The 56718-nt window shown below is 58.6% G+C and carries 55 protein-coding genes, 1 other RNA gene, 3 pseudogenes and 2 other annotated features (1 of these 61 only partly in view); of the genes and pseudogenes, 9 read left to right on the forward strand and 50 right to left on the reverse strand.

From position 1 onward, the window contains the following. From hrcA to gpr, 5 genes are all read right to left on the reverse strand, one after another. Positions 1-102: the beginning of a heat-inducible transcriptional repressor HrcA gene (hrcA, locus tag BN1189_RS13680; protein WP_040228865.1), read on the reverse strand. 921 nt of this gene lie to the left of the window's left edge; only the first 102 of its 1023 coding nucleotides appear in the window; it begins with the start codon at positions 100-102; the stop codon falls past the left edge of the window. Between the two features lie 94 nt (positions 103-196). Continuing rightward, positions 197-1333: a radical SAM family heme chaperone HemW gene (hemW, locus tag BN1189_RS13685; protein ID WP_040228867.1), complete on the reverse strand. Its 1137-nt coding sequence runs from the start codon at positions 1331-1333 to the stop codon at positions 197-199. Positions 1334-1398: 65 nt separating this feature from the next. Further along, the gene (gene lepA, locus BN1189_RS13690; protein WP_040228868.1) at positions 1399-3222 is read right to left on the reverse strand and encodes a translation elongation factor 4; all 1824 of its coding nucleotides are present in this window, start codon (positions 3220-3222) and stop codon (positions 1399-1401) included. Positions 3223-4146: 924 nt separating this feature from the next. After that, a complete protein-coding gene (gene spoIIP / locus BN1189_RS13695) occupies positions 4147-4995 on the reverse strand; it encodes a stage II sporulation protein P (RefSeq protein ID WP_040228869.1) in 849 nt (282 codons plus the stop codon). A gap of 20 nt (positions 4996-5015) precedes the next feature. Beyond that, positions 5016-6074, reverse strand: a complete 1059-nt coding sequence (gpr, locus tag BN1189_RS13700; RefSeq protein WP_040228870.1) for a GPR endopeptidase — start codon at positions 6072-6074, stop codon at positions 5016-5018. Positions 6075-6235: 161 nt separating this feature from the next. Here gpr and rpsT point away from each other — a divergent pair, with 161 nt between their 5' ends. After that, positions 6236-6487, forward strand: coding sequence for a 30S ribosomal protein S20 (rpsT, locus tag BN1189_RS13705; RefSeq protein ID WP_040228871.1), 252 nt, complete (start codon positions 6236-6238; stop codon positions 6485-6487). Between the two features lie 108 nt (positions 6488-6595). Here the strand turns inward: rpsT and holA are convergent, their stop codons facing one another. Then, positions 6596-7609 carry a DNA polymerase III subunit delta gene (gene holA, locus BN1189_RS13710; protein WP_040228872.1) on the reverse strand — a complete coding sequence of 338 codons (1014 nt, stop codon included), beginning with the start codon at positions 7607-7609 and terminating at the stop codon, positions 6596-6598. 171 nt (positions 7610-7780) lie between these two features. On the opposite strand from holA, the gene BN1189_RS13715 reads away from it, so the two are divergent. Then, entirely contained in the window at positions 7781-7915 is a 135-nt protein-coding gene (locus tag BN1189_RS13715) for a YqzM family protein (protein ID WP_040228873.1), read from the forward strand. A gap of 40 nt (positions 7916-7955) precedes the next feature. Here BN1189_RS13715 and BN1189_RS13720 read toward each other — a convergent pair whose 3' ends face one another. Further along, on the reverse strand, positions 7956-10082 hold the full coding sequence (locus tag BN1189_RS13720) for a DNA internalization-related competence protein ComEC/Rec2 (RefSeq protein ID WP_052455872.1): 2127 nt from the start codon (positions 10080-10082) through the stop codon (positions 7956-7958). Between BN1189_RS13720 and BN1189_RS16210 the strand changes: the two genes are divergently transcribed. Continuing rightward, positions 10081-10242: a hypothetical protein gene (locus BN1189_RS16210; RefSeq protein ID WP_179860961.1), complete on the forward strand. Its 162-nt coding sequence runs from the start codon at positions 10081-10083 to the stop codon at positions 10240-10242. The two genes, BN1189_RS13720 and BN1189_RS16210, sit on opposite strands and share 2 nt — an antisense overlap. Before the next feature lie 22 nt (positions 10243-10264). On the opposite strand, the gene BN1189_RS13725 is transcribed toward BN1189_RS16210, so the two are convergent. From BN1189_RS13725 to BN1189_RS13780, 12 genes are all read right to left on the reverse strand, one after another. After that, positions 10265-10825 carry a ComE operon protein 2 gene (locus tag BN1189_RS13725; RefSeq protein WP_040228875.1) on the reverse strand — a complete coding sequence of 187 codons (561 nt, stop codon included), beginning with the start codon at positions 10823-10825 and terminating at the stop codon, positions 10265-10267. A gap of 66 nt (positions 10826-10891) precedes the next feature. Continuing rightward, entirely contained in the window at positions 10892-11008 is a 117-nt protein-coding gene (locus BN1189_RS16595) for a ComEA family DNA-binding protein (protein ID WP_257125460.1), read from the reverse strand. Continuing rightward, on the reverse strand, positions 10957-11580 hold the full coding sequence (locus BN1189_RS13735) for a ComE operon protein 2 (RefSeq protein WP_040228876.1): 624 nt from the start codon (positions 11578-11580) through the stop codon (positions 10957-10959). The genes BN1189_RS16595 and BN1189_RS13735 overlap by 52 nt, the downstream gene beginning before the upstream one ends. 66 nt (positions 11581-11646) lie before the next feature. Next, positions 11647-12264 carry a helix-hairpin-helix domain-containing protein gene (locus BN1189_RS13740; protein WP_040228877.1) on the reverse strand — a complete coding sequence of 206 codons (618 nt, stop codon included), beginning with the start codon at positions 12262-12264 and terminating at the stop codon, positions 11647-11649. A 97-nt stretch (positions 12265-12361) separates the two neighbouring features. Further along, positions 12362-13105 (reverse strand): class I SAM-dependent DNA methyltransferase, encoded by a 744-nt coding sequence (locus BN1189_RS13745; protein WP_040228878.1) that lies wholly within the window; start codon positions 13103-13105, stop codon positions 12362-12364. Continuing rightward, on the reverse strand, positions 13102-13452 hold the full coding sequence (gene rsfS / locus BN1189_RS13750) for a ribosome silencing factor (protein WP_040228879.1): 351 nt from the start codon (positions 13450-13452) through the stop codon (positions 13102-13104). The genes BN1189_RS13745 and rsfS overlap by 4 nt, the downstream gene beginning before the upstream one ends. Before the next feature lie 17 nt (positions 13453-13469). After that, entirely contained in the window at positions 13470-14024 is a 555-nt protein-coding gene (gene yqeK, locus BN1189_RS13755) for a bis(5'-nucleosyl)-tetraphosphatase (symmetrical) YqeK (RefSeq protein ID WP_040228880.1), read from the reverse strand. Further along, positions 13999-14592 (reverse strand): nicotinate-nucleotide adenylyltransferase, encoded by a 594-nt coding sequence (locus BN1189_RS13760; RefSeq protein ID WP_040228881.1) that lies wholly within the window; start codon positions 14590-14592, stop codon positions 13999-14001. Before BN1189_RS13760 ends, yqeK begins: the two co-directional genes overlap by 26 nt. Then, a complete protein-coding gene (yhbY, locus tag BN1189_RS13765) occupies positions 14585-14881 on the reverse strand; it encodes a ribosome assembly RNA-binding protein YhbY (RefSeq protein WP_040228882.1) in 297 nt (98 codons plus the stop codon). The genes BN1189_RS13760 and yhbY overlap by 8 nt, the downstream gene beginning before the upstream one ends. Beyond that, entirely contained in the window at positions 14844-15707 is an 864-nt protein-coding gene (gene aroE / locus BN1189_RS13770) for a shikimate dehydrogenase (RefSeq protein ID WP_040228883.1), read from the reverse strand. The genes yhbY and aroE overlap by 38 nt, the downstream gene beginning before the upstream one ends. A gap of 14 nt (positions 15708-15721) precedes the next feature. Further along, on the reverse strand, positions 15722-16825 hold the full coding sequence (yqeH, locus tag BN1189_RS13775) for a ribosome biogenesis GTPase YqeH (protein ID WP_040228884.1): 1104 nt from the start codon (positions 16823-16825) through the stop codon (positions 15722-15724). A gap of 11 nt (positions 16826-16836) precedes the next feature. Further along, positions 16837-17343 (reverse strand): YqeG family HAD IIIA-type phosphatase, encoded by a 507-nt coding sequence (locus tag BN1189_RS13780; RefSeq protein ID WP_040228922.1) that lies wholly within the window; start codon positions 17341-17343, stop codon positions 16837-16839. Between the two features lie 163 nt (positions 17344-17506). Between BN1189_RS13780 and sigK the strand changes: the two genes are divergently transcribed. Continuing rightward, positions 17507-18238 (forward strand): RNA polymerase sporulation sigma factor SigK, encoded by a 732-nt coding sequence (sigK, locus tag BN1189_RS13785; RefSeq protein WP_040228885.1) that lies wholly within the window; start codon positions 17507-17509, stop codon positions 18236-18238. Positions 18239-18369: 131 nt separating this feature from the next. On the opposite strand, the gene mtnN is transcribed toward sigK, so the two are convergent. The 15 genes from mtnN to cymR form a co-directional block, all read right to left on the reverse strand. Continuing rightward, positions 18370-19083, reverse strand: coding sequence for a 5'-methylthioadenosine/S-adenosylhomocysteine nucleosidase (gene mtnN / locus BN1189_RS13790; protein WP_040228886.1), 714 nt, complete (start codon positions 19081-19083; stop codon positions 18370-18372). Between the two features lie 33 nt (positions 19084-19116). After that, entirely contained in the window at positions 19117-19812 is a 696-nt protein-coding gene (locus tag BN1189_RS13795; protein ID WP_040228887.1) for a YrrS family protein, read from the reverse strand. Positions 19813-20506: 694 nt separating this feature from the next. Then, positions 20507-20980: a transcription elongation factor GreA gene (greA, locus tag BN1189_RS13800; protein WP_040228923.1), complete on the reverse strand. Its 474-nt coding sequence runs from the start codon at positions 20978-20980 to the stop codon at positions 20507-20509. 107 nt (positions 20981-21087) lie between these two features. Next, a complete protein-coding gene (udk, locus tag BN1189_RS13805; protein WP_040228888.1) occupies positions 21088-21726 on the reverse strand; it encodes a uridine kinase in 639 nt (212 codons plus the stop codon). Further along, positions 21719-22384 carry an O-methyltransferase gene (locus BN1189_RS13810; protein ID WP_040228889.1) on the reverse strand — a complete coding sequence of 222 codons (666 nt, stop codon included), beginning with the start codon at positions 22382-22384 and terminating at the stop codon, positions 21719-21721. The genes udk and BN1189_RS13810 overlap by 8 nt, the downstream gene beginning before the upstream one ends. A gap of 87 nt (positions 22385-22471) precedes the next feature. Continuing rightward, positions 22472-23599, reverse strand: a complete 1128-nt coding sequence (gene mltG / locus BN1189_RS13815; protein ID WP_098049701.1) for an endolytic transglycosylase MltG — start codon at positions 23597-23599, stop codon at positions 22472-22474. 98 nt (positions 23600-23697) lie between these two features. Further along, positions 23698-24006, reverse strand: coding sequence for a DUF1292 domain-containing protein (locus BN1189_RS13820; RefSeq protein WP_040228891.1), 309 nt, complete (start codon positions 24004-24006; stop codon positions 23698-23700). Positions 24007-24012: 6 nt separating this feature from the next. Beyond that, complete coding sequence (gene ruvX, locus BN1189_RS13825) at positions 24013-24438, reverse strand: Holliday junction resolvase RuvX (RefSeq protein ID WP_040228892.1); 426 nt, start codon at positions 24436-24438, stop codon at positions 24013-24015. Then, positions 24435-24707 (reverse strand): IreB family regulatory phosphoprotein, encoded by a 273-nt coding sequence (locus BN1189_RS13830; RefSeq protein ID WP_040228893.1) that lies wholly within the window; start codon positions 24705-24707, stop codon positions 24435-24437. The genes ruvX and BN1189_RS13830 overlap by 4 nt, the downstream gene beginning before the upstream one ends. Before the next feature lie 80 nt (positions 24708-24787). Beyond that, positions 24788-27421 (reverse strand): alanine--tRNA ligase, encoded by a 2634-nt coding sequence (gene alaS / locus BN1189_RS13835; protein ID WP_040228894.1) that lies wholly within the window; start codon positions 27419-27421, stop codon positions 24788-24790. A 60-nt stretch (positions 27422-27481) separates the two neighbouring features. Continuing rightward, positions 27482-27688 (reverse strand) — a binding site (T-box leader). Positions 27689-27724: 36 nt separating this feature from the next. Beyond that, positions 27725-30229 carry an SF1B family DNA helicase RecD2 gene (recD2, locus tag BN1189_RS13840; RefSeq protein ID WP_040228895.1) on the reverse strand — a complete coding sequence of 835 codons (2505 nt, stop codon included), beginning with the start codon at positions 30227-30229 and terminating at the stop codon, positions 27725-27727. 19 nt (positions 30230-30248) lie between these two features. Continuing rightward, a complete protein-coding gene (locus BN1189_RS13845; RefSeq protein ID WP_040228896.1) occupies positions 30249-30917 on the reverse strand; it encodes a tetratricopeptide repeat protein in 669 nt (222 codons plus the stop codon). A gap of 11 nt (positions 30918-30928) precedes the next feature. Continuing rightward, the gene (gene mnmA, locus BN1189_RS13850) at positions 30929-32050 is read right to left on the reverse strand and encodes a tRNA 2-thiouridine(34) synthase MnmA (RefSeq protein ID WP_040228897.1); all 1122 of its coding nucleotides are present in this window, start codon (positions 32048-32050) and stop codon (positions 30929-30931) included. Beyond that, a complete protein-coding gene (locus BN1189_RS13855; RefSeq protein ID WP_040228898.1) occupies positions 32037-33209 on the reverse strand; it encodes a cysteine desulfurase family protein in 1173 nt (390 codons plus the stop codon). Before BN1189_RS13855 ends, mnmA begins: the two co-directional genes overlap by 14 nt. 13 nt (positions 33210-33222) lie before the next feature. After that, the gene (gene cymR, locus BN1189_RS13860) at positions 33223-33642 is read right to left on the reverse strand and encodes a cysteine metabolism transcriptional regulator CymR (RefSeq protein WP_040228899.1); all 420 of its coding nucleotides are present in this window, start codon (positions 33640-33642) and stop codon (positions 33223-33225) included. A gap of 125 nt (positions 33643-33767) precedes the next feature. Between cymR and BN1189_RS13865 the strand changes: the two genes are divergently transcribed. Continuing rightward, positions 33768-35054, forward strand: a complete 1287-nt coding sequence (locus tag BN1189_RS13865) for a replication-associated recombination protein A (RefSeq protein WP_040228924.1) — start codon at positions 33768-33770, stop codon at positions 35052-35054. A 303-nt stretch (positions 35055-35357) separates the two neighbouring features. Here the strand turns inward: BN1189_RS13865 and BN1189_RS13870 are convergent, their stop codons facing one another. The 4 genes from BN1189_RS13870 to hisS form a co-directional block, all read right to left on the reverse strand. Beyond that, complete coding sequence (locus BN1189_RS13870) at positions 35358-36119, reverse strand: tRNA threonylcarbamoyladenosine dehydratase (protein WP_040228900.1); 762 nt, start codon at positions 36117-36119, stop codon at positions 35358-35360. An 84-nt stretch (positions 36120-36203) separates the two neighbouring features. Continuing rightward, a non-coding RNA gene (gene ssrS, locus BN1189_RS13875) (6S RNA) lies at positions 36204-36384 on the reverse strand. A 35-nt stretch (positions 36385-36419) separates the two neighbouring features. After that, complete coding sequence (gene aspS / locus BN1189_RS13880; protein WP_040228901.1) at positions 36420-38213, reverse strand: aspartate--tRNA ligase; 1794 nt, start codon at positions 38211-38213, stop codon at positions 36420-36422. Positions 38214-38234: 21 nt separating this feature from the next. After that, entirely contained in the window at positions 38235-39503 is a 1269-nt protein-coding gene (gene hisS, locus BN1189_RS13885) for a histidine--tRNA ligase (protein ID WP_040228902.1), read from the reverse strand. A gap of 53 nt (positions 39504-39556) precedes the next feature. Then, positions 39557-39795 (reverse strand) — a binding site (T-box leader). A 116-nt stretch (positions 39796-39911) separates the two neighbouring features. Between hisS and BN1189_RS13890 the strand changes: the two genes are divergently transcribed. Further along, on the forward strand, positions 39912-41483 hold the full coding sequence (locus BN1189_RS13890) for an N-acetylmuramoyl-L-alanine amidase (RefSeq protein ID WP_040228903.1): 1572 nt from the start codon (positions 39912-39914) through the stop codon (positions 41481-41483). Between the two features lie 323 nt (positions 41484-41806). On the opposite strand, the gene dtd (BN1189_RS13895) is transcribed toward BN1189_RS13890, so the two are convergent. The 11 genes and pseudogenes from dtd (BN1189_RS13895) to BN1189_RS13940 all read right to left on the reverse strand — a co-directional run bounded on the left by dtd (BN1189_RS13895) (position 41807) and on the right by BN1189_RS13940 (position 52908). Beyond that, positions 41807-42256 (reverse strand): D-aminoacyl-tRNA deacylase, encoded by a 450-nt coding sequence (gene dtd, locus BN1189_RS13895; RefSeq protein WP_040228904.1) that lies wholly within the window; start codon positions 42254-42256, stop codon positions 41807-41809. Between the two features lie 15 nt (positions 42257-42271). Continuing rightward, positions 42272-42439, reverse strand: a pseudogene (locus tag BN1189_RS13900) (ACT domain-containing protein); the annotation flags it as partial. Between the two features lie 405 nt (positions 42440-42844). After that, positions 42845-43294 (reverse strand): D-aminoacyl-tRNA deacylase, encoded by a 450-nt coding sequence (dtd, locus tag BN1189_RS13905; protein ID WP_040228904.1) that lies wholly within the window; start codon positions 43292-43294, stop codon positions 42845-42847. A gap of 15 nt (positions 43295-43309) precedes the next feature. Then, the gene (locus BN1189_RS13910; protein WP_040228905.1) at positions 43310-45505 is read right to left on the reverse strand and encodes a RelA/SpoT family protein; all 2196 of its coding nucleotides are present in this window, start codon (positions 45503-45505) and stop codon (positions 43310-43312) included. Between the two features lie 128 nt (positions 45506-45633). Further along, a complete protein-coding gene (locus BN1189_RS13915) occupies positions 45634-46146 on the reverse strand; it encodes an adenine phosphoribosyltransferase (protein WP_040228906.1) in 513 nt (170 codons plus the stop codon). Further along, complete coding sequence (locus BN1189_RS13920; protein ID WP_052455873.1) at positions 46137-47234, reverse strand: single-stranded-DNA-specific exonuclease C-terminal domain-containing protein; 1098 nt, start codon at positions 47232-47234, stop codon at positions 46137-46139. The genes BN1189_RS13915 and BN1189_RS13920 overlap by 10 nt, the downstream gene beginning before the upstream one ends. Continuing rightward, positions 47235-47390, reverse strand: a pseudogene (locus tag BN1189_RS16905) (hypothetical protein); the annotation flags it as partial. It abuts the gene before it with no gap. After that, positions 47369-49711 (reverse strand): annotated as a pseudogene (recJ, locus tag BN1189_RS13925) (single-stranded-DNA-specific exonuclease RecJ); the annotation flags it as partial. The pseudogenes BN1189_RS16905 and recJ, both read right to left, overlap by 22 nt. A 17-nt stretch (positions 49712-49728) precedes the next feature. Further along, positions 49729-50094 (reverse strand): LapA family protein, encoded by a 366-nt coding sequence (locus tag BN1189_RS13930; protein WP_052455874.1) that lies wholly within the window; start codon positions 50092-50094, stop codon positions 49729-49731. Between the two features lie 79 nt (positions 50095-50173). Then, complete coding sequence (gene secDF, locus BN1189_RS13935; RefSeq protein ID WP_040228907.1) at positions 50174-52441, reverse strand: protein translocase subunit SecDF; 2268 nt, start codon at positions 52439-52441, stop codon at positions 50174-50176. Positions 52442-52563: 122 nt separating this feature from the next. Further along, positions 52564-52908 carry a post-transcriptional regulator gene (locus tag BN1189_RS13940; RefSeq protein ID WP_052455875.1) on the reverse strand — a complete coding sequence of 115 codons (345 nt, stop codon included), beginning with the start codon at positions 52906-52908 and terminating at the stop codon, positions 52564-52566. Positions 52909-52999: 91 nt separating this feature from the next. Between BN1189_RS13940 and BN1189_RS13945 the strand changes: the two genes are divergently transcribed. Continuing rightward, positions 53000-54511 carry a putative polysaccharide biosynthesis protein gene (locus BN1189_RS13945; protein ID WP_040228908.1) on the forward strand — a complete coding sequence of 504 codons (1512 nt, stop codon included), beginning with the start codon at positions 53000-53002 and terminating at the stop codon, positions 54509-54511. Positions 54512-54544: 33 nt separating this feature from the next. Here the strand turns inward: BN1189_RS13945 and BN1189_RS13950 are convergent, their stop codons facing one another. After that, positions 54545-55183, reverse strand: a complete 639-nt coding sequence (locus BN1189_RS13950; protein WP_040228929.1) for a DUF421 domain-containing protein — start codon at positions 55181-55183, stop codon at positions 54545-54547. Between the two features lie 352 nt (positions 55184-55535). Between BN1189_RS13950 and BN1189_RS13955 the strand changes: the two genes are divergently transcribed. Both BN1189_RS13955 and BN1189_RS13960 read left to right on the forward strand, forming a co-directional pair. After that, positions 55536-55811, forward strand: a complete 276-nt coding sequence (locus BN1189_RS13955) for a helix-turn-helix domain-containing protein (protein ID WP_040224721.1) — start codon at positions 55536-55538, stop codon at positions 55809-55811. Next, positions 55805-56683, forward strand: coding sequence for an IS3 family transposase (locus tag BN1189_RS13960; RefSeq protein WP_052455554.1), 879 nt, complete (start codon positions 55805-55807; stop codon positions 56681-56683). The genes BN1189_RS13955 and BN1189_RS13960 overlap by 7 nt, the downstream gene beginning before the upstream one ends. The last annotated feature ends 35 nt before the right edge of the window (positions 56684-56718 follow it).

Here is a 56718-nt window from a genome sequence, read left to right on the forward strand (position 1 = left end):
GGTTTCCAACTTGGATAATTGGCGCGATCCGACAGGCTGTGCCGACTGGATGAACCCGTCGACGATCGCTTGCAAAATGTGCAACTGACGCTCTGTCATCATGATCATCACCTCTGTTAGCACTCTTGTATGATGAGTGCTAATCTATATATCCAATTTATCAAAACCGGATGCACGCGTCAAATAAACTGCATGTTCAGCCGATGAAACTTGCAAACACTTCATTCCCCAGGAAAATCCCTTTTTTCGTCAGCCGGATCCGCCCGTTCTCTTCGGTCAGGAGGCCCTTTCCGGACAGGTCCCGGATCTGGTCTCCGTACAGTTCATGGACGTCCCGGCCGAAGCGCCGGAGGAATTCCTCGCCGGAGACTCCTTCCGTCATCCGGAGGCCGAGGAACATCTCCTCTTCCATTTCTTCGGCGGGCGTGACTTCATGCGCTTCGAATACCGGACGCCGGCCTTCCGCCACGGCGTTCATGTATTTCTTCAGCGGACCGTGGTTGGAATAGCGGACGCCGTTCACGTAGCCGTGCGCGCCCGCTCCCGCCCCCGCATATGTCCGGTTCTGCCAGTACAGCTTGTTGTGCACCGACTCGTATCCGTCTTTTGCGAAGTTGCTGATTTCGTACTGGTGGAGACCCGCTCCCGCCATCCGCTCCATGAGCATCGCGAACATGTCCGCCTCGGCATCCTCGCCCGGAAGAGGCAGCAGATTCTTGTTCATCAGGTTATAGAACACCGTTTTCGGCTCGACGATGAGCGAGTAGGCGGAGTAATGAGGCAGGCCGAGTGCGAGTGCCCGGTCAAGCGTGTCTTCCCATTGCGCCGCCGTCTGTTCCGGAAGACCGTACATGAGATCGATGCTCAAGTTTTCAAATCCGGCTTTGCGCGCGTCCTCCACGACGCGCTCGGCCTCCCCGGGGCTGTGCGTTCTCCCGAGTTTTTTCAGCAGTCCTTCGTCAAACGACTGGACGCCGATGCTCAGGCGGCCGATGCCGTGTTCCGCCAGCACGGACAACTTTTCGGGCGTGAGTTCGTCGGGATTGGCTTCCGTGGAAAACTCGATGAGCCGTCCTTTTGGAACCGACTGCTCGATCGAGCCCAGCAGCTTCTCGAGCTGGCGGGCACTCAGCGCAGTGGGCGTCCCTCCGCCGATGAAGATCGTGAGCGGGCCTTCCCCGAACAGCTCTTCCTCCTTCATCATCCGCAGCTCTTCCCCGAGCGCATCGAGATAGCCGTCCACCGGCTGGTTTTCGAAAAAGACTTTATTGAAATCGCAGTAATGGCAGATCTGATGGCAGAACGGGATATGGATATAAAGACCATCCGTCATAGTGCTTCTCCTTCTTTCAATAGGAAAAGGAGGCATCTGTCCGCCTCCTTCCCGTTAATCCGTGATTAGTCCTCGTCCATGCTCAGGACCGCCATGAAGGCTTCCTGCGGCACTTCAACGGACCCGACCTGCTTCATGCGCTTTTTCCCGGCCTTCTGCTTTTCGAGGAGCTTCCTTTTACGTGAAATGTCTCCTCCGTAGCATTTCGCCAGGACGTTCTTGCCCATCGACTTGATCGTCGACCGGGCCACGATCTTATTGCCGATGGCGGCCTGGACCGGCACTTCAAACTGCTGGCGGGGGATGAGTTCCTTCAGCTTTTCCACGATCGCCTTGCCCCTGTCGTAGGCAAAGTCCTGGTGGACGATGAAGCTGAGGGCATCGACTTTCTCCGCATTCAGCAGGATATCCATCTTGACGAGCTTGCTCGTCCGGTAGCCGATCAGCTCATAGTCGAACGACGCATAGCCTTTCGTGCTGGATTTCAGCTGGTCAAAGAAGTCATAGACGATTTCGGAAAGCGGGATTTCGTAAATGATGTTGACCCGGGAAGCATCGAGATAGTTCATCGTGACGAAATGGCCGCGTTTCCGCTGGCTCAGTTCCATGACGGCGCCGACATAGTCGTTCGGCACCATGATGGATGCCTTCACGTACGGCTCCTGCACTTCCTCGATCTTCTGCGGATCCGGCATCATCGACGGGTTGTCCACTTTGAGGATCGAATCGTCGGTCATGACGACATCATAGATGACGCTCGGCGCCGTCGTGATGAGGTCGATGTTGAACTCCCGTTCAATCCGTTCCTGGATGATTTCCATATGCAGAAGTCCGAGGAAACCGCAGCGGAAGCCGAAACCGAGCGCCTGGGACGTCTCCGCCTCGTACGTCAGCGCCGAGTCGTTCAGTTCCAGTTTCTCGAGCGCTTCCCGGAGGTCATTGTATTTTGCCGTGTCGATCGGATAGAGCCCGCAGAAGACCATCGGATTCATCTTGCGGTAGCCGGGCAGCGGTTCCGCAGCCGGCCGGTTCGCTTCGGTGATCGTGTCCCCGACATGCGTGTCCGCGACATTCTTGATCGCGGCGGTCAGAAAGCCGACGTCTCCGACGGTCAGTTCCTTTCTCGGCGTGGCATGCGGCGTAAAGACGCCGGCTTCGACGACTTCAAACTCCTTGCCGGTCGCCATCATGCGGATTTTGTCTCCCGGCTTGACGGTCCCTTCCATGATCCGGACGTAAGTGACGACGCCCCTGTACTGGTCATACAAAGAGTCAAAGATGAGCGCTTTCAGCGGGGCTTCCGGATCTCCGGTCGGCGCCGGGACTTTCTCCACGATCTGTTCGAGGATCTCTTCGATTCCGATGCCGGCTTTTGCGGAAGCAAGGACCGCTTCCGAGGCATCGAGGCCGATGACGTCCTCGATCTCCTGCTTCACCCGTTCGGGGTCGGCTGCCGGGAGGTCGATCTTGTTGACGACCGGAAGGATCTCCAGATCGTTGTCCAGCGCGAGGTAGACGTTTGCCAGGGTCTGGGCCTCGATTCCCTGCGCGGCATCGACGACGAGGATGGCGCCTTCACATGCCGCAAGGCTCCGGGAAACCTCATAGGTGAAGTCGACATGCCCCGGGGTGTCGATCAGGTGAAGGATATATTCGATTCCGTCTTTGGCCGTGTAGGTCAGCTGGACGGCATTCAATTTGATGGTGATGCCGCGTTCCCTCTCCAGGTCCATCGAGTCGAGGAGCTGGGCTTTCATTTCACGGGATGTCAGGGTTTCGGTCTTTTCAAGGATCCGGTCGGCAAGCGTGGATTTTCCGTGATCGATATGCGCGATAATCGAAAAATTCCGGATATGCTCCCGCCGGGCGATTCGTTCTTCAGGGTTCATGCAGTCCACTCCTCTACAAACTATTTGAATTATAACAGCGGAGCGGGTAGACATCAATCTGCGGCCTGCATAAGCCGTACTGTGCTGCGGGTCGGTCTGTCCGGAGAACGTGGGAGGTACATTATTTTCGGGGTTCCGTCGCATTGGGGAGGTGCTTCATCTTAAGTTTTTGGGGTTTTCGCGGATGCAACGTGCGGATTGGCGGACGTATTTTTGTTCCGCGGGATTTTCACGGATGCAACGGAGCTTTTCGCGGATGCATTTTGCCTTGTGAGATTTTCGTGGACGCATCGGGCGATTTCATGGACGCATTTTGCCTCGCAAGATTTTCTTGGACGCATCGAACGATTTCATGGACGCATTTCGCCTCGCGAGATTTTCGTGGACGCATCGGGCGATTTCATGGACGCATTTCGCCTCGCGGGATTTTCGTGGACGCATCGGGCGATTTCATGGACGCATTTTGCCTTGCAAGATTTCCGTGGACGCATCGAGCAATTTCATGGACGCATTTTGCCTCGCAAGATTTTCGTGGACGCATCGAGTGATTTCATGGACGCATTTCGCCTCGCAAGATTTCTGTGGACGCATCAGGCGATTTCATGGACGCATTTTGCCTCGCTAGATTTCCGTGGACGCATCGAGCCATTTCATGGACGCATTTTGCCTCGCAAGATTTCTGTGGACGCATCAGGTGATTTCATGGACGCATTTCGCCTCGCAAGATTTCTGTGGACGCATCAGGCGATTTCATGGACGCATTTTGCCTCGCGGAATTTTCGTGGACGCATCAGGTTATTTCATGGACGCATTTTGCCTCGCAAGATTTTCGTGAACGCATCGGGCGATTTCATGGACGCATTTTGCCTCGCAAGATCTCCGCGGATGAAAAAAAGCCGCCCGATGGAGGCAGCCCGGTTTGGTTTATTTCCCTTCCCTCAGTACTTCGGCCGCGGCTTTGGCGATGACGGCGGCGGTCCGGTTGAGTTCGTCTTCGGTGTTTTCGGTGCCGCCCATTTCGATCAGCAGCAGCGACGGGTCGAGGTCTTGGTTGTAGACTCCGTTGACGCCCCTTCCGCCTTTCGTGATCAGCCCCTTTGAGATGCCGGGAATGTGTTCGTTCATCTTCGCCGATACTTTTTCTGCCAGTGCCATGTTTTTCCGGTAGCCCGGATGATCGACGCCGATGACGAAGTAGACTTTTGCGTAGGAACCGTCTTTCCCGGCCAGCGTTGTTTTGTTGCGCCCGAGGGAATCTCTGTGAATATCCAGGATCAGGCTGTACTCTTTTGCTTCCTTTGTTTTCTTCACTTGCGGCCGGATGGCTTCATAGGCTCGGCTGTGCGGGATCCCGGCAGCCTTCATTGCCCCGGCATTGTCATAATTGAGTACATCGAGGTTAAGTCCGTGGAGCTTGAAGTGGGAGGAGAACACCGAGCCGAGGTGCATGACATTCTCCGTTTCATGGAAGACCGCGGCCGTCCCGTGTTTCGCTTTGACGATCGGCGCGAATGCCTCGTCGGAATGCGTAAAGTACATCAGCAGGTCTCCTGCCTCTCCCGCCGGAAGCGAAACCGGTTCCACGCTTTCCGTGTCCAGATCCGCTTCAGCATCCGTCTCATAATCAAACAGGTTCGCCGCATACACAAGCCGGCCCGTGTCGGCGACTTGCCGGCTGCCCGGCTGCTCGGGTCCGGGGAAGTGGATGATGAGGATCGGCAATAGGAAGAGGAACAAGATGAACAGTGTATGGAATTGCCACGATTGCTTCATGAAAATCCCCTCCTCCCGCACTATATGGCGGAAGAAGGGGATTCAGAACCCGGCGGGCCGGGCTGCAGCCAGTTGATCAGGCCGGCCGAGACCAGCGTGGCGTACTGCAGGATCCAGGCGTCCGTTTCTTTCGGGGTGACGAACATTCCCTGCTCGTCGGATGACAGGACTTCTTCGAAAAGCTGCTGTTTATCTTCCTTCGACCACTGGGACCATTCACCAAAAATCGGCTTCAGGACCTCTTTGTCTGCGGGCTCGGACTTGTCGTGGAGCCACGGCGTTACGGCAAGCGCGGAGGAAGGGGCATTGCTTTGCTCGATCTTCTGGGCAATGTAGTTGAACACGGATTCGATCGCGTCCGACACCATGACGGGGCCGTCGACCACAGTCGGAATGCCGATCGCGGTGACGGGGATCCCGAGCACTTCCCTCGAAATTTCCTTGCGCGAGTTGCCCACTCCCGACCCCGGATGGATGCCGGTGTCCGTCAGCTGGATCGTCCGGCACAGGCGGTTGCTGTCACGTGCCGCCAGGGCATCGATCACGATGATCAGGTCCGGCTGGATCCGGTCTCCGAGCGCGGCCACGAATTCGCTCGTTTCAAAGCCGGTCTGTCCCGTAACGCCCGCCGCGTAGGCGATGATCGTCCGCTCATCGGCGGGGACGATCGGCACGGTGTCCTGGAGCCGGTCGATCGCGTACGGGCCAACCGCATCCGGCGTGACGGAACGGTTTCCGAGCCCGACAATGAGCACCTTCGGCGACTCCGGGAGTCCGAGCGGGCGGTGCATCTCCTCGAGTTTCTCGGAGAGAATGGACTCCAGTTCCGCAAAGCCCTCGGCATCATCCGCGGTGAGGCCCGGGGCGGTCAGCGTGATGTATGTCCCGGCTTTCCTGCCGATTTTCTCGCCGCCCTGTTCATTCACCCGGATCTGGGTGACGATGAACCGGCCTTCCCGTTTCTCGTCAAAATCAATGCCGGACGATTCCTTTAACTTGTCTTTATCCTTTTCCGTTCTGTGCCTCACCATTTCTTCCGTTTCATCAAGCAGGTCGGTCCTGCCGAAACTGATCGCCATGCGCTTCACCTCCATGCAAGTTTGCCCCGATGTCAAGGAAATATTCTTGCAGGTTGTTTATTGCAATCGGGGCGCGGTTTTGATAAAATGATTTTTGTTGCACGGAAACGGCATGAACCGGATCGGGCTACTTTACCTGACCTTGAATGGAGGTGAATCCATTGCCAAACATCAAACAAGCGGTCAAACGCGTACGTCAAAACGAAGCTGTGAACGCACAGAACACGATGCAGAAATCTGCCATGCGTACGGCAATGAAGAAAGCTGAAACGGCTCTTCAAAACAACGATGAACATGCAAACGAGCTTCTGAAAGACGCAGTTCAGAAACTCGACAAAGCGGCAAATAAAGGGCTGATCCATAAAAACACGGCTGCCCGCCAAAAATCCCGCCTGACGAAAAAAGCTCAATAATTCCGTCTGGGACCCGCCCCCGATCCGGTCAATCCGGAACGGGGTTTTTGTTTTTCGGATCAAAAAAGAGGAGCACCGGTGATTTTCCGGGTGCTCCTCTTTTGTTGATCAGCCCTTCACCGGATGCAGCAGGACGAGTTCCAGCACACGCTCCCGGTTGCCGCTGACCGTTTTCAGGCGGAGATCCGCCTCCGCCAGCCGGGCCAGGACTTCCAGGAGCCGGGATTCGTCGGTCATCCGGTGATTGTCGAGGATCAGCTTGACCCTGTACGGATGGACTTTCAGCTGCTTGGCGATCTGGTGCTGCTGGTAGCCTTTCCGTTTCAGCGCGCCCACCTGGATCATGAGCCGCACCTGGTTGGCCAGGAGGGCGTTCAGGCGGATCGGCTCCTCCCGGTTGCGGAGCAGGTCGCGGTAGATGGACAGCGCCTCCCCAGTCCTGCCCGCCATGAAGGCATCGAGCAGCTTGAACGCATCGTCCTCAGGTGTCTTGGCGATCAGAAGGTTGACCGTCACGACGTCGATTTCCCCGCCGTCCGCGTACAGGACGAGCTTCTCCATTTCATTTCCGAGCTTCAGAAGGTCGTCCCCTCCCCGGGAAATGAGCGTCCGGACGGCGTCGTCCGTGATGCGCGAGCCGCAGCGGGCCGCTTCCTGCTTGACCCATGTCTCCAGATCATGCGGCTTGAGCGCCTCGGCTTCGAGGCAGACCGCCTGTTTGCGGAACTGCTTGACGATTTTCTTGCGAGCATCGAGCTTTTCATAAGGGGCCAGGAAAACGGTGACGGCACTTTCCGGCGGATGGTCGAGCCAGTTGGACAGGCGCTCCAGGTCATGGACGACTTTTTCCTTTGATTTGTCGGAGGCCTTCAGGAAACCCGCATTTTTGGCGATCAGCAACTTCCGGTCGCTGAAAAATGGGACGGTGTCCGCTTCTTCGATGACGGCTTCCACCGGGGTTTCCTCCAGGTCGAATATGGACAGCTCCGAATCGGCGGCTTCCGGCATCGCTTCTTTGATCCGCCGGACGGTCTCGTCGAAAAAGTACAGTTCCGTCCCGCTGATCAGGTAAACCGGCGCCAAGTCGCCGGCCGTGATTTTCCTCCATTGTTCCGTGATCATCTTCAACACTCCATTCCCGGCGGGTTGCTTCTTCCATTATACATGACCGGGTCGGCAGGGACTTTATGAACAATTTTTGAACGCTGGCCCGGGCGGACCGGTTCCCCCTGAACAATATAGCTTTTTTGTCGCGCATCCCGTATAATGTAGGATGAATTAGGAGGGGTAGCAATGAACGAATTTGAACACGATCCGCAAACGAAGCGCAACGACGTCATCGATGCTGGCATGGGCTTTGTCTTATCCTTTGTTTTCTTTTCTTTGATCTTTGTCATCGCTACAGTCATCGAACTCGTTGCACGCTGATCCAGACGGGAGCTTCCGGTAATCCGGGGCTCCCGTTTTTTTATTCGGCCGCACCGGGCTCTGCCGACGTCCGGACGGACAGCCTGCCGCCCTTTTCGATGATCGTGATCGTCCCGTAATCAGCCGTCGAGATCGACTTCAGGCCGAGATCCCCGAGCCGTTCGACGACGTCCGGATGGGGATGGCCGTACCGGTTGTTCCGTCCGGCCGAGAAAATGGTGAGCGCCGGATCCGCCGCAACGAGAAATCCTTCCCCGCTCGACGTCCTGCTGCCATGATGGCCCGCTTTCAGGACGGAGAGGGGCAGATGGGTATCCCCGTATTTTTCCGCTATCGCAGCCTCACCCGCCACTTCCAGATCCCCCGTGAACAGGAACCTGCTTTCTCCCTTCTCCACATGGAGGACGAGCGAGTCGTTGTTGCCTTCATATTCCTTCTGCTCCGGACTCAGATAAGTGAACCGGGTCCCGGAGCAGATCCAGCCGAAGCCGTCCCTCACTTCACGGACCGGCACCCGTTTTTCCCGGGCGGCACGGACGGCCTCGGCATAGCCGGCATCCGCGTAGGTTCCGGGGCCGATATGGATTTCCTTTACGCGGATTTCCCGGATCACCTCGTCGGCCGCCTCCGAGTGATCGGCGTCCGGATGCGACAGGACAAGCAGATCGACGTCATCGATGCCCCGCCCTTTCAGGTACGGGAGGACGATCTGCGTGCCGACTTCAAATCTTCCCGAACGCCTCTTCCACTCGTCGTCGGGGAAGCGGAGCACGCCGCCCGTATCGACAAGGATGACACCCCGGCGATGCGGCAGTTCGATCACGGCCGCATCCCCCTGCCCGACGTCGAGGAACGTCACGCGCAGCGACGGATCGGCGTGATGCCAGAAATGAAGGAGCAGCACCGGCCCGATCAGCGAAACGGATCCCGCGCGCAGGAAGCCCCGCCCGCGTTCCAGCAATACAAAAAACAGGAAGATCCCCGAGACGAGAACGATCAGCGGCAACAGTGCGGGCCTTCCGGGAATCCAGACCGAGAGCGGGAGATCCCCGGCTTTCCGGATCGCGCCGCCGAGCCACCCGCGGACCGGCACATACAGGGCGAACAGCCACTGGACAACAGCGGGCGAAAGGAAACTGAACCCGAGAAACAGCAGATTGGCCGGCAGGATGAGAATGGTGAACACCGGCACGAAGATCAGATTGGCGGCGAGCGCCGAAATGGATGTTTCATGGAAATGAAAAAGAAGGATCGGGGTGACCGCAGTCTGGCAGACGGCCGATACGAGGAAAGACTGATGAAGCACGCTTTTCGCGCGTGAGAGGATCGCTTGGGAATGAATCAGGGCAAATGCCGCGGCGTAGCTCATCTGGAAGCCGGGCTTGAGCACGGCGTGGGGGTAGATGAGCAGGAACAAGACCATGCCCGCAGTCAGCATCAGGTCGAGCCTCCGCTCTCTGCGGACGCCGGAGCCGACGAGCAGGAGAGAAGACAGGATGACCGCGCGCCAGACGGACGGTGCGCCGCCGGCGAGAATGGCGTAGCACGGCAGGAAGATCAGGAGGACGAGCCGCACGATATGGGTCCGCACCCGGAGCCGGAGCAGCCCTTCCCTCAGCAGCAATGTGAGAATGCCGACGTGGAGTCCGGAGATCGCGAACAGATGCGTGATGCCGAGCCTCCGGTAGGATCGCTCGTCAAGCGGATCCATTGCGGATCGCTCGCCGATCAGGAGCGCTTCCGCCTCAGCGGCGACCGGTCCTGGAAAGGTTTCGCGGATGTGGCCCCCGAGCCGCTCCCTGTGTCGCCTGAGCGCGGCGGACGGACCCGGGGCCGGTCCGGCGTATCCGGACAGACGGAGTTCAAGCGTCCCGGCGGCGCCTTCGGAACGCAGCCACCGGGACATGTCGAATGCATATTCGTGGGCGGGCCGGCCGGGCTCCGTCCTGGCCGCCACGACCCGGAACCGGTTGCCCGCGGCGCCGGCCGAGAGAAGGGCCGACTTCTCTTCTTCTGAACGGAAGACGAGGACGGCATACCAGCGGAAACCGCCCGGATCGCGGACGAACCCGCGCATCCGGTCCCCGTCGACCCGGATCTGGTCGGTCCACTCGATCGTGCCGGGACTGTAGTCGGGGGCCGGCGGTTCCGGCAGCCTCTTGTCCATGGCTACAAAAAGGGCCGCCGTCAAGATCAAAAAAGCGAGCCACACCGCAGGCGGCTCGCGCTTGGCCGCCATGATGGCGGCCACCGGAACGAGCAGCGCCAAACAAGCCGGCGACCCGGTCACGGCCGCCGACACGGCGACGGCCGGCCAGGCAATATAAACGACCGGATTCAGCAGGAACCTCAGCCAAATAGCGCCCTCACCTTCCCTTCATAGCCGGCAAGCTCATCCGGCTCCGCTCCTGATTCCGCCAGGCGTTCGAGCAATTCTTCAAAGAGGCCCATCTTTTGCTCTGAGCGGAAATCGATCTTTCCTTCCTCAAACGGGATCTTGACCACTTCCACGCCCGCCTGGGCAAGCAGTTCGATTGCATATTCATGATTTTTATAGTCTTTCGCGTAGACGAGCTTCGAGATGCCTGCCTGGATGATCGATTTCGTGCACTGCAGGCAAGGGAAATGAGTGACATACACTTCCGCGCCCGCCACCGGAATCCCGTACTTGGCGCATTGGAGCAGCGCGTTCATCTCCGCATGGATTGTCCGGATGCAATGATTGTCCACGACATAGCATCCTTTATCAATGCAGTGGTCGCCTCCGGAAATCGACCCGTTATAGCCGCCTGCGACGATCCGGTTGTCCCGGACGATCGTCGCGCCGACCGAAAGCCTCGTGCATGTGCTGCGAAGTGCCAGCAACTGGCTCTGTGCCATAAAAAATTGATCCCACGTAATCCGCTCCATGGTGTACGCCTCCCGTTGATGGTTGTTCATTCAAGTCTAGCGGTTGCCGGTTTTGCGGGCAACCTGTCATTTTACCGTGATCAGTTCTTCCAGCCGGGCAAAGGTCTTTTCCCCGATCCCCGTGATCTCCATCAGGTCCTCCGGCTTGCCGAACGGCCCGTTCTGCTCCCGGTGGGCAAGGATCGCCTCCGCCTTGNGCCAAATAGCGCCCTCACCTTCCCTTCATAGCCGGCAAGCTCATCCGGCTCCGCTCCTGATTCCGCCAGGCGTTCGAGCAATTCTTCAAAGAGGCCCATCTTTTGCTCTGAGCGGAAATCGATCTTTCCTTCCTCAAACGGGATCTTGACCACTTCCACGCCCGCCTGGGCAAGCAGTTCGATTGCATATTCATGATTTTTATAGTCTTTCGCGTAGACGAGCTTCGAGATGCCTGCCTGGATGATCGATTTCGTGCACTGCAGGCAAGGGAAATGAGTGACATACACTTCCGCGCCCGCCACCGGAATCCCGTACTTGGCGCATTGGAGCAGCGCGTTCATCTCCGCATGGATTGTCCGGATGCAATGATTGTCCACGACATAGCATCCTTTATCAATGCAGTGGTCGCCTCCGGAAATCGACCCGTTATAGCCGCCTGCGACGATCCGGTTGTCCCGGACGATCGTCGCGCCGACCGAAAGCCTCGTGCATGTGCTGCGAAGTGCCAGCAACTGGCTCTGTGCCATAAAAAATTGATCCCACGTAATCCGCTCCATGGTGTACGCCTCCCGTTGATGGTTGTTCATTCAAGTCTAGCGGTTGCCGGTTTTGCGGGCAACCTGTCATTTTACCGTGATCAGTTCTTCCAGCCGGGCAAAGGTCTTTTCCCCGATCCCCGTGATCTCCATCAGGTCCTCCGGCTTGCCGAACGGCCCGTTCTGCTCCCGGTGGGCAAGGATCGCCTCCGCCTTGGCGGGGCCGATGCCGGGAAGGGTCATCAGTTCGGCGGCATCCGCCTTGTTGAGGTTCACTTTGCCGTCATCCTGCGCCCAGCCGCCCGACGCCGGCACCTCCGGAACCGCCGCCTCCCCCGCCTCTCCTTCAGACAGAAGAAACGGCACGTAGACGACCATTTCGTCGTGCAGCCGCTCGGCGTGATTGATGGCATCCTCCATGGCATCCGGCAGAAAACCCCCGGCCATGGCGACCGCGTCGATGACCCGGTCCCCCTCTTCCGCCCTGTAGACGCCGGGCTTTCCGACCGCCCCCTTCACGTCAATAAAAATGACCGCAGCGGCTTCATCCGCACGGTCATCGGCAGTCTCGCCGGCCATCCCCTCGTCGACAGGGATGAACAAGTCCGTCGGAGTGACCGCGGACCGGCTTGACAATGTATACAGGATCACGCAAAGAACCAGGACGGAAGCTGCAATCGGGGGGATCAGCTTCCTCCAGTGCATTTTCACCCATGCCGAAATGAAGGCTCATTCCTTCCTCCGGACGGCGGGCCATGGAGTCCCCTCCACTATACCCGATTCTCCGGCCGTAAGGAAGCCCCTACCTCACCGCGTGGAAGAAAAGCCGCTCGCTCGTCTCGCCCGGAGACTCCTCTTGCCAGTCGGCCGTGATGTCCAGGACGGTGAACCCCTCTCCGGCAAGCATGTCCGCGAAAACGTCCGGCGGAAAGGTCCGCTGAAGATGAAACTCGTCCCTGCGTTCGTACAGCCCGTCCGGCCGGCGGATGAAAAAGCTCAGTTCGGACTCGACCGATAGCGGGTCTTCCCCCGGATATGTATTCCACATATAAGAAACATCCTCAAAATCCGCCGTGAACGGCCCGTCGAGAAACAGATCGGTCATCTTATACGGGGAATGGACATCGAAGATGAGATGCCCGCCGTCTTTCAGCGATTCGCGGACCCCGCGGAAAACGGACCGGACCTCTTCGGGCCCGGTCACGTAATTCAGGGAATCGATGGCAATGACGGCCACATCAAAGCCGTCATGCCCTTCAAGTTCCTCCATCCGCTGTTCAAAAAATTGTCCGTCCAGACCGAGCAGGCCGAAGCGTTCCCGCGCCACGGACAGCATTTCCGGCGAGGCGTCGATGCCCGTGACCGAAAACCCTTCCTGCGCAAGGAGCGCCGACAAGACGCCGGTGCCGCAGCCGATGTCCAGCAGCTTCCGACCGGCGCCCGGACCGGCTTTGCGGACGATGAGATCCGCGTATTCCCGGTAGGGGATGTCATCCATGAGACTGTCGTACACCGAGGCAAAAGCCCCGTAAGCGCCGGATGTCATCGGACTTCCCCGAGATCCAGTTCGGGCGCGTCTCCCCAGAGGCGCTCGAGATTATAATACGTCCGCTCATCCCGGTGGAAGACATGGGCGACGACATCTCCCAGATCGACGAGCACCCACCGGCCGGCATCGTAGCCCTCCATCCGCCTGACATCATGGCCTGCCTCTTCGGCCTTGTCCTTGATTTCCCGGGCAATGGACTGGACCTGCCGTTCAGAGTTTCCGTGGCAGATGAGGAAATAGTCGGCAAGCAGCGAAATCCCCTGCATGTTCAGGACGACGATATCCGCCGCTTTCTTGTCATCCGCTGCCTCGTAAACCGTTTCAAGCAATGTCTCGTTCGTCATGGTTTCAAAACTTCCTTTCAAAGAAGACTGTCATTAAAGCATTCGAGCGTATCCGGGTGGATCTGGGCCCGCTTTCCGGCCAGATAGCGGATGTTATGTGCCGAACAGGCAAGGACGCTTTCCTTGAGGGATTCCCGCGCGGCTTCACGAAGTTCTCCGACTCCCGGGAAATCCCTCCCCGGCTCGATCATGTCGGCCACGTAAACGACCTGTTCCAGCCCGGACATGCCTTTCCTCCCCGTCGTATGGAACCGGATGGCGTCCAGGATGGCCTTGTCGCGGATGCCGAATTCCTGTTCGGCGATGAGGGCGCCGGCCGGTGCATGCCAGAGCTCGTGATGGAAATCCAGCACTCCCTGCGGATCTCCTTCCGAAGAGACGAGGCGGCGCAGTTCGTCCTTCGGCATCGCCTTGGCGACGTCGTGCAGCAGGGCGGCGGTCTTCGCCTGTTCCCGGTCGATTCCGAACCGCTCCGCGAGCCGGACCGCTTCATCCGCGACTCTCAGCACGTGCTCGAAACGGCCCAAAGGCAGCCGCTTTCCGACTTCAGCTTTCAGCTTTTCCGCATCCATAGAGGCCCTCCTTTCCGATAAACGAAATGACCGTCTCCGGCAGCAGATATTTCACCGAACGGCCTTCCGCCAGGCGTCTGCGGACTTCCGTGGATGACAGGTCGATTTGCGGAACATCCACCATCCGGACCGGATAATGGGTGATGCCGGCGCTTCCCGGCCTGGAGACCCCAATGAACTCCACTTTTTCGATGAGTCCGTCGATGTCAAACCAGGTGCCGAGCTGATCGACGCTGTCCCCCCCGATGATGAAGGAAAAATCGGTCCCGGGCTCCCGGGCGATCAGGAGATCCATCGTCTGCGACGTGTAGGAAATCCCGCCGGCGTCTACCTCGATCCTTTCCACTGAAAAATGGGGGTTGCCGGAAATGGCCAGTTCGGTCATGCGGAGCCGCTGGGCGGCGTCCGCGTCCCCCGCCTTCACCTTGTGGGGAGGAACGGCGTTCGGCATGAACCGAATCTCATCCAGTCCGCATGCATCCCTGACGCCTTCCGCAATCATGAGATGTCCGACATGGGGCGGATTGAACGTCCCCCCGATGAGGCCGACCCGTTTGCGTTCACCCACGCGGCAGCATGAGCCGCTTGTTTTCCTTCGACTCTCTGTAGAGGACGATCGTGTTGCCGATCACCTGGACGAGTTCGGCACCGGTGCCTTCCACCAGTTTCTCCGCCACTTCGGTGCGATCTTCCGGACAATTCTGAAGCACGCTCACTTTGAGAAGTTCGCGTTTTTCAAGTGCGTCCCCGACGCCTTCGATCAGTTCGTCGTTGACTCCGTGTTTTCCGACCTGGAACAGCGGCTGGAGATGGTGGGCCTCACTTCTCAGAAAGCTCTTTTGTTTTCCCTTCAACATCTGAATACCCCATTTCACGCATTAATCGTTCTCTCATTTTTTCTGTGTCCGGCAGGATGCCCGTCCATTCTCGAAAGGCCAGCGCCCCCTGGAAAATGAACATGCCGAGCCCGTCCACGATCCGGTTTCCGTTCGCCATGGCCGCCTTGAGGAATTCTGTATGAAGCGGACTGTAGACAATGTCCGCGACGAGGGCATCCGGCGACAGATTGTGCAGGCCGAGCGGGAGACCCGCCCGGGCGGTCGACATCCCGACCGGCGTTGTCTGGATGAGGATCCGGTATTCACCGAGACGTTCCTCCGCCTCCGCGAGGGACAGTGCTTCGCCGCCCGTTTTTCCGGTGATGTACTCCGCCTTCCCGACCGTCCGGTTGCAGACGGACACATGGCGGTAGCCCTCTTGCATAAGGGCGAGGGCGATCCCGCTTGCCGCGCCGCCCGCGCCGACGATCAGCACTTTTTCTTCTTTCGCCGCCGGCCCTGCCGCCTGTTCAAGCGAGCGGACAAAGCCGGGGCCGTCCGTGTTCGATCCGCGCAGCCGTCCGTCCGGCATCACGCGGACCGTGTTTACCGCCTGCATCGCCTCCGCCAGCGAATCGAGCTCATCCAAAAACGGGATGATCGCCTGCTTGTGCGGCACGGTGACATTCCACCCGGAAGCGCCGAGCGTCCGGAGCGAGCGGACGGCTTCGCCGACTTCGCCCGCCGGGACATGGACCGGGATATAACTTGCATCAATAGCGTTCTCCCCGAACCAATGTTCATGCATGGCGGGGGATTTCGAATGTGAAACCGGATCGCCGAGAACGGCATACCACTTTTTCATCGTCTTTCCCCCGTTCAGATCAGGGACGGACGGAGCATCACTTCGACGCCCTGCGGCGCATGAACCGCCACCACTTTCCCCGGCTGCTGGACGGTGATCCAGCCGAGTCCGGAGATGACGATGTCCGTCTTCCCTTCTTTGATGGAAAACTCATGGCGGACAAGCTCCGGGAATCCTTCAAGCGACTTCCCGGACGGGGGTGCGAGCATGTCCCCGAGATGCCGGCTGTAGAGAGAGTCGGCATTTTCAAGCTTCGTCCGGTGGATGTCCAGGCCGTTTGACAGATGCAGCGTGAAGGCGGTCCTGCCGCCCTGCAAGTAATCAAAGCGGGCCAGCCCGCCCATGAACAGCGTCTGTCCTTCGTTGAGCTGAAAGACTTTCGGCTTGATCTCTTTTTTCGGCGTGATCACTTTCAGCTCCGACGGATCCAGGTAATGGGCCATCTGGTGGTGATTGATGATGCCCGGCGTGTCGAAGATCGATTTGCCGTCGTCAAGCGGGATGTCGATCATATCAAGCGTCGTGCCCGGGAAGTGGGAAGTCGTGATGATGTCTTCTTCCCCCGCCACCTGCTTGATGATCCGGTTGATGAACGTCGATTTGCCGACGTTCGTGCAGCCGACGACAAACACATCCCCGCCGCCGCGCAGCCGTTCGATTTCCTCGATGGCCTCGCTGATGCCGGTGCCCTTGAAGGCGCTGACGAGCAGGACGTCCTCTGCATGGAGGCCGAGCTTCCTTGCCTCCGCCTTCATCCAGTTTTTCAGCTTCTGTTCCTTCACCGATTTCGGCAGCAGGTCCACTTTGTTGCCGACGAGAAGGACCGGATTTTTTCCGGCAAACCGGTGCAGGCCGGGGATCCAGCTCCCGTTGAAGTCGAATATGTCGACCACGTAGACGACGAGGCCTTTGGAATCGCCGACCGTGTTGAGGATTTTGAGGAAATCATCATCCGTCAGCGGGACCGGCTGGATTTCGTTGTAGTTCCTGAGCCTGAAACAGCGCCTGCAGAGGGGCATGTCTTTCTGGAGCGAGGCTTCCGGGGCGTAGCCCGGCGCCTGTTCATCTTCCGTCTGCAGGATCGCACCGCATCCGGTGCAGGCGATCGGTTCTGTCATTTAACTTCCTCCTAGTCAAGAAGCCCTTTGCGCTTCAGCTTTTTCATGATCCGCCGCTCGATCGTCCGGTTGAACTTCGTGATGAACCCGTCTTTTGACGAGACCGGCACGACGAGGATAGTGTGAAGGCCGCTGCGGTTGCCGCCGAAAATATCGGTCATGAGCTGGTCGCCGATCACCGCCACATCCTCTTTTTTCATGCCCATCTGGCGGACGGCCCGGCGGAATGCGCGGCCCATCGGTTTCCTTGCCTTATGGATGAACGGGATGCCGAGCGGGTCGGCGAACGCCTTCACCCGGCCCTCGTTGTTATTGGAAACGATCGTGACCCGGATTCCGGCTTTTTTCATCCCTTCCGCCCACTCGATGATCTCTTCGGTCGCATCGGGCCGGTCCCACTCGACGAGCGTGTTGTCGAGGTCCGTGATGATGCCGCGGATGCCGTTCTCCTTTAGTTTTTCCGGCGTGACCCGGAATACATTCTTTACATATTCACTCGGTAAAAAAAGACGATACACCCGATCCACTCCATTGCCTCTGAATTCTTTCCCGATTATACCATAGCGCCGGCTGTCCGCTCACCTAAGATTGTTCCGTCCTTCCTGGGCCGCCGAAGGAGAGCGCTTCATGAATCGCGGCCCGCTGACATATGGTGACAGAAACAATGACGGAGGTGTTCCCGTGAGCGGGATTTTCGCTGCCCTGCTGCAGCTCTGGATTGAAATCCCTGCAATGTTCGGGTATCTGAAGGGCCAGGCATTCCTGAAACCGATGAACGCCGAAGAGGAGGCGGACTGCCTCAGACGGGTGGCCGAGGGGGACGAAGAGGCACGCGATCAGCTGATCGAACGGAACATGCGCCTCGTCGCCCACATCGTCAAGAAGTTCCACCCGAAGCACGAGCAGCTCGACGACTATATCTCCATCGGGACAATCGGACTCATGAAGGCCGTCGGCAGCTTCACGGCCGACAAGAAGACGAAGTTCTCCACCTACGCGGCGCGCTGCATCGAAAATGAGATCCTGATGCATCTGCGCGCGCAGAAAAAAGTCCAGAAAGACGTATCACTTTATGAGCCGATCGGCACGGACAAAGACGGCTACTCTCTTCAGATCACCGATATCCTGAAGATCGACGAGTCCACCGCCGACGAGCGGCTGGAACGAAGAGAACGGTTCGACCACCTTTACCGCCATCTGACGAAGCTGGACGCAAGGGAACTGGAGATCATCCAGCGGCGGTACGGACTGCTCGACGACATCCCGATGACCCAGAAAGACATCGCCGCCCAGCTGAACATCTCGAGAAGCTATGTTTCCCGGATCGAAAAGCGGGCACTCGTCAAACTGTACCAGCAGTTCAAGCATGAAAGAGGCCCCTCTTCCGCGGGAAGCGGAAGAAGGGCCGACTGATTGGATCATTCTTTTTCAGAACCGAGCTGGGCCATCATGATGGCGCCGAGGATGCCGGTCAATACAAGCGATGCAGCCATGATATAAACCATCTTGTTCACTCCTTGTCGACTGTCCGTTTCGATTTACCATTATAGTATATCACGGGACTCCGGGAGTTTCGACATGGCGGCCATGACCGTTTCGGCGGAGTGCTTCGCCGCCGCAGGGAGGAATTCATCGAATGATACGGCAGAGTCCTTTCCGGCGATGTCCGACAGCGCGCGGATGACGACGAACGGCACGCCGAACTGATGGCAGACCTGCGCCACCGCCGCCGCTTCCATCTCCGCGGCCAGCACGTCCGGGAACTGTTCCCGGACGGCTTCCACCCGGGCCGGGTCGGACATGAATACATCGCCCGTCACGATGAGCCCTTCAGCGAAGGGATGCTCGCCGATGTCCGTTACCGCTTCACCTGCAATCCGGATCAGCTCCGGGTCTGCGGGGAAGGCCGCGGGAAGCTGCGGAACCTGCCCCGGCTCGTAGCCGAATGCGGTCGCATCCACGTCATGATGCCGGACTTCCGTCGAAATCACGACCGTTCCGACCTCGTGGCCGTGATGGAATCCGCCGGCGGAGCCGGTATTGATGACGACATCGGGCTTGAATCGGTCGAGCAGGACGGCCGTCGACATCGCTGCGTTCACCTTCCCGATCCCGCTTTTCAGGAGGATGGCCTCACGCCCGGCCAGCCGGCCTTCTGTAAATTCGCTGTTGCCGGCCACTGTTGTTTCTGCGTGTTCCATCCGGCTGCGCAGGAGTTCGACTTCTTCCTCCATTGCGCCGATCACTGCAATTTTCATTTCGTTCCTCCGTTCGCGTCGGAAACCGTCCGGTCACCAGGCCCCGTCCAGGGAGTTGAGCCTATCAAGCCGGACCGGCTTCCATCCTTCTCCGTCCACCCACTCGAGGTGGACATTATATTTTTCTTTTTGGTCTTTCGTTGAGACGGTGCCGACCGATTTGTCCGGTCCGCCACCGTTCTTCACATACCAGACGATCATCTCGCTTTCCGGTATCCCGGTGGCGTATTCGATCGCTTCGATTTTTTCCTGCCAGTCGATATGGCCCTTGCTGTAGATGGACCGGTGTTCCCCGGACTGGGCCGTGCCGATCGGCTTCCACGAAGTGTCGACGATCGTTTCATCGACGATTCCTTCGTCGGAAGGAGTCCGGATGACTTTGCCCGGTTCTCCGGATGTGTCGTCCCCGTCTTGAGCATCTGCGGGGTCTTCCGTTTTTTCCGGATCTTCCTGGTCGGCCGGTTCGTCGCCGGGCTTCTGGTCTTCGGCATCTTCGCCCGTTTCCTCGTCTTGATCCGTGTCCGCCGCCAGTCCGCTTTCCGGTGTGCCGCCGGATGAGGATCCGCCGCTTGTCCCGTCTTGCCCGCCGGCTGTTTCTTTTCCGCCAGTCAGGAAGATGCCGGCCGCCGTGACCACGATCAGGGTAAACACGATTGCGATGAGAATGTTCAGGATCCGGTTTGATTTCCGGTTATTCCTTTCCACCCTGGAAAGATTGCGTTGGTCCATGCCATCTCCTCCCCCTGTCTTACTCTATCATAATCGATTTTCCCTAATTTGACGAAAAGATTACCGGCATGTTTCATTTTCATCACGTTTTCACCGCATTTTCCGGCCGGGGGCTGTCACTCGGAGTTGTGGGCGGAGTGCGGGACGCTTCGTGCCGGCGGAGGGCTTGGGCCGTGGACTCCGCTCTCCGCTGATGCTCCGGAGCGGATTCCACGGCGTCGCCTGCCGCTGCGGCACTCTCGCTTCATCCGGTTGTTTCCGGGATGGTGGCGCAGAGCGGAGCCTGCGCCATTTCTTCAGAAACAAATCCGATGTCTCCAGCTACAGATTCACTCTAGGAAGGACATCGGAACGAATCGGGGGTGAGTCCGGTTCTCTGTGTAAGTCCTGTTCAGAAGGAGGTGAATGTCCAAATACCCCTGCAGGAAAAGTAAAGGTGATGGCACCCGGCTTCACTCCGATGACACTCAACCTCGTTCCGATTACACTCAGCCCCGCTCCGATGACACTCGGCTGCCCTCCGATTACACTCGCCTCATCCCACCCCAGATTCACACAAAACCTAGGACACACCCAATGAATCACCCGGAAAAAGCGCATGCACTCTGTATAAGCCACATATAAACCAGCCCCGTGAATGAACCCCGCCCGCTCCCCATAAAGAAAGCCTCCCTTGAAGGGAGGCTGGGTCAGGTTATCCGATTGAGGTGATTTCGACGTCCATTTCGCCGCCGGGTGTCATGATTTTGACGCGGTCGCCGATGGTTTTGCCGATGAGGCCTTTGGCGATCGGGGAGTCGTTCGAGATCTTGCCTTCGAACGGGTCGGCTTCCGCGGATCCGACGATCGTGTAGGCTTCTTCGTCGCCGTCCGGGATTTCCTTGAACGTCACTGTTTTGCCGAGCTGGACGCGGTCGTCGTTGCCGTTGTCCTCGATGATTTCCGCGTTGCGGATCATCGATTCCAGCGTGGAGATCCGGCCCTCGATGAAGGCCTGGTCTTCTTTTGCCGAGTCGTACTCGGAGTTCTCGGACAAGTCGCCGAAGCTGCGGGCGACCTTGATGCGTTCGACGACTTCTTTCCGTTTAACCGTTTTCAAATGTTCGAGTTCTTCTTCGAGCTTCTCTTTTCCCTCTTGAGTCATTGGAAATTTTTTCTCGTTTGCCATCATAATCTCTCCTTTGTGCAAGCCGTCATAAAAATAATACTATGCCGCTCCCTTTACGGAAATGCGACATAGTCGGAAAATAATTGGGTTATTCCTTTGTCATCATATTACATTTTTTGTGTAGATTCAAGAATTGTTTTTATTTTCGTCACCATCAGGTCGATGGCCACTTTGTTTTCTCCGCCTTCCGGGATGATGACATCCGCGTAGCGTTTCGTCGGCTCGATGAATTGATTGTGCATCGGGCGGACGACCGACAAATACTGGCCGATCACCGAATCAATGGACCGGCCGCGTTCGGAGAGGTCGCGCTGGATCCTCCGGATGATGCGGAGGTCCGCGTCCGTATCGACGAAGAGTTTGATGTCCATGAGCTCCCGGAGCCGGACGTCGTCCAGGACGAGGATCCCTTCCAGGATGATGACATCTTTCGGCTCGATCACTTCCGTTTTATCGGAACGGGTGTGAAGGGCGTAATCATAGACCGGACGCTGGACCGGGCGGCCTTCGAGCAGTTCATTGATATGCTCGATCAGCAGGTCCGTGTCAAATGCGAGCGGATGGTCATAGTTCGTCTTCAGCCGTTCCTCAAATGCCAGATGGGACTGGTCTTTGTAATAATAGTCGTGTTCGATGACGACGACCGAATGCTCTTTCACCACGTCGTAGATGGAACGGGTGACGCTCGTCTTGCCGGAGCCGGAGCCGCCGGCGATGCCGATGATGAGCGGCCGCTGTTTAGTCATATTGCTGCACCTTCCCGGGTTGATTCTTTTTCGTGCTGACGAGCAGCCCGTCCCCTACAGGGATGAGGGCCGAGTCGTATTCCGGATGGTCCATGATCCAGGCCGTGAATTCTTTCAGCTTGCGGATCATCGTCCGGTTTTTCTTCGGCACGTCTTCCGGCTTGTCCGCCGCGAGGCCGTGCATGAACATATTGTCGCAGTAAATGACGCCGCACTCGCTGAGCAGGGGCGTGTACAGGTCAAAGAACTTGCGGTACTGCCCTTTTGCCGCGTCGATGAACAACGCATCAAAAGGCCCGTCCGGCATGTCCCTGCCGAGTTCGAGGGCATCGCCCGCAATGACGGTGACACGGGCGCCCGCCGGGGATCCGGCGAGGTTTGCCGCCGCCTGTTCCTGCATCCCGGCATCCCGCTCGATCGTCACCACTTCCGCGCCCGGCAGAGCTTCTGCCATGCGGAGGGCGGAGTAGCCGATCGCCGTGCCGATTTCAAGGATCCGTTCCGGACGCTGGACCCTGAGCAGCTGGAGGAGTGCTTCCATCCCCTCCAGCTGCATGATCGGGACCCGGTGTTCGGACGCATAACGCTCCATTTCCGCAATATGATCCGGCCGCGGCCGGATCAGGCTCTCCGTATAGTTGCTAAAATCATGTTGCATGTCTGCCACCCGCTTCTCCAAAAATCCCCGACCATAATACCACGGAAAGAGAAGGAAAGCGAGTGCCCCCCTTCTCTTCAGCCGGATTTATTCACCGTTTGTGATGTATTTGTCACGGTTTTTCAGATGTTCCTCGTATGTGACCGCAAAATGGTTGTTGCCTTCCTTGTCCGCCAGGAAGTACAGATAATCGCTCTGGACCGGATCGAGCACCGCCTCGATCGAACTCTTGCCGGCGTTCGCGATCGGGCCCGGCGGGAGTCCCTGGTTCTTGTACGTATTGTAGGCGTCGTCGATTTCCAGGTCGCTGTACATCGTCCTCGACAGATGCTCGCCGTGCGCGTAGGCGACGGTCGGGTCCGTCTGGAGCGGCATCCCCTCATCGATGCGGTTGAAGAACACGCTCGCGATCGCTTTCCGGTCCGTCGCCGCCGTCGCTTCCTTTTCAAGGAGCGAAGCGAAAGTCAGCAGCCAGTGGACGCTGTGCTCCTGTTCGGCCAGCACGTCCCGGTACGGCGTGACCGCCTGGTCGGTGGCTTCCAGCATCATCTTGACGAGCGATTCGAGTGTCGGGTTTTCCTCGTAGACCGGGTAGGTCGCCGGGAACAGGTACCCTTCAAGCGGGAACTTGATGTGCTCGTTCTTCACTTCGTCTGTCAGGAGTCCGGGATAGAGCTCCATCATCTTGTCGACGAATCCCGGATCCTGGACGAGCTCCATGAACTGTTCGCCGGTATAGTCGGTCTTATCCTCGATGACCTTGGAGATCTGGTCGAGCGTGAGACCCTCCGGCACCGTGAAGGTGAACACCGGCGTCCGGTATACTTTGCCCGTCTTCAGACTTTCAATCAATTCATCGGGCGTCATCGACTTGGTCAGGCCATAGTTTCCGGCCTGGAAGTCGCTTTCGTTGTTGAACTTGGCATAATACTTGAAGATCTTCGCATTTCTGATGATGCCCTTGTCTTCCAGCCGCTGGGCGATCGAGTCCAGGTTGGACCCGATCGGGACTTCGACTTCCACGATCTTTTCCGAGTCGGGGTCGACCGGCTTCAATGCTCCTGAGACATATGTATAGGCAACCGCCCCTCCGACGATCAGAAGGAGCAGGGCGGAAAGGAAAACGATCAGCACAATCCGCCGGACCGTCTTCACTTCCCGCTTTTTGTCTTCCATCCGTTCAATCATGATTTCACGTTTTGATCTCTTGGCCACTTCCTGTCCACACCCACTTTCATATCGAGGCTATTATACATGAACCCCGCTAAAAGAAAAAGACGGAATCCGGCAGTGCCGGGTTCCGCCTTGTTGCCTTATTCTTCGTCTTCGTCCTCGTCGTCTTCCTCATCTTCGGCGAGGAATGTGTTCAGCATTTCCTCGATCATGTCCCACTCTTCGTCGGTTTCGATCGGCTTCAGTTCGCCTTCGGCACCGTCTTCGCCGGGAACGAAGGAAGAGGCGTGGATTTCGATCTGGTCATCCTCGTCCTCCTCCGCTCCGAGCGGGTAGTAAAGGACGTAGGACTTGCCGAATTGTTCGGCGTCAAACGTGAAGAGCACCTCGCAGAGCTGCTCGTTTCCTTCTTCATCCACGATCGTGATGTTCGCTTCTCCGTGTTCCATCTCTGATCACCCCATCCGATTTTTTCTGTCCAGCCAGCCTTGCAGGATCATGACGGCCGCCATCTTGTCGATGACGGTTTTCCGCTTTTTGCGGCTGACGTCCGCCTCGATGAGCATGCGCTCGGCCGCCATCGTGGTCAATCGCTCGTCCCACAGTTCGACGGGCAGCGAGAATTCCTCTTCCAGCATCCGTGCGAACCGGTCGGAAGCTTCCGCACGCGGGCCGACAGTGTTGTTCATATTCTTCGGATACCCGACCACAAACGATGTTACACCATATTCGGAGACCAGCTCCCGGATGCGGGCAATCCCGAACTCGCCCGCCTCCTCATTGATCTTCACCGTTTCGACGCCCTGGGCTGTCCACCCGAGGCCGTCACTGACCGCTACGCCGACCGTTTTCGTGCCGACGTCGAATCCCATCACCCTCATGGACGCTTTCCGTCATGGCCGGAGATGTAGTATTTCACGAGCTCCTCGATGATCTCGTCGCGTTCGAGCTTCCGGATCATGTTGCGGGCATCGTCATGCCGCGGGATATATGCCGGATCCCCCGAAAGGAGATAGCCGACGATCTGGTTGATCGGGCTGTATCCCTTCTCTTTCAGCGCGGCATGGACTTTCAGCATGACGGTGCGCACTTCATCTTCCATCGGCTCCTCGGGAAAGTTGAACTTCATCGTTTTGTCGAATGAATCCAAGATCAGCACCCCGCTTTCACCTTGGACGCACGGCAGCCCGGACCGCCATGCATCCCATTATGGACGAACCGATCCGCCTGTTAAACGGATTTGACTAAATCATACACGGATTGAAGGGCTTCATCAAGTTTTGACGGGTCTTTCCCGCCGGCCATCGCCATGTCCGGACGGCCTCCGCCCTTGCCGCCACAGATCTCTGCAACATGGCGGACGATATTGCCGGCATGATAGTCGGCGCCGGCAATGTTTTTCGTGACGCCCGCCGCCAGTGTGACTTTACCTTCTCCGGCGGAGCCGAGGACGATCACGCCCTTGTCCACTTTTTGCTTCAGTTCATCGAGCATGTTCCGGAGCGCGTTGCCGTCCGCTCCGTCGATTTTCGCCGCGACGACTGTGATCCCGTCTTCCTGGCGGGCGTTTTTCAGGAGCTCATCGACTTGTCCGTGCGCCTTCTGGGCCGCAAAGGAATCGAGCCGGCGCCGGAGCTCCTTCTGTTCGGCGAGCACCGATGAAACTTTTTGCGGAACGTCTGCCGGCTTCGCTTTCAGGATCGCCGCCGTTTCTTCGAGCGTCTGTTCCTCGCGGTTCAGATGCAGGAACGCTTCCTTGCCGGTGAGCGCCTCGATCCGCCGGGTGCCGGCTCCGATGCCGCCTTCCGACAGGATCTTGAACAGGCCGATCTCGGCAGTGTTGCCGACGTGGCAGCCGCCGCAAAGTTCAAGGGAGTAATCGCCGATCGACACGACTCGCACGACATCGCCGTACTTTTCGCCGAACAGGGCCATCGCCCCCATCTGCTTCGCCTCGTCAATCGCATGATAAGCCGTGCCGACGCCCGTGCCTGCCCAGATCTGTTCGTTCACGATGCGCTCGACCTGCTCGAGCTCTTGTTTCGACATTGCGCCGAAGTGGCTGAAGTCAAAGCGCAGCCGGTCCGGCCCGACGTAAGAGCCGGCCTGGTTCACATGCTCTCCGAGAACATCCTTCAATGCCCGGTGGAGCAGGTGGGTCGCCGTATGGTTCTTGACCGTCTGTAGACGGAGTTCCGCGTCCACTTCGGCTTTGGCGGCGTCCCCTTTGTACAGAGTTCCCGCTTCCACTGTCACCGTGTGGAGGTTTTGACCGTTCGGCGCTTTGCGCACGTCCCGGACTGCAGCGCGGAACCCGTCTCCCGAGATCGTCCCGTGGTCCGCGATCTGGCCGCCGCTTTCTGCGTAGAACGGGGTCCGGTCGAGGATGATCCGGACTTCCTCGCCCTCTTCCGCCTTGTCCGCAAGCGCGCCGTCCCGGATGATTGCGATGATCTTGGAGCCGGTGACGAGATGGTCGTATCCGATGAATTCACTTTCTTCATGGAAGCCGCCGAGCACGCCGGACTGGACTTGCATCGAGCCGACGTCCTGGCGCGCTGCGCGCGCCCGCTCCCGCTGGTGTTCCATTTCTTCCCGGAAGCCTTCCTCGTCGATGCCGTAGCCGTGTTCCTCGGCATATTCTTCCGTCAGTTCTGCCGGGAAGCCGAACGTGTCGTACAGCCGGAAAACGTCCTTGCCGGGGATGACCGTTCCGCCCTCTTCCCGGAGGCGTCCGATGACCCCTTCCAGGATCGAGAGGCCTTCATTCAACGTTTCGTGGAACCGGTCTTCCTCGTTCTTGATCACGCGCTGGATGAACTCGGCCTTCTCTTCCACTTCCGGATAATAGCTCTTCATGATGTCGCCGACGACCGGCACGAGCCGGTACATGAACGGCTTGTCGATTCCGAGCTGCTTGGCGTAGCGGACCGCCCGGCGCAGGAGCCTGCGGAGCACATAGCCGCGTCCCTCGTTCGAAGGGAAGGCCCCGTCCCCGACCGCAAATGCGACGGTCCGGATATGGTCGGCGATCACTTTGAAAGCTGTGTCCTTCTCATCATTCTCGCCGTACCGGACGCCGGAAATCTCTTCGATCTCGCGGATGATCGGCATGAATAGGTCCGTATCGAAGTTTGTCGGAACATCCTGGACAACCGAGGCGATCCGCTCGAGTCCCATCCCTGTATCGATGTTCTGCTTCGGCAGCGGCGTGTATGTGTGATCGGGATTATGGTTGAATTCGGAGAAGACGAGGTTCCAGATCTCCAGGTACCGTTCGTTCTCCCCGCCCGGATACAGTTCCGGATCCGAGAAGTCGCTTCCGTACGCTTCTCCGCGGTCGTAGAAGATTTCCGAGTTCGGGCCGGACGGGCCTTCGCCGATGTCCCAGAAGTTCCCCTCGAGACGGATGATCCGCTCTTCGGGCACGCCGACTTCGTCGAGCCAGATGGCATACGCTTCCTCGTCTTCCGGATGGACGGTGACGGACAGGCGTTCCGGATGGAAGCCGATCCACTTCTCGGAAGTCAGGAATTCCCATGCCCAGTGGATCGCCTCTTTTTTGAAGTAGTCACCGATTGAGAAGTTGCCGAGCATTTCAAAGAACGTGTGGTGGCGCGCCGTCTTCCCGACATTCTCGATATCGTTCGTGCGGATCGCCTTCTGGGAATTCACGATCCTCGGATTTGCCGGGATGACCCGGCCGTCAAAGTATTTCTTCAGCGTGGCGACCCCGCTGTTGATCCAGAGAAGCGACGGGTCTTCGACCGGGACGAGCGAGGCGCTCGGCTCGACGGAGTGGCCCTTCTCCCTGAAGAATTCAAGGAACATGTCACGAAGTTCGGCAGATGTGTATGGTTTCAACTCGTTATCCTCCTTTTTTTGTTCCAATGCCTGCGCAAAAATAAAAACCTCCGCCCCGGCAAAAGGGACGAAGGTTTGATTTTCGCGGTACCACCCTGATTACAGCCGATTGACGGCTGTCTCTCAAATCGCCTTAACGCGGCTGCACGGCAGGGATGAGCTGCACTCCGGAGTAGCTTTCCGCATCGTTGCCTGCGGGGATCCTTTCAGCCGAGGGACCCCTTTCTGTACGGGCGCAGTGCGTACTTTCTCCGTCTTCGCATTGTCGTATTAACTGCATTATAGAAATACGCGGCCCTCTTGTCAACGCCTGTCGTCCATGAAATCATATGGCGTGACCGCATGCATGCCGATGAGCGGATCGATCTGCATGTGATTGGCGGCGGTGAGGGCGGCGGGCCCGGACGTCGGGGATTCGGCCGGCTCCGGCTTTTCCCGGCCGGAAGACGGAGAGACGGCTGTCTTCTGTCCGCCCTCTGTGCCGGCTTCCCGTTTCTCTTCCCCGCCGGCCGCCGGCTTCGGCTCTTGCGCGTCGGACGGATGTTCTCCGGTGATCCGCTGCGTGAGCGTCGTCCGGCGGCTCAGGTCGTCGGTGCGGGCGATGCCTTCCTTGAACACATCCGGCTCGCCGAGCATGATGAGGAAGTTCTTCGCCCTCGTGAGCCCGGTATAGAGCAGGTTGCGCCGGAGCATCCGGTGATACATCCGGACGACCGGCATGATGACCGTCCCGAACTCGCTCCCCTGCGATTTATGGATGGAGATGCAGTAGGCGAGCGTCAGCTGGTTCAGGTCTTTGCGTTCGTATTCCACCTCGAGCCCGTCGAACGAAACGACGAGGAGCTCTTTCTTGTCGACCGTCTCATTCGCCTTGATGATGGCGATGACTTCTCCGATGTCCCCGTTGAAGACGTTGCTCTCCGGCTGGTTGACGAGCTGAAGGACCTTGTCGCCGATCCGGTAGGTCACGTCGCCGAAGACGGTCTCCTTCCTGCCGTCGGCCGGCGGGTTCACCATTTCCTGGATCATCCGGTTCAGGCTGTCGATGCCGGCAGGCCCTTTGTACATCGGGGCGAGCACCTGGACCTCCTGGATCGACTGGCCTTTAGAGAGCGCGCTGTTCAGCACTTTTTCCACGACGTCGGGGATCTGCTCGGCGCCGGCCCGGATGAACGACCGGTCGGACGTCTTCTGCGCCACGTCTTCCGGCAGACGGCCCTGCTTGACGCCGTGGGCGAGCTCGATGATCGAGGAGCCGGCGCTCTGCCGGAAGATATCGGTCAGTTCGACGGTCGGCACTTTTCCGGACGCGAGCAGGTCTTTGAGCACCTGCCCGGGACCGACCGGCGGCAGCTGGTCTTCATCGCCGACGAGCACGACCTGCGCCCCATCCGGAATCGCCTTCAGCAGCTGATGGGCGAGCCACGTGTCGACCATCGACACCTCATCGATGATGAAGAGCCTTCCGTCCAGTTCCCGCTCGGTCTCTTCCTCGCGGTCCTGGCCGTTGAATCCGAGCAGCCGGTGGATCGTCATCGCTGGCAGCTCCGTCGATTCGGACATGCGCTTGGCGGCCCGGCCGGTCGGCGCGGCCAGCACGATCGGAAACGCCTCTTCTTTTCCTGCATAGTCCTTCGGATCGAGTGACAGTCCGTGGAGCTCCGCGTACAGTTCGACGAGACCGCGGATGACGGTCGTCTTGCCCGTGCCGGGGCCGCCGGTCAGGATCATGACGGACGAGCGGAGGGCGAGGCCGATCGCCTCCGCCTGGGTTTCCGCGTAGTCGACGCCGAGACGCTCCTCGATTTCGCCGAGCCCGAGCCGGATTTCGGCTTCGGGAAATGCTTCGCTGTGCGAGGAATCTTCCAGCAGCGTGATGATCCGTGACGCGATCCCGACTTCGGAAAAGTAAAGCGACGGCATATAGCAGCGCTGTTCCTCGACGACGATCTTCCCTTCTTCCCCGAGCTCGATGATCGCATTCGAGATCGATTCAAACGGGATCTTCTCCGGCTGGCTCGCCTCGAGCATTCGCTTGGCGTCGGGAAGCAGTGCCGCAGACTCCATGAACACATGGCCGTCCGACAAGGCGGCGGTGTTCAGGATATGGAGGACGGCCGCCTTGACCCTGTCCGGGTGCGCGCCGGTCAGCCCGAGCTTTGAGCCGAGCTCGTCCGCCCGCTGGAACCCGACCCCCTCCACTTCGCCGATGAGCCGGTACGGATTTTCCGTCAGGGCCTGGACCGTCTCTTCCCGGTAGGTCTGGTAGATGCGCATCGCGAGCTGCGGGCCGAAGCCCCATTCGTTCAGGCTGATCATGATCCGCTCGAGCCCCAAGTTCTCCTGCAGGACGGTGACGAGCGTTTCCTTGCGTTCATCCGAAAGACGGGGCACCCGGCCGAGGCATGACGGCTCGTTTAAGATGAGCGAGATCGTCTCCTTGCCGAGCGTGTCGACGACCGACTGCGCCGTTTTTCGACCGATCCCCGGAAACAGGTCAGACGACAAATAATGGACGAGGCCGGTCTCCGTGTCCGGCATATCTTTTTTGAAAAGATCCGCCTTGAACTGCGTGCCGTATTTCGGATGGTCGACGATGCGCCCGATGAACTTATATGTATCTTCCCCCGGGAGCGGGGGGAAGTGGCCGGCCACGACGATTTCCTTTCCGTCATAGCCGGTGTCCGTTGAATCCACCTTCACCTTGATGATGGAAAACAGGTTCTGCGAGTTGTGGAAGATCGAAACGATCGGCCTGCCGGTGACATATTGTTTTTCCTCTTCGAATAGGTCAATCTGCCCCGCCATGTGCCGGACCTCCCTTTTGTTATTCTTCCGCCTGGCTGATCATGTCGTATACATACCGGGCCTGGACATGCTCGGGATCGAGCGTGTAGGCCTGCTTGAGATGGCGGAGCGCGTCTTCCTTCTGCTGGGTCGACACCGCGTAGAGCACGCCCAGATTGTAGTGGGCATCCGCGTTTTTTGGATCCGCCGTCAAAACAAACTTCAGCTCATCCGCCGCCGGGCCGAACATCTCGAGCGAGGCGAGCAGGATGCCGTACGACAGCCGGATCTGGACGTCGTCCGGCGAGAGCTCCGCCGCCCGCTGCATGTACGGCAGGGCGAGCTTCGGCTTGCCGGAGCGCTCGAGCGATTTCGCGAGCATGAACGGAGCGTCCGCCCCGTCGATGCCGCCGCGGATCGCCTTTTCATAGAGCTTGGCCGCTTCATCATAGCGTTCCTCGTTGTAATAAAGCCCTGCCAGCCCGTAGACGGCGGTCATCGATGAAGGATCGAGCGTGAGCGCCTTCTGGAAGAACCGCTCCGCCTTCCCTGCTTCTTCCGGCCTGCCGAGCGTGGCCAGAAGATTGCCGAAATTGATGTAGCCGATCGGGTCTTCCGGATTTTGCTCGATTGCATCGGAAAAGGCCTTCACCGCTTTTTCGTAGTCTTCGTTCCGGATCGCTTCGATCCCTTCCGCGTTATGGTCCATGATGCCCCTCCTTATCCGACATATTCGAGCCGGACGCCGTTTTTGAACACTTTATCGATCGTGCCGCCGCCGAGGCACTCGTCCCCGTCATAGAAGACGACCGCCTGGCCCGGAGTGATGGCGCGGACCGGCTCGTCGAACAGGACGGAAGCCGTCCCGTCTTCGCCGAGCTCCACTTCCACGGCGGTGTCCGGCTGGCGGTAGCGGAATTTCGCCGTGCAGCGGAACCGGCCGGGTTTCGGACGTTCCGACGTGAAGCTGACCCCGACCGCCCGGAGGCTGTCCGAGTAGAGGGCGTCATTGTGGAAGTTCTGTCCGACGATGAGCACGTTGCGGTCCAGGTCCTTGCCGATGACAAACCACGGATCACCCGCTCCGCCGATCCCGAGACCGTGGCGCTGGCCGATCGTATAGTACATGAGCCCGTCGTGGGTGCCCATGCGCTTCCCGTCCATCGTTTCCATGGCGCCTTGCTGGGCCGGCAGGTACCCCGACAGGAATTCCTTGAAATTGCGCTCGCCGATGAAGCAGATGCCGGTCGAGTCCTTTTTCTTCGCCGTGGCAAGGTCCGCCTTCTCTGCGATTTCCCTTACTTCCGGCTTCTGGAGATGGCCGAGCGGGAACATCACCTTGGAAAGCTGGTCCTGGGTCAGCTGGTTCAGGAAGTAGGTCTGGTCTTTGTTGTCGTCGACGCCCCTCAGCATGACGGTCTCCCCGTCCCGTTCTTTGACGCGCGCGTAGTGCCCGGTCGCCAGATAGTCTGCGCCGAGGCTCATGGCGTGGTCGAGGAACGCCTTGAATTTGATCTCTTTGTTGCACATGACGTCCGGGTTCGGCGTTCTGCCCGCCCGGTATTCGTCGAGGAAATAGGTGAACACCTTGTCCCAGTATTGTTTTTCAAAGTTGACGGCGTAGTACGGGATGCCGATCTGGTTGCACACCCGGATGACGTCTTCATAGTCTTCCGTCGCCGTGCAGACGCCGGCTTCATCGGTGTCATCCCAGTTTTTCATGAAGATGCCGATGACGTCATAGCCCTGCTCTTTCAGCAGCAGGGCGGTGACGGACGAATCGACGCCGCCGGACATGCCGACGACCACCCGTGTTTCCGCCGGTGATTTAGTTGCTGTCATTGTTTTCACCCTTCTGTAGCCTTGTCAGTCTCCGGACGACGGCGGCCGTTGCGGCTGCGGCGTCCCGGATGTCTTTGCCTTCAAGTCCGTAACCGAAGCTGAAACGGACCGAGTTCCGCAGTTCCGGCGCCCCTTCCCCGTACATCGCCACGAGGACGTGTGACGGGTCGATGGAGCCCGCCGTGCAGGCGGAGCCGCTCGAGACGGCGATGCCTTCGAGATCGAGATTGACGAGCAGCTGCTCGATGTCCGTTCCCGGGAAACTGATGTTCAGGATATGCGGCAGCGTCTCCGCTTCCGCGGCATTGATGCGGAATTCGATTCCTTCTCCCATGAATGCGGATGCGAAGAGTCGCTTGAACATGCCGTACTCTTCCGAGCGCTCCTCCATCGTCTCCCCGGCGATCTCTGCCGCGCGGGCAAACGCGGCGATGGCCGGGACGTTTTCGGTGCCGGCCCTGCGCTTGCGCTCCTGTTCGCCGCCCGCAGAAGACGGGGAAAGTTTCGTCCCGCTCCGCTGGTAGAGGAAACCGGTCCCCTTTGGCCCGTTGATCTTGTGCGCGGAGGCGCTCAGCAGATCGACGCCGAGCCGGTCGACGTCAAGCGGGATTTCCCCGTATGCCTGGACGGCATCGGTATGGAATGTGGCCCGGTGGCCTTTCAGGATCTTTCCGATTTCACCGATCGGCTGGATCGTGCCGACTTCATTGTTTCCCGTCATGATGGTCACGAGGATCGTGTCGTCGCGCAGGGCGGCCCGGACATCTTCCGGCGACACGCTTCCATTCTGGTCGACGGGCAGCCAGGTCACTGAAAACCCTTCTGTCTCCAGTTTCCGGACGGCGTTCATGACGCCGTGGTGCTCCACGTTGCTCGTGATGATATGCCGCCCCTCATCTTTCCTCGCTGCGGCGGTGCCGAAGATGGCGAGATTGTCGCTCTCCGTCCCCCCGCCCGTAAAGATGATTTCATTCGGTTCTGCACCGATCGAGCGGGCGATCACCGTCCGGCTCTCATCCAGGATCCGCCGGGCGTCGCGTCCGGTCCCGTGGATGCTGGACGGATTTCCGTAAGCCGATGCGAGAAGCTCGGCAAACCGCTCCGCCACTTCCGGACGGACCGGCGTCGTCGCCGCATGGTCAAGATAAATTCTGTTCATTGTGTATACTCCTTCATATATAGAACATGTAGCCGTCGTCGCCGGCCTTGTCATCCATGTCTTTCAGATCTTCGATCGTCACCGTATCAAGCACATCTTTCACCGCGTCCCGGATCCGGCTCCACAGCTGACGCTGGGGCTGCGGCTCGTCCTCGATCCCCTCGACCGGCTGGATCGGACCTTCCAGCACCCGGATCACGTCTCCTGCCGAGATGAGATGGGGCGGCTTGGCCAGCTTGTAGCCGCCGTATGCGCCCCTGACACTTTTGACGAGTCCAGAATTCCGGAGCGGCGGCACGAGCTGCTCGAGATACGCTTCCGACAGACCGTTCAATTCTGCAATCTTCCGCAGCGGCACCGGGCCGCTCCCGTATTGCCGCCCGAGTTCGATCATGATGGCGAGACCGTATCGGCCCCTCGTTGATATCTTCATCCCTACACCCCGCTGCCTGCTCTTTTCTATCCGACATTATAGCATAACCGCCATTGCTCCCGCGCATGAAGACTCCTCGCGCGATGTGTATAATGGAAGTCGGAATGGAAGAAAGGGATGATCCTGTGCACAATGAACCTCTCGCCTACCGGATGCGCCCCCGCTCGATCGATGAAGTCGCCGGCCAGGAACATATCATCGGTCAGGACACGGCGCTTTACCGGATGATCAAAAACGGGCATGTTCCGTCCATGCTTCTGTACGGAAGGCCGGGCGTCGGCAAAACGTCTCTTGCGCATGCGATCGCCGGGTCGAGCGGCCTGCCGTTCATCGCGCTGAATGCGACCACTTCCGGAAAAAAGGATGTCGAGCAGGTGGTCGGGGAGGCCCGCATCACCGGAAAAGTGATCCTGTTCCTTGATGAAATCCACCGGTTCAACAAGCTCCAGCAGGATGCCCTGCTTCCTCATGTGGAAAACGGCTCGATCGTCCTGATCGGGGCGACGACGGAAAACCCGTACCATGATGTCAACCCGGCGATCCGCTCACGCTGCGGCGAAATTCTCCAGATGAAGCCGCTCGGCGCGGAAGACGTCGCACAGCTGATCCGGCGGGCGGTCGCCGATCCCGACCGTGGCCTCGGCCGGATGAAGATCGAGATCACCGACGAACAGATCGGCCGGCTGGCGGAAGGTTCCGGCGGAGATGCACGCAAGGCGCTCACGATGCTGGAGTCGGCCGTGCTCGCGTCCGATGAAGAAGACGGCGTGACGGTCATCGAAGACGGGATCCTCGACAGCCTGATCGGCAGAAGCGGCGTGTTCGGCGACAAGAACGGCTCCCACTTTTACAACATGCTGAGCGCCCTCCAGAAATCCGTCAGGGGCAGCGACGCGGATGCCGGCGTCTTTTATTTGGCCCATCTGCTGGAATCCGGCGATCTAACGGCCGTCTGCCGCCGCCTGCTCGTCATGGCGTACGAAGACATCGGGCTGGCCAATCCGGAAGTCGGCGCCCACGTCCTTGCCGCGACCCAGGCCGCGGAGCGGCTCGGAATGCCGGAGGCCCGGATCCCGCTCAGCGTGGCGGTGATCGAGATGTGCCTGTCCGAGAAATCCAATTCGGCGTACACCGCGCTCGATTCGGCGATCGCCCGCATCCATGCCGGTGACACGGGCGACATCCCCCCACATCTGAAGGATGCCCACTACGCAGGCGCCGCCGCGCTCGGCCACACCGGCTATCAATATCCGCACGACACGCCGCTCGGCGAATTCGGCGGCTGGACCGCCCAGCAGTACCTCCCCGACCCGGTCAAAAACGAGGAGTTCTACAAACCGGTCATCTCCGGCAAGGAAAAGAAAATGGCCGGCATCCACCGGAAACTGAAGGAATTCTCGAAGAAGAAATGAATTAAGAAGACCGGCTGGAGCGATTTGGCTCCGGCCGGTCTTGTTTGGGTTGGGGGGTGGTGGGTGACGGGGATGCGCGGGTTGACATAAGAAAGTTATCGGGTAAGATTCGAAATCGGCGTCTTTACTCCGAGTTCGGGAGCGGTACTCCGAAATTGGCGCCCATACTCCGATTTTGGGTCCCATACTCCGACTTTTGATCCCATACTCCGAATTTGACACCCATACACCGATTTTTGGTCCCATACTCCGAAATTCGCGTCCTTACTCCGAATTCGGCATCCATACTCCGATTTTCCGCTCTTATCCCTTCACCCGCTGGAGCGGGATGTCTTTTACGATGTCGTTGAGCACCCAGCTGGCGCAGAATAGGCCGGCGGTGGACGGGACGAATGCGTTGGAAGCCGGCGGCATTTTGGCTTTCCGGACTTCGGCGTCCGGCTTGCCGACGATCTCGGTCACTTCTTCCCGTGCGATAATCGGGCTTTCGTCGGAGAAGACGACCGGCACGCCTTTTTTGATGCCGTCTTTGCGGAGTGTGGTCCGGATGACTTTCGCCAGCGGGTCGGTGTGGGTTTTGGAGATGTCGGTGATCTGAAGCCGGGTCGGGTCATTTTTGCGGGCCACGCCCATGCTGGAGATGACCTTGATCCCGCGGCGGACGCATTCCTTGATCAGATGAATTTTATAGACGATCGTGTCCGACGCGTCGATGACATAATCCGGCTTCAGCTCGAACAGCTGCTCCGCCGTTTCTTCCGTATAAAACATGTTGAGCGTGATCACTTCGCAGTCGGGGTTGACGTCCGCGATCCGCTCCTTCATGACTTCCGTTTTTTGCCGGCCGATCGTGGACAGGTTCGCTACGAGCTGGCGGTTGATGTTCGTGATGTCGACTTCATCTTTGTCGATCAAGATGATCCGGCCGATCCCCGAGCGGGCGCATGCTTCCGCGGCAAATGATCCGACGCCGCCGACGCCGAGCACCGCCACCGTCGTCTTCCTGTAGCGGTCCACCCCTTCTTTCCCGATCGATAATTCATTCCGTGAGAACTGATGCAGCATGGGACGTACCTTCCTTTCCTTGCGGCGGCTCGCCGCCAAATAAAAACCCCCCGCTTGGGCGGAGGGATGGAATTTTCAAATTGGACAGATCCCGATCGTGCCGTCTTTGGGAGATCGTTTTGAACCCGCACTTTGCAGGTGGGTGCCCTCTCCGGCACGTTTGGCGTCCCTGGACGGGCGTGCCAGCAATGCCGGAATTCGGGCTCCCGACGATTTGATTGTTCGGTCAAAACTGTTAAGCAAATAACGAACACATCAGGATCTGTATTAAAGACATCATAACATACGAGATTTCAGAAATCAATTCACCGCGTTAGGTTCTTCCGGCTCATTTTCATGGAGGACCTTAATGCCCAGTTCCTCAAGTTGTCCGTCAGCCACATGCGATGGGGCCTGCACGAGCAGGTCGCTGGCGCTCGCCGTCTTCGGAAATGCGATGACATCGCGCAGGCTCTGCGCCCCCGCCAGGAGCATGACGAGCCGGTCGAGTCCGAAGGCGATTCCTCCGTGCGGCGGCGTGCCGTATTCAAACGCATCAAGCAGGAAGCCGAATTGCGCATGAGCCTCTTCCATCGTGAAGCCGAGCGCCTTGAACATTTTCTCCTGGATGTCCCGCTCGTAGATCCGCAGCGATCCGCCTCCGAGTTCAAAGCCGTTCAGGACGAGGTCGTACGCCATCGCACGCACGTTTTGGGGCTCGGTCTCAAGCTTCGGAATGTCTTCGCGCACCGGCATCGTGAACGGATGGTGGGCCGCGTAGAACCGGCCGTCTTCCTCATCATACTCGAACAGCGGCCAGTCGGTCACCCAGAGGAACGCAAACCTGGATTCATCGATGAGCCCCCGCTCTTTGCCGAGCTTGAGACGGAGTGCGCCGAGTGCGTCCGCCACGACCGCGCGCTTGTCGGCGACGAACAACAGAAGGTCGCCCGGCTGCGCTTCGAGGGCTTCCTTCAACCGGTCCGCTGTTTCTCCTTCGAAGAACTTGGCGACCGGTCCTTTCAGCCCTTCTTCCTCGACCTTCATCCAGGCGAGGCCCTTGGCGCCGTAACGCGCTGCATATTCCCCGAGCGCGTCGATGTCTTTGCGGGAGTAGTCGGCCGCCGCGCCGGACACATTGATGCCCTTCACTTGGCCGCCCGAGGAGACCGCACCGGAAAATACTTTAAACAGAGAATCCTTGACGATTTCCGAGATGTCCTTCAGCTCGAGGCCGAAACGGACGTCCGGCTTGTCGGATCCGTAGCGGGACATCGCCTCGTCGTACGTCATCCGCGGGAACGGGGCATTGATCTCGATGCCCTTGATGTCCTTCATCACTTTTTGCATGAGCACTTCATTGAGCGAGATGACGTCCTCGATCTCGACGAAGCTCATCTCCATGTCGATCTGGGTGAATTCCGGCTGACGGTCCGCCCGGAGGTCTTCGTCGCGGAAACAGCGGACGATCTGATAATATTTCTCGAAGCCCGATACCATGAGGAGCTGCTTGAACAGCTGCGGCGACTGGGGCAGCGCGTAGAATTCCCCTTCGTGGACGCGGCTCGGGACGAGATAGTCGCGGGCGCCTTCCGGGGTGGATTTCGTCAGGTAAGGCGTCTCCACTTCGAGGAACCCTTCATCCGCCAGGAAGTTCCGGACCGTTTTCATGATGTCCGAGCGCATCTTGAACGTATTGTAGAGGGCGGGACGGCGCATGTCGAGATAACGGTATTTCAACCGGATCTCTTCGCTGACGTCCGTCGCATCCTGGATGACGAACGGCGGAGTCTTGGATTCATTGATGATCTCGACGCCGCTCGCCTGCACCTCGATCTTGCCCGTCTTGAGATTCGGGTTGATCTGGTTTTCCTGGCGTCCGGCGACCGTGCCGCGGATTTCCACGACAAACTCACTGCGCAGACGGTCCGCCTTCTGCATCGCCTCGCCCGAGAAATCAGGATTGAAGACGACCTGGACGATTCCCGTCCGGTCACGGAGATCCACGAAGATCAGCCCTCCGAGGTCCCGCCGCTTCTGGACCCATCCTTTCAGCACGACCTGCTCTCCGACGTGCTGTTCCGTCACTTCACCGCAATAGTCCGTTCTTTTCATCTTGATCTCGTCCTTCCCGACTCATGATATCTGTTTAACTGTTTTTGCAATCTCGCCGAACGGCACAAGTTCCTGTGTGCCTTCCGCCATGTTTTTGACGGAGGCGGACCCTTTTTCCAGTTCGTCTTCCCCGATCACGATGACGGACCTGGCGCCGATCCGGTCCGCCGCCTTCATCTGGGCTTTCATTTTCCTGCCGAGGTAGTCCATGTCGGCCGTGACGCCGGCCGCTCTCAGTTCACCGAGCAGCCGGACGGCCTCCCGGCGCGATCGGTCGTCGAGCGCCACGATGAAGGCGTCCGGCGAATCTTCGTTGCCGAGCTTGACGCCTTCCGCTTCCAGCGCCATGAGGAGCCGTTCGATGCTCATCGCAAATCCGATGCCCGGTGCTTCCGGTCCGCCGATTTCTTCGGACAGCCCGTTGTAGCGGCCGCCTCCGCAGAGTGTCGTGATGGCGCCGAACCCTTTCGCGGTGCTCATGATTTCGAACGCCGTATGGTTGTAGTAATCCAGGCCGCGGACAAGGTTCGGATCCACTTCATAGGCAATCCCGAGAGATTCCAGCGCCGCCTTCACTTCATTGAAGTACTGCGCAGACTCTTCATTCAGATAGTCCGTCAGGGACGGGGCCGTCTTCATGAGCGGGTGGTCCCGGTCGACCTTGCAGTCGAGGATGCGGAGCGGATTCTTCTCCAGCCGCTTCTGGCAGTCGCTGCAGAATTCGCCGATCGACGGCTCAAAGTGGCGGATGAGCGCTTCTCGGTGCGCTTCCCTCGTCTCTTTGTCGCCGAGCGAGTTGATGACGAGCTTCAGGTTCTCCAGTCCGGCCCTCTGATACACATCCATCGCAAGCGCGATCACTTCGGCATCGATCGCAGGCGACGCGCTGCCGATCGCTTCCACGCCGAACTGGACGAACTGCCGGTAGCGGCCCGCCTGCTGCCGCTCATAACGGAACATCGGCCCCATGTAATAGAGCTTCACCGGCTGATTGGGAAGGCCGAACAGCTTATGCTCGACGAATGCCCGGACGACCGGCGCAGTTCCTTCCGGCCGGAGAGTGACCGAACGGCCTCCCCGGTCCTCGAACGTATACATCTCTTTCTGTACGATATCCGTCGTGTCCCCGACGCTGCGGGTGAACAGTTCCGTCTGCTCGAAGATCGGCGTGCGGATCTCTTCGTACCGGTAAAGGCGGCACGTCTCACGGATGAGCGACTCGACGGCCTGCCAGCTTTTCGTCTCCTCGGGGAGGAGATCTTTCGTTCCTCTAGGCACTTTGAACATCATTTGATTCCCATCCTTCCTTAAAATGAAAAAAGACCCCCATCCCCTGCATCGCTGCAAGGGACGAGGGCCATCTGGCCACCGCGGTTCCACCCTGATTGGCACTTTTCTGACATGAAGTGCCCACTCGGTCCGGGTAACGGCCGGCGCCGTCTTCTCCTACGCGGATGTCCGTTTCGAAGAAGAGCCTCTCGGGTGTTGTTCACGGTGCGTGCCTGCAGGCGGGATTTCAGCCGGGGTCCCGCCCTCTCTTTTCAGGCTTGCGCACCATTACTTTTCCGGTCAATGGCGTTGATTCCAGTATAGATTACCCATTATGTTAATGACAAAGGAACCAACTGTCAACCGTTTTCGAAAAAGGTATAGAATTTTCATTCCCCCACCCTTAAACTATCCTTAAGGGGGGAGTCCATGAACAAACGAGCCATTGCCATCATCATCATCCTGCTGGCCGCCGCCATCGGAACCGGCGGCCCGCTGCAAGACGCCCCGCTGGCCGCTTCCGAATCTGTGACCGTGAGCGCCCCGACGTTGAATATCCGCTCGGGTCCGGGACTGACGCACGACATCACCGGCTCTCTCAAAAAAGGCGACCGCCTTACCGTCACCGGAAAAGACGGGGACTGGCTGCAGGTCGAGACCCCGTCAGGAACGGGATGGGTCGCCTCCTGGCTGACAAACCGGCCCGGCGGATCCAAAACCGGGCAGACCGTCATCTCCCAGGTCGACCGACTGAACGTCCGCGCCCGGCCGTCCACGTCCGCCGCCGTTTTATCCCGGATGAACCAGGGGGACAGCGCCGTCTCGCACGGCACCTCCGGCGAGTGGACGGAAATCACCTGGAACGGCGAGAAGGGCTGGGTCTCCAGCCGATACATAACCGAAAGCACGGCAAATCCCGAGGAAAAGCAGACAGTTGACGACGGGGCGGAAGCTGATGGAACCCGGTTCACCGTCTCTGTCGGCGGCCTCATCGTCAGGAAAGAACCTGATCAGTCCTCAAAAGATGTCGGCGTCATCCGCAAAGGAGAGACGTACCCGATCAAGGACCGGAAGCATAACTGGATCCTGCTGTCCGTTGACGGGAAAGACGGCTGGGTCTACTCGTTCCACGGGACGGTCTCGGGCAGCACGCCCGGCGAAAGCGGCGCAGGCGGCAATCAATCCGGCGGCGTCGCCGGGAACACCGTGACAATCATCTACGACGGAACGAACATCCGCTCGGAGCCTTCCACTTCCGGGAAAGTCGTCCTGAGGGCCGCTGCCGGACAGGCATTCGGCACGCTCGGCCAGGAAGACGACTGGTACCGGATCCGGCTCGACGACGGGACGGAAGCCTACGTCGCAAGCTGGGTCGTTTCGGCTGATTCCGCGGATGCGGAGAAACCGGAAGCCGCCAAGACCGCAAAGAAAGTGAAGCGGAAGCCCGGCACCCTCAAAGGTCTCACGATCGTGGTGGATGCCGGACACGGCGGCAATGACCGCGGAACGACCGGCATCCGGGGAACCGACGAAAAAGACCTGACGCTTCCGACCGCGGAACTTCTCGCCGCGAAGCTCGGGGCCGCAGGTGCCGAAGTCATCATGACCCGCGACACCGACCGGTACATCAGCCTCCGCAAACGCGTGTCGCTCAGCAATCAAAACGGGGCCGATGCGTTCATCAGCCTTCATTACGATGCGACGAACGACCACTCGGTCAACGGCTTCACCACCTATTATTTGAACAGCCACCAACAAAATCTGGCGGAAGCCGTCCACTCCGGCCTTTCAGGGGAAATCGACTTCCGTGACCGGGGCGTCCAGGAAGGAAATTACCTTGTGCTGCGGGAGAACCGGCAGCCCGCCATCCTGATCGAACTCGGATTCCTGAGCAATCTTTCCGAAGAACGCCGGGTGGCGGATCCCGCCTTCCGGGAAAAAGCCACGGACGGAATCTACCGCGGCATCATCGATTACTTTGATGACCAGATCGGCAAATGATGAGTGACCGCTGCTCCTTCTGCGAGGGAGCGGCGGTTTTTTGATTGTGTCTGTATATGGTGTTATGATGGTGCATATTTATATTATGTATACTAATAGCGACAAATTGGGCTGAGTCGTCCGGATTCGGCGTTGAGTCGTCCGCATTTCGGTCCGAGTCGGACGCATCCGGTCTTGAGTCGTCCAGGTTTATTTCTCCACCTGGAGAATCGGCGCATTTTAGGCGCATTCGGGCCGGATTTCATGCTGAGCCGGACGCATCTCCTCGAGCCGGCCGGGTTTACAGAAAAACGGTGTTCCCAAGTTAGCCCGGGAACACCGTTTCATTCTTTCGGTTTTGATTCGACGATGACGGTGACGGGGCCGTCGTTGACGAGGCGGACGTCCATCATGGCGCCGAATACGCCGGTCTCGACCCGGAGGCCGAGCGACCGGAGTTCTTCGTTGAACCGCTCCCAGAGGGGTTCTGCCTGTTCCGGGCGCGCGGCGTCGGTGAATCCGGGGCGCCTCCCTCTCCGGGTGTCCGCGTAAAGCGTGAACTGGGACACCGACAGGATGCTGCCGCCGGAATCGAGGATCGAGCGGTTCATCTTGCCGTCTTCGTCTTCGAACAGCCGGAGGTTCGCAATTTTCGAAGCGACGTAGCGGATGTCCTCTTCGGTGTCGGAGTGCGTGATGCCGACGAGCAGGACATACCCGCCCTCAATCTCGCCGGTCACTTCCCCGCCGACTTGGACGGACGCTTCCCGGCTTCTCTGGATGACGACTTTCATGGCGGTCTCCCCCTGTCAGTTCGTGACCCGCTGGACGTAATAGATGTCCCGGATCTGCTTGATGCGTTCGACGATCCGGTGCAGGTGCGTGATGTTGGTGATCATGAGCGTCATGTTGATCGTCGCGATCTTGTTCTTGTCGCCCTTTGCGCTTACGGCGGAGATGACTGTTTTCAGGTCGTTGNATCCCGCCTTCCGGGAAAAAGCCACGGACGGAATCTACCGCGGCATCATCGATTACTTTGATGACCAGATCGGCAAATGATGAGTGACCGCTGCTCCTTCTGCGAGGGAGCGGCGGTTTTTTGATTGTGTCTGTATATGGTGTTATGATGGTGCATATTTATATTATGTATACTAATAGCGACAAATTGGGCTGAGTCGTCCGGATTCGGCGTTGAGTCGTCCGCATTTCGGTCCGAGTCGGACGCATCCGGTCTTGAGTCGTCCAGGTTTATTTCTCCACCTGGAGAATCGGCGCATTTTAGGCGCATTCGGGCCGGATTTCATGCTGAGCCGGACGCATCTCCTCGAGCCGGCCGGGTTTACAGAAAAACGGTGTTCCCAAGTTAGCCCGGGAACACCGTTTCATTCTTTCGGTTTTGATTCGACGATGACGGTGACGGGGCCGTCGTTGACGAGGCGGACGTCCATCATGGCGCCGAATACGCCGGTCTCGACCCGGAGGCCGAGCGACCGGAGTTCTTCGTTGAACCGCTCCCAGAGGGGTTCTGCCTGTTCCGGGCGCGCGGCGTCGGTGAATCCGGGGCGCCTCCCTCTCCGGGTGTCCGCGTAAAGCGTGAACTGGGACACCGACAGGATGCTGCCGCCGGAATCGAGGATCGAGCGGTTCATCTTGCCGTCTTCGTCTTCGAACAGCCGGAGGTTCGCAATTTTCGAAGCGACGTAGCGGATGTCCTCTTCGGTGTCGGAGTGCGTGATGCCGACGAGCAGGACATACCCGCCCTCAATCTCGCCGGTCACTTCCCCGCCGACTTGGACGGACGCTTCCCGGCTTCTCTGGATGACGACTTTCATGGCGGTCTCCCCCTGTCAGTTCGTGACCCGCTGGACGTAATAGATGTCCCGGATCTGCTTGATGCGTTCGACGATCCGGTGCAGGTGCGTGATGTTGGTGATCATGAGCGTCATGTTGATCGTCGCGATCTTGTTCTTGTCGCCCTTTGCGCTTACGGCGGAGATGACTGTTTTCAGGTCGTTGACGATGTGCATGACTTCATTCAGAAGACCGGGACGGTCGAAGCCGGAGATCTCGATGTCGACCTGGTACTCCATCGGCTTGCCGGCCGCTCCGTTGGCCCACTCCACATCGATGAGACGGCTTTCGCTGTCGTCCTGGGCGATGTTCGGGCAGTCCGACCGGTGGACGGAGACTCCACGCCCCTTCGTGATGTAGCCGACGATTTCGTCGCCGGGGACCGGGCTGCAGCACCGGGATAGGCGGATGAGCAGGTTGTCGATGCCCGGAACAACGACGCCGGATCCGGTTTCCTGTCTCGGCTGGGCGGCGGCCATGTCCTGGTTGATCTTGACGAGGCGCTCTTCGGCCTCTTTCTCTTTGCGGATCTTCTCCGTCAGGCGGTTGACGATCTGCTGGACGGTGATGCCGTTGAAGCCGACCGCCGCGTGCATGTCTTCCTCGCTCGCGAAGTTGAATTTCTCGCACACCCGCCGGACGTTTTCCTCGGTGAGCACTTCTTTTTTCTCGAGACCGCGGTTTTTCAGCTCCTGCTCGATCAGCTCGCGGCCCTTGATGATGTTTTCATCGCGCAGCTGCTTTTTGAAGAACTGCTTGATCTTGTTTTTCGCCTGGGAAGTGTTGGCGATCTTCAGCCAGTCGCGGCTCGGTCCGAATGATTGCTTGGACGTCAGGATTTCGACGATGTCGCCGGTGTTCAGCTTCGTGTCGAGCGGCACGATCTTGCCGTTCACCTTGGCGCCGATCATCTTGTTGCCGACTTCGGAGTGGACCCGGTAGGCGAAGTCGATCGGCACCGAATCCGCACGAAGCTCAAGGACATCGCCCTGCGGCGTGAACACATAGACCATGTCGGAAAACAGATCGTATTTCAGCGATTCCATGAACTCCTCGGCATTCGACGACTCGTTCTGGAAATCGAGGATCTCCCGGAACCAGGTCAGCTTCGAATCAAGCGTGTCCCGGTTCTCCTGGACGTTCTTCCCTTCCTTGTACGCCCAGTGGGCCGCCACCCCAAATTCCGCAATGCGGTGCATTTCCTCAGTCCGGATCTGGACTTCGAGCGGATCTCCCTGGGGTCCGACGACCGTCGTGTGGAGGGATTGGTACAGGTTCTGTTTCGGCATGGCGATATAGTCCTTGAAACGTCCGGGCATCGGCTTCCAGAGCGTGTGGATGATGCCGAGGACCGCGTAGCAGTCTTTGATGCTCGCGACCATGATCCGGACGGCCAGGAGGTCGTAGATTTCATTGAACTGCTTGTTCTGGAGCGCCATCTTCCGGTAAATGCTGTAAATATGCTTCGGCCGGCCGGACAGCTCGGCCTTGATGCTCACTTCGCCGAGCTCTTCGCGGATCTGTTCCATCACTTTGTCCAGATAGGCTTCGCGCTCGGTCCGTTTGCGCTTCATCAAGTTGACGATTCGGTAATATTGCTGCGGATTAAGGTAGCGGAGGGCCGTATCCTCGAGCTCCCACTTGATCTTGGAAATCCCGAGCCGGTGTGCCAGTGGCGCGAAAATCTCCAAGGTTTCCGCCGACACCCGGCGCTGTTTTTCCGGGCTCGTGAACTTGAGCGTGCGCATATTGTGCAGGCGGTCGGCCAGCTTGATGAGGATGACCCGGATATCCTGGGCCATCGCGATGAACATCTTGCGGTGGTTTTCCGCCTGTTTTTCTTCTTTGGACATATATTTCAGCTTGTCGAGCTTGGTCACGCCGTCGACCAGCATGGCCACTTCCTCGCCGAATCTCCCGACCAGTTCATCCCTTGTGACGGGCGTGTCTTCCACGACGTCGTGGAGGAATCCGGCAGCGACCGTTTCCGGGTCCATCTGCAGATCCGCCAGAATGCCGGCAACCTGCACCGGATGCGTGATGTACGGCTCGCCGGAACTCCTCGTCTGGCCGCGGTGCGCCTTCTCCGCGACCTCGTAGGCCTCTTTCACGAAGCGGACATGGTCTTCATTCATATAGGAAGCGACGGAAGCGAAAACATCTTCCACCGTCATCACCGTATTTTTCGCCAAACCGTCCACCTTCCTTCCGTACATTATTTCTGTCGAATAATATTATTTTAATAAAAAAAAGCGCAGTTTGCAAAAATACGCTTTTATTTTCAAAAATCCCCCCGGAACGTTCCGGAGGGATGCAATGCTCAGTATTTGATCAGTGCGTGGATGTCGTAGCCTTTCAGCTTCTCCCGGCCGTTCAGATAACCGAGTTCGATGAGGAACGCGCAGCCCGCCACGACGCCGCCGAGCTGTTCGACAAGGTCCACCGTCGCTTCGACCGTGCCGCCGGTGGCGAGCAGGTCATCGATGACGAGGACACGCTGTCCCGGCTTGATGGCATCTTTATGGAGCGTCAGGACATCCTTGCCGTATTCCAGGCCGTATTCGACTTTGATCGTCTCCCGCGGAAGTTTCCCTTCCTTGCGTACCGGCGCGAAGCCGATTTCGAGCGCGTAGGCGACCGGGCACCCGATGATGAATCCGCGGGCTTCCGGGCCGACGATGATCTCGGCGCCGACCTGCTTTGCATATTCCACGATCTGGTCGGTGGCGTATTTATAGACCGGCCCGTTGTCCATGATCGTCGTGATGTCTTTGAAGCTGATCCCCGGTTTCGGATAATCATCCACAATTGTCACATATTCTTTTAAATCCATAGTTGCTGCTCCTCCCGGGCGGTGTCCGGAGCGTCCAAGATGGCGCCGATGACCCGCCGTAATTCCATGTAAGGCGAATATAGCAATGCCTGTTCGATCCCGATCTGCCGCTCCAGGCCCTGATAGCTCTCCGATTCCGAGAGATCCCGCTTCGGCGGGTCAGGGACGCAGACGGCAAACCCGTTCTCCATTGTAACAAACCCGAGCTCGAAAAACACCTTTGTCATGAAAATTATTGTATCACGGCTCAGGCCCCGGTGTTTCGCCAGGCGCTCCGCTTCCCGCATGACGTGCAGGCTCCCCCGCTGCTTCAGGAAAGTGTAATACCAGCCGAACTGCTTCCTGTCCGGAAGGCCCATGAAGTACCGGGACTCGGGCACGTGGAAATGCGCATAGACGCGCGCAGGAGAGCAGGATCCGAGGAGCCCTTCCAGCTCCTCGAGCGTTTCCGGAAGGTCGAGCAGCACGACCGACTTGGCGTCAGTCGGCTCAATCTGGCTGCAGATCAGGATGTCCTTGCCGGTATCGGCCCTGAATTTTGCGGCATTTTCTTTTCGGAATGCGATAAACAGTGCATCTGCGGGAATCGACGGCATCCAGCGGGACAGCACCCGCTCGCCGCGCACGTCAAACAGCTGCCAGCCGGATGACTTCAAGTCTTTCAAAAGGAGCTGCGGTTTTTTCCGGCCGTTCCATTCATTGATCTGCAGATCCCCCGCCAGGCTGATCTTCGCATCCGGCGTGAGCTCGTCCTCGATATGGCCGAGTCCGAAGCCGACAACATCCAGCTGTGAATGGCCATCCGTGACAGTGAGCTTCAGGTGGTTCTTCATCGCCCCGATCTTGCGGCTTGATTCAACGGACAGACCGGCAAGTCCGTAGACGGGCTTTGAGAATCCGATCCCAAACGGCGCAAGTTCGCGCAACGATTCGATCGACGGGATGTCGACCTCGTCCAAAGACAGCCGGACGTCGATTTCGAGCACTGGAACGAGGTCTTCGTCCGTCAGGGTCTCTTCCCCCTGGCGGATCAGGTTCTCGCGGAGCGTTTCCACGTTCTCGATCGGCAAGGTCAGGCCGGCGGCCATCGGGTGCCCCCCGAAATGCGGGATCAGTTCGGCATTTTTGGCCAGTTCCTGATAAAGATGGAACCCTTCGATGCTGCGCGCCGATCCTTTGGCAATCCCTTTTTCCCGGTCGAGCGNATCCCGATCTGCCGCTCCAGGCCCTGATAGCTCTCCGATTCCGAGAGATCCCGCTTCGGCGGGTCAGGGACGCAGACGGCAAACCCGTTCTCCATTGTAACAAACCCGAGCTCGAAAAACACCTTTGTCATGAAAATTATTGTATCACGGCTCAGGCCCCGGTGTTTCGCCAGGCGCTCCGCTTCCCGCATGACGTGCAGGCTCCCCCGCTGCTTCAGGAAAGTGTAATACCAGCCGAACTGCTTCCTGTCCGGAAGGCCCATGAAGTACCGGGACTCGGGCACGTGGAAATGCGCATAGACGCGCGCAGGAGAGCAGGATCCGAGGAGCCCTTCCAGCTCCTCGAGCGTTTCCGGAAGGTCGAGCAGCACGACCGACTTGGCGTCAGTCGGCTCAATCTGGCTGCAGATCAGGATGTCCTTGCCGGTATCGGCCCTGAATTTTGCGGCATTTTCTTTTCGGAATGCGATAAACAGTGCATCTGCGGGAATCGACGGCATCCAGCGGGACAGCACCCGCTCGCCGCGCACGTCAAACAGCTGCCAGCCGGATGACTTCAAGTCTTTCAAAAGGAGCTGCGGTTTTTTCCGGCCGTTCCATTCATTGATCTGCAGATCCCCCGCCAGGCTGATCTTCGCATCCGGCGTGAGCTCGTCCTCGATATGGCCGAGTCCGAAGCCGACAACATCCAGCTGTGAATGGCCATCCGTGACAGTGAGCTTCAGGTGGTTCTTCATCGCCCCGATCTTGCGGCTTGATTCAACGGACAGACCGGCAAGTCCGTAGACGGGCTTTGAGAATCCGATCCCAAACGGCGCAAGTTCGCGCAACGATTCGATCGACGGGATGTCGACCTCGTCCAAAGACAGCCGGACGTCGATTTCGAGCACTGGAACGAGGTCTTCGTCCGTCAGGGTCTCTTCCCCCTGGCGGATCAGGTTCTCGCGGAGCGTTTCCACGTTCTCGATCGGCAAGGTCAGGCCGGCGGCCATCGGGTGCCCCCCGAAATGCGGGATCAGTTCGGCATTTTTGGCCAGTTCCTGATAAAGATGGAACCCTTCGATGCTGCGCGCCGATCCTTTGGCAATCCCTTTTTCCCGGTCGAGCGACAGCACGAGCGACGGGCGGTAATACCGCTCGGTCAGCTTCGACGCCACGATGCCGACAACGCCGGGGTTCCATCCTTCTCCCGCCACCGTGAGCACATGGGGGATTGCATCGCCGTATGTATCTTCGACCCAGGTGATCGCTTCATCCGCGATGGCGGCGACCATTTTCTGGCGCTCGCGGTTCCGGTCATCGAGCGAGGACGCCAGCATGGACGCCTCGGCCGGATCGTCCGTGAGGAACATGCGGACGGCCGGATCGGCGTCGCCAAGCCGGCCGAGCGCATTGATGCGCGGACCGAACGCAAAGCCGATCGTCTCTTCGTCGATGTTCGGCTGCGCCACGTCCGCCACTTTGCAGAGCGCCTTGATCGACTGCTCGCCGGTCCGTCGGAGCTTCTCCAGCCCCATTTTGACGATCAGGCGGTTTTCATCTTTCAGCGGAACGAGGTCCGCGACCGTCCCGATGGCGCCGAGGTAAAGCGAATCGGCCGGGAAGTCGCCGGTCAGGGCATGGGCGACTTTCAGCGCCACGCCGACCCCGGCCAGCTCGCCGAACGGATAATCGCCTTCCGGATGGCGCGGATGGATGATCGCATCCGCTTCCGGCAGGGACTCTCCCGGCTCGTGGTGGTCCGTGACGATGACATCCATGCCAAGTCGTTTCGCCGCGGCGATCGGCTCGTTGCCGGATATGCCGTTGTCGACCGTCACGATGAGCGACGCACCCTTCTCGTAGATCTCGGTGAACAGATCGGCGTTCGGTCCGTAGCCATGTTTAAATCGGTTCGGTATTGCATAGAATGCGTCGGCGCCGATGGATTCGAGCGCCTTCATCATGACCGACGTGCTCGTTACTCCGTCCGCATCGTAGTCTCCATATACAGCAATCCGGCTTCCCTGGCGGATATGTTTTTTGATCAGTTCAACTGCGATGTCCATGTCTTTCATGAGGAAGGGATCATGCCAGCTTCCCGTGTCCATGTTGATGAACTCGGACGCTTCGGCGGGATCCGTAAAGCCCCGCGCCGCCAGCACTTTCGCCGCGATCGGCGACAGTCCGAGAGAGTCGGCAAGCAGCTTTTCGGCTCCGTCGCCTGATTTCGGGGTCCTCCATCTCTTCATTGATTCAATCATTTCATCACTTCCTTGCAGTCTATTATAGCACCCCCGCAGCGGGCGCGTCCCGCGTTTACCGGCCGGATCAAAACAGAGCCGCCGCCGGAAAAAATCCGGATGGCAGCTCTGTTTCATTGAAAGGTAATGCTGTTTTAAAGCGTGTCTGGGCTTTCGTCGCCGGCCGGGGCGCGCCTGTCCGCTTCCGAGTCGGCGAAGACGGAGGCGTAGTGCTGGAGTTCGGCGATTTCGTTTTGCTGGTCGGCGATCTTCAGTTCTTTCTCGTTCACTTCTTTTTCGAGGCTTTTGATCTTCCGCTGCGCCACGACCGACCGGAACATCGCCACGAGGCCGCTTGCCGCGGCACCAAGAAGCGCCGAGGCGAGGATGACGAGGATGAGCGGCCAATCCGCCGTACCGAACACGTAGTTCACCGGCACGGCCTCCACGTTGACGATGGCGAACCAGGCGACAATGATGGCGAATACGAGGCCGAGCAGCAGGGTCCATTGGAATCTCAATGGGTTCCTCCTTTCCGTCCATAGAAAAAGACAGGATATACAATGCGTATACCCTGTCTTCCCCTATACAGAAACCGGATCAGACGACTGGTTCGTCCGAGCCCCATTCCCGTTCTTTTTTCTGGACATCGAGTGAGCCCTTTTTCTTGATCTCCCGCTTTTTCAGCACGAGCCAGAGCTGGGCGGCGATGAAGATCGACGAGTACGTACCCGCAATGAGGCCGGCGAAGAGCGCGATCGAGAAGTTCCGGATCGACTCCGCTCCGAACAGCATGAGCGCGAGGACGACGACCAGCACGGTGAAGACGGTGTTGACCGACCGGCCGAGCGTCTGGCGGAGCGACTTGTTCACGACGTTCGCCAGGTCTTCCTCGGTCTCGATCTTCTTCATCTTGTGGAGGTTCTCGCGGATCCGGTCGAATGTGACGATCGTATCGTTGATCGAGTACCCGACGATCGTCAGGATCGCCGCGATGAACGTAATGTCGACCTCAAGCCTCAGGAAGCTGAACAGCGCGATCATGAAGAACGCATCATGAAGAAGCGAGACGATCGAGGCGACGCCCATCCGCCATTCGAATCGGAATGCGACATAGATGATGATCCCGATCATCGCGATGGCAAGCGCCTTGACGGCATTTTCCGCGAGTTCGCGGCCGACTGTCGGGGACACGGTGCTGACGTTCGGATCGTGGCCGTATTCCGCGCTCAGGTCGGACTTCAGCTTGTTGATCTCTTCCTGCGAGAAATCCTCTTTATAGCGGATGACCGCAATATCCTTGTTGTCGCCGGAGACGAGTACATCGTCCGCCGGATGGCCGGCTTCGTCAAGAGACGCTTCCACTTCCTCGATCGTCAGCGGATTGTCGGAAAGGACTTCCACCCGCGTACCCTGCGAGAAGTCGATGCCAAGGTTCAGCTTGAACACGCCGAGGATGATGGCGCCGGCGACCAGCAGGCCGATCGAGATTGTAAAGAACTTGCGGCGGTTGTTGGCAAAATCCAACCGGTCAAAGCGTGTGGTGAGTTCCAGTACATCCAGATGCTCTGATTTCGGATGGATCATTTTTCTTGAAAGACCGAATGCTCCCGGCTTGCCGTCCAGGATGTTGCTGTGGACGAGAAGTCCGAGCAGCATCCGTGAACCCCATACAGCTGTCAGGAAGCTGAGCAGGATCGACAGGATGAGCATCGTCGCGAACCCTTTGACGGAGCTCGTCCCGAAGATGAAGAGCACGACGGCCGCGAGAAGCGTCGTCACGTTCGCATCGAGGATCGCCGTGAACGACGACCTGGATCCGGCACGGAAGGCCTCTTTGACCGTTCCCCCGATCCGGAGTTCCTCCCGGATCCGCTCGTACGTCAGGATGTTCGCATCCACTGCCATCCCGACCCCGAGCACGACGGCTGCGATGCCCGGAAGCGTCAGGACCCCGTTCAGCAGGTTGAAGACGACGAGGACGAGGAACACGTAGACGGACAGCGTGACCGCTGCGACGAAACCGGCGACCCGGTAGTACACCAGCATGAACAGGAGAACGAGCCCGATGCCGATAGCTGCGGCGAAGACGGTCTTGTTGAGTGCCTGTTCACCGAACTGCGCACCGACGGAAGTCGAATAGATTTCATCGAGCTTGACCGGAAGCGCACCCGCGTTCAGGATGCCTGCGAGCTGCTTCGTCTCATCCACGGTGAATGAACCGGAAATCTCGACATCCGACGACATGATCGTCTGGCTGACGTTCGGAGCCGAAATGAACTTCGGATCCGGTTTCTTGACTTCCTCGGCGAATGAATCGACGCCCTCTTCAAAGTCGAGCCAGATGACGAGCTGGTTGTTCGGATACATTTCCTTGATCTCCGACGTGATTTCGCCGAATTTCGAGGCATCCTTCATCTTCAGCGTGACGATCGGCTGTCCCTGGTCGTTGAACGTCGACTTGGCACCGCCGGCGACAAGGTCATCGCCGTCGAGCAGAAGCCGGTCGTTCGTGTCGCGGAACGTCAGGTTGGCCTGCGTCGAAAGCATTTCCCGGGCCGATTCCTGGTCCTCGATCCCGGCCAGCTGGACGCGGATCCGGTTGCCGGATTCGATCTGGATGCTCGGTTCGCTGACCCCGAGAACGTCGATCCGGTTCGTCAGTGCACGGGCGGTGTCGGCAACGACGTCCTCCGTGATCTTCTGGCCGTCCCGGAGCGGCTCGACCTGGTACAGAACCTCGAATCCGCCCTGCAGGTCGAGGCCGAGGCTGACATCTTTTGCAACCTGCTTCGCCGTTCCACCGATCGTTCCGGCAAACAGCAGCAGCAATAGTAGAAAAGCGACGATGCGCCCTCTTGTTTTCATTCTGGTTCCCCCTATTCATTTGCAGCACGAAGGCGTCTTTCTATACTTGAATACGGATATAGGACGCACAAAAAAAGCAACAGTTCCATTATGGAACACGTTGCAAACCGTGTCAATTCAGTTTAGCGGGGATCTGCACCGCCCGGACCCCGCCCGCCCGGCGAGAGCAGTTCCCGGAATTCCTCTTCGTCCAGTCCGGCAAAGGGCCCGTTTGACGATGCTTCCCTCAGTCCTTCCACCTGTGAGTGGGTCATGAAGTTCGCCGGAGAGATCGACAGGATCTCTCCGACCAGTTCATGGATCGGCAACGTTGCCGGATCTTTCTTCTTCCATAACTTTTTCACGCAGTATGCCCATAGATCTTCTTCCGCGATGGCGCCGTAATCGTAGATCCGGAATTCATCCGCCTTGCTGGCAAGTGCCGGCTTCAACAGCTCGAACTGTGCCGCGTCCAGGGTATCGGACATCGTCTCCCCGCCTTTCCGAGTCGTAAGGGCTCGTTCGCCCGCATACGGATATTGTAATGGATTTCGGCCAACATGAGAAGGATGTGGTCAGTTGTCATCATTTTTCAGAGGCACGCTCGTGCTGATGGGCGCGGTGTTCCTTTCGAAGTTCTTCGGATTCGTCTACCGGATGCAGTTCATGAGGACCGCCGGCGAAGAAGCGGTCGGAACGTATATGACCGCCTATCCGGCATTCATCTTCTTCCTGGCGCTGATCCAGCTCGGGCTTCCGATCGGGGTGGCGAAGGTCGTGGCGGAACTCCAGGCCCGCGGCGAACGGAGCAGGCAGATCCAGGTCATGCGGACGTCCGCCGTCCTGTCGGTTGCGGCTTCCATCGTCCTGATCCCGGTGTTCATCCTGCTCATTCCGCCGCTTGCGGGCAAGCTGCTCGGCAATCCCGAAACGTCCATCGTGCTCTACATCTCCCTCGCCGCCCTTCCTGTCGCCACCGCGTCCGGACTCATCCGCGGCTACTTTCAGGGCATTGCGAGGATCGAAGAGACGGCCTGGTCGCAGATTTTGGAGCAGACCGTCCGGATCGCGCTCATCAGCTGGCTTCTTCCGATTCTGGCCGATCCTTCAAGTCCCGCATTCACCGCCGGCATCGCCATGGCGATCACCGGAGGCGCCGAGCTGGCGACGCTCGCCTACCTGTGGATCAAATACCGCCAAGTCAAACGGCGCAACCCGAAGCCGCCTGCCGGCCAGTATCCGCTCCGGCCGCTTCTGTCCGTGTCGCTGCCGTCTTCCGGGAGCCGTCTGTTCGGCTCATTCACCTGGTTCCTTGAGCCGATCGTCTTCATCTGGGCGCTCGGCATGGCGGGCGTCGGCGTCGTGGCCGCCACCTCGCTCTACGGGGTTATCTCAGGCGTGCTGATCCCGCTGCTGCTGTTCCCGGCCTTCATCCCGAACGCCCTTTCCGTCGTGCTCGTGCCGGCCGTCTCGGGCGCGGCGGCTGTGAATGATATCCGCCTGCTGAGGGAGCGGATCCACCTCTCCCTCCGCGTGTCGGCCATCACCGGCAGCATCGCGGCGGCCGTCTTTTTCCTCCACGGGGAAGAGCTCGCCGTCAAGCTGTTCCATATTTCCGACGGCGGGGCCTACATGCTCATGCTGGCACCGATTTTCTTCTTCTACTATATCCAGGGGCCGCTCCATTCGATTCTCCAGGCGATGCAGGAGGCGAAGGCGGCGATGATGAACTCGGTCTACGGCGGCATCGGCAAGCTCGCGGTCATGTTCGTGCTCGCCTCGCAGCCCGGTCTGCAGGAAGCGGGGGCCGTCATGGCGATCGGCTTCGGCGTGCTTGTCACATCATTCCTCCACATCGCCACCCTAAGGCGCAAGCGGGAGGCGTCATCCGGCTTTTCGATGTTCGTCATCCCGTATGTGAGCTTCATCATCACGGCCGCGGCAAGGCCGCTCCTGATCGAGGAAGTGCCATTCGGCATGCTCGGAGACATCGCCGTCACGTCCGGCTTCCTCATCGCACTGCTGTTCCTGTTCCGCTATTTCCGGCTTTCCGACCTGCGCATGCTCCGAAAGCTCGCCAAGCGGTTTTGACCGCGGTGCGGCGAGACGGCGGCAAGGACGGGATCAGCCGGTTTTTTTCGCCTGGATATGCAGTCCTTCGGCTTCAAGCGAGCAGAAGAAGATATGATCGGGCTCGGCATATCCCGATTTTTTGATTTCCTCGAACAGCCAGTCCCTGCTTTTTCCGATCAGCATCAAGTGGGTGTCCTGAACGAAGCCGTCGGTGATGAGCGGGAGGATCGGCGGGCTGCCGTCCTTCTTGAACACCGACAGATTTCCGGAAGGCTCCAGAATCGCGTATTCCACCTCGGTCACCGAACCGACCTGCTGCTCGCGGAGCTGCTGGAGCAGGTCGTCCAGATTATACCGCTGCTTGCGCATCTCGGTCTCATCGATCACGCCTTCACGGATGATCACCGCCGGATCCCCGTCCACCACATCCCGGAACTTCTTGCTCTTTAGCGAGATGAACGAAGCCGTCACCTGGATGATCAGGAGAAGCAGGATCGGCACGACGGACAGGAACAAGCTGGAATCCGGATCATCCAGCGCAAACGCCGCCACCTCCGCAATGAGGACCGAAATGACCAGATCAATCACGCTCAGCTGCCCGAGCTCCCGCTTCCCCATCAGGCGGAGCACAATGATAATAAGCACATACAGGAAAATCGTTCTCCACACGACCGTCAGAAAATCTTCCACCCGCACGACCACCTTTCCCCTGACAGTATGGATGTATCGGATGAAAAACATGCGGCAGGCGGTGAGGGAGTGCACTTTTTCGGGGTGAGTGTTATCGGAGAAGGGGCGAGTGTGATCGGAGAAGGGGCGAGTGTCAACGGAGGCAGTGCGAGTGTGATCGGAGGGAGCGTGGAGGGCATCTTTCATCAGGCTTTCATCAGGCGAGTGAGTCCATCCGGCCGGCCCACTCCTGGAAAATAAAACCTGGACGACTTGAGGCCCGATGCGGACGACTCAAGCCGATGATATGGTCCCCTTAGAGTTTACACCTTGATTCTGTCACACTAGGAGTAACGAAAAGGGGTGCCGAAAAATGAACCAGAAGCGGGATTACGATATAAAAGTGAAAGCAGTGGAGGAATTTTTTGAAGGCTCTTCCACTGAGGAGTTGGCTCTTTCGTACAATGTCTCGGATCGGACGATCCGACGCTGGGTCGAAAAAGTGGAGATGGATGGCTTCGAGGCTTTGCATGACGCCAGGGGCAAGAATGGCCGGAAACCGTCGGATGAGAAGGATGCTCTGATTGAACTGCAGAAGGCGGAGATCCTCCTCTTAAAAAAGCTCTTGGATCTGAAAAGGGGGTGTTAAGCAAACAAGATAGTTTCCTGTTCATCGACCTGAATAAGGACACCTTTTCGGTCTCCCTCCTCGCGGAGGCGTCGGATGTCTCCCGGCAGGGTTATGCCAAGTGGAAGAAGCGGCAGGATCACTCTGCCCAGGATCTCAAGGATGAGCAGATGTTTCACTATATCTCCAAGGTGTTCGCCAAGTCCCGGGGAACCTATGGGCGACGCCGGATCAAGCTGGCGCTCCAGAGAGAGTTCGGGCTCACCGTCAATATCAAGCGAATCTCCAGAATCATGCGCCGATATGGGCTCAAATGTCGGATTCGCCGCAAAGGGTACCGTCACGGCGGTACAGAGGGGAAGGTGGCGCAGAACCTCTTGAAGCGTAACTTTAAAGCCACGAAGCCGATGAAGAAATTCTCGGTGGATATCACATACGTGCGCGCTTTCGTTCCTACGGAACACTGGACCTATCTGTGCGCCATTAAGGACCTGTACGACGACTCGATCGTAGCATTCGCCTACGGGCCGAACCAGGACACCGGCCTGGTCCTGGAAGCGCTCGAGATGCTGGAGAAGGTGAAAGGGAACCGGAAGAAGGCCATTATCCACAGCGACCAGGGCAGCCAGTTTATGAGCCTGAGATACCAGAAACGCCTTCAGTCGATGAACCTGACACCGTCCATGTCACGGCGCGGCAACTGTTGGGATAATGCATGCATCGAGAGCTTTTTCAGTCACTTCAAAACTGAGATTGCCTGCTTTGGCGACCCTCGGTCTCTTGAGGAGCTTCGGATTGCCATCGAGGAATATATCTACTTTTATAACCACGAACGCCTCCAGCTCAAGCACGGCGTGCCTCCTGCCGAGGTCGGAAGTGTGTTGGCTGCCTGAATCTTTATCGGACAGAATCAACTGTAAACTTGACA

The sequence above is a fragment of the Bhargavaea cecembensis genome (assembly GCF_000826125.2).
In the GTDB taxonomy this organism is placed as follows: domain Bacteria; phylum Bacillota; class Bacilli; order Bacillales_A; family Planococcaceae; genus Bhargavaea; species Bhargavaea cecembensis_B.

Bases quoted from the DNA above. Each gene is read 5' to 3' on its own strand.
- BN1189_RS13810 (WP_040228889.1), bottom strand. From the start codon at position 22,384: ATGCAACATGATTTTAGCAACTATACGGAGAGCCTGATCCGGCCGCGG.
- BN1189_RS13920 (WP_052455873.1), bottom strand. From the start codon at position 47,234: ATGGCCGCCGGCCTGACCTTGCCGATCGAGAACGTGGAAACGCTCCGC.
- rsfS (WP_040228879.1), bottom strand. From the start codon at position 13,452: ATGACGAACGAGACATTGCTTGAAACGGTTTACGAGGCAGCGGATGAC.
- BN1189_RS13845 (WP_040228896.1), bottom strand. From the start codon at position 30,917: ATGGACCATAACGCGGAAGGGATCGAAGCGATCCGGAACGAAGACTAC.
- BN1189_RS13955 (WP_040224721.1), top strand. From the start codon at position 55,536: ATGAACCAGAAGCGGGATTACGATATAAAAGTGAAAGCAGTGGAGGAA.
- BN1189_RS13870 (WP_040228900.1), bottom strand. From the start codon at position 36,119: ATGCTGCATCAGTTCTCACGGAATGAATTATCGATCGGGAAAGAAGGG.
- BN1189_RS13715 (WP_040228873.1), top strand. From the start codon at position 7,781: ATGAACGAATTTGAACACGATCCGCAAACGAAGCGCAACGACGTCATC.
- aroE (WP_040228883.1), bottom strand. From the start codon at position 15,707: ATGAAAAAGTGGTATGCCGTTCTCGGCGATCCGGTTTCACATTCGAAA.
- gpr (WP_040228870.1), bottom strand. From the start codon at position 6,074: ATGGCGATCAGTTTCGGCAGGACCGACCTGCTTGATGAAACGGAAGAA.
- yqeH (WP_040228884.1), bottom strand. From the start codon at position 16,825: ATGACAGAACCGATCGCCTGCACCGGATGCGGTGCGATCCTGCAGACG.
- mtnN (WP_040228886.1), bottom strand. From the start codon at position 19,083: ATGAAAATTGCAGTGATCGGCGCAATGGAGGAAGAAGTCGAACTCCTG.
- dtd (WP_040228904.1), bottom strand. From the start codon at position 42,256: ATGAAAGTCGTCATCCAGAGAAGCCGGGAAGCGTCCGTCCAAGTCGGC.
- holA (WP_040228872.1), bottom strand. From the start codon at position 7,609: ATGATCACGGAACAATGGAGGAAAATCACGGCCGGCGACTTGGCGCCG.
- BN1189_RS13795 (WP_040228887.1), bottom strand. From the start codon at position 19,812: ATGGACCAACGCAATCTTTCCAGGGTGGAAAGGAATAACCGGAAATCA.
- BN1189_RS13820 (WP_040228891.1), bottom strand. From the start codon at position 24,006: ATGGAACACGGAGAAGCGAACATCACGATCGTGGATGAAGAAGGAAAC.
- yqeK (WP_040228880.1), bottom strand. From the start codon at position 14,024: ATGGATGCGGAAAAGCTGAAAGCTGAAGTCGGAAAGCGGCTGCCTTTG.
- BN1189_RS13740 (WP_040228877.1), bottom strand. From the start codon at position 12,264: ATGCACTGGAGGAAGCTGATCCCCCCGATTGCAGCTTCCGTCCTGGTT.
- BN1189_RS16210 (WP_179860961.1), top strand. From the start codon at position 10,081: ATGGCTACAAAAAGGGCCGCCGTCAAGATCAAAAAAGCGAGCCACACC.
- hemW (WP_040228867.1), bottom strand. From the start codon at position 1,333: ATGACGGATGGTCTTTATATCCATATCCCGTTCTGCCATCAGATCTGC.
- BN1189_RS13720 (WP_052455872.1), bottom strand. From the start codon at position 10,082: ATGGACAAGAGGCTGCCGGAACCGCCGGCCCCCGACTACAGTCCCGGC.
- cymR (WP_040228899.1), bottom strand. From the start codon at position 33,642: ATGAAGATATCAACGAGGGGCCGATACGGTCTCGCCATCATGATCGAA.
- yhbY (WP_040228882.1), bottom strand. From the start codon at position 14,881: ATGTTGAAGGGAAAACAAAAGAGCTTTCTGAGAAGTGAGGCCCACCAT.
- BN1189_RS13725 (WP_040228875.1), bottom strand. From the start codon at position 10,825: ATGGAGCGGATTACGTGGGATCAATTTTTTATGGCACAGAGCCAGTTG.
- udk (WP_040228888.1), bottom strand. From the start codon at position 21,726: ATGACTAAACAGCGGCCGCTCATCATCGGCATCGCCGGCGGCTCCGGC.
- BN1189_RS13915 (WP_040228906.1), bottom strand. From the start codon at position 46,146: ATGGATTTAAAAGAATATGTGACAATTGTGGATGATTATCCGAAACCG.
- greA (WP_040228923.1), bottom strand. From the start codon at position 20,980: ATGGCAAACGAGAAAAAATTTCCAATGACTCAAGAGGGAAAAGAGAAG.
- BN1189_RS13745 (WP_040228878.1), bottom strand. From the start codon at position 13,105: ATGACATCCGGCGCTTACGGGGCTTTTGCCTCGGTGTACGACAGTCTC.
- mnmA (WP_040228897.1), bottom strand. From the start codon at position 32,050: ATGACAGCAACTAAATCACCGGCGGAAACACGGGTGGTCGTCGGCATG.
- secDF (WP_040228907.1), bottom strand. From the start codon at position 52,441: ATGAAAACAAGAGGGCGCATCGTCGCTTTTCTACTATTGCTGCTGCTG.
- lepA (WP_040228868.1), bottom strand. From the start codon at position 3,222: ATGAACCCTGAAGAACGAATCGCCCGGCGGGAGCATATCCGGAATTTT.
- aspS (WP_040228901.1), bottom strand. From the start codon at position 38,213: ATGAAAAGAACGGACTATTGCGGTGAAGTGACGGAACAGCACGTCGGA.
- dtd (WP_040228904.1), bottom strand. From the start codon at position 43,294: ATGAAAGTCGTCATCCAGAGAAGCCGGGAAGCGTCCGTCCAAGTCGGC.
- BN1189_RS13855 (WP_040228898.1), bottom strand. From the start codon at position 33,209: ATGAACAGAATTTATCTTGACCATGCGGCGACGACGCCGGTCCGTCCG.
- BN1189_RS13940 (WP_052455875.1), bottom strand. From the start codon at position 52,908: ATGTCCGATACCCTGGACGCGGCACAGTTCGAGCTGTTGAAGCCGGCA.
- hisS (WP_040228902.1), bottom strand. From the start codon at position 39,503: ATGATGTTCAAAGTGCCTAGAGGAACGAAAGATCTCCTCCCCGAGGAG.
- recD2 (WP_040228895.1), bottom strand. From the start codon at position 30,229: ATGGCGGGGCAGATTGACCTATTCGAAGAGGAAAAACAATATGTCACC.
- spoIIP (WP_040228869.1), bottom strand. From the start codon at position 4,995: ATGAAGCAATCGTGGCAATTCCATACACTGTTCATCTTGTTCCTCTTC.
- ruvX (WP_040228892.1), bottom strand. From the start codon at position 24,438: ATGAGGGTGATGGGATTCGACGTCGGCACGAAAACGGTCGGCGTAGCG.
- BN1189_RS13890 (WP_040228903.1), top strand. From the start codon at position 39,912: ATGAACAAACGAGCCATTGCCATCATCATCATCCTGCTGGCCGCCGCC.